45 protein-coding genes and 2 tRNA genes (2 of these 47 running past the window's edge) are annotated in these 57,671 nt (G+C 56.9%); 24 read left to right on the forward strand and 23 right to left on the reverse strand.

Translation table 11 applies throughout. The annotated features are described in order from the left end of the window. On the reverse strand, positions 1–956 hold the 5' portion of the coding sequence (locus AC6IY8_RS05980) for an NADH:flavin oxidoreductase/NADH oxidase (RefSeq protein WP_497777821.1). It extends 112 nt beyond the left edge of the window; only the first 956 of its 1,068 coding nucleotides appear in the window; its start codon is at positions 954–956; its stop codon lies off the left edge, out of view. Positions 957–1,095: 139 nt separating this feature from the next. Between AC6IY8_RS05980 and AC6IY8_RS05985 the strand changes: the two genes are divergently transcribed. After that, positions 1,096–1,548, forward strand: a complete 453-nt coding sequence (locus tag AC6IY8_RS05985; RefSeq protein WP_497777822.1) for a hypothetical protein — start codon at positions 1,096–1,098, stop codon at positions 1,546–1,548. A gap of 136 nt (positions 1,549–1,684) precedes the next feature. Next, a tRNA-Arg gene (locus tag AC6IY8_RS05990) sits at positions 1,685–1,761 on the forward strand. A 112-nt stretch (positions 1,762–1,873) separates the two neighbouring features. Here the strand turns inward: AC6IY8_RS05990 and AC6IY8_RS05995 are convergent. Continuing rightward, positions 1,874–3,694 carry a glycoside hydrolase family 15 protein gene (locus tag AC6IY8_RS05995; protein WP_497777823.1) on the reverse strand — a complete coding sequence of 607 codons (1,821 nt, stop codon included), beginning with the start codon at positions 3,692–3,694 and terminating at the stop codon, positions 1,874–1,876. An 80-nt stretch (positions 3,695–3,774) separates the two neighbouring features. Between AC6IY8_RS05995 and AC6IY8_RS06000 the strand changes: the two genes are divergently transcribed. After that, positions 3,775–6,645 (forward strand): glycosyl hydrolase family 28-related protein, encoded by a 2,871-nt coding sequence (locus AC6IY8_RS06000; RefSeq protein ID WP_497777824.1) that lies wholly within the window; start codon positions 3,775–3,777, stop codon positions 6,643–6,645. A 54-nt stretch (positions 6,646–6,699) separates the two neighbouring features. Here AC6IY8_RS06000 and AC6IY8_RS06005 read toward each other — a convergent pair whose 3' ends face one another. Then, positions 6,700–7,488, reverse strand: coding sequence for a M61 metallopeptidase family protein (locus tag AC6IY8_RS06005; RefSeq protein ID WP_497777825.1), 789 nt, complete (start codon positions 7,486–7,488; stop codon positions 6,700–6,702). Positions 7,489–7,807: 319 nt separating this feature from the next. On the opposite strand from AC6IY8_RS06005, the gene AC6IY8_RS06010 reads away from it, so the two are divergent. The 4 genes from AC6IY8_RS06010 to AC6IY8_RS06025 all read left to right on the forward strand — a co-directional run bounded on the left by AC6IY8_RS06010 (position 7,808) and on the right by AC6IY8_RS06025 (position 13,455). Beyond that, on the forward strand, positions 7,808–9,823 hold the full coding sequence (locus AC6IY8_RS06010) for an IPT/TIG domain-containing protein (RefSeq protein ID WP_497777826.1): 2,016 nt from the start codon (positions 7,808–7,810) through the stop codon (positions 9,821–9,823). Between the two features lie 117 nt (positions 9,824–9,940). Further along, positions 9,941–10,924, forward strand: a complete 984-nt coding sequence (locus AC6IY8_RS06015) for a glycosyltransferase family 2 protein (protein WP_497777827.1) — start codon at positions 9,941–9,943, stop codon at positions 10,922–10,924. Between the two features lie 152 nt (positions 10,925–11,076). Then, complete coding sequence (locus tag AC6IY8_RS06020; RefSeq protein ID WP_497777828.1) at positions 11,077–12,270, forward strand: pyridoxal phosphate-dependent aminotransferase; 1,194 nt, start codon at positions 11,077–11,079, stop codon at positions 12,268–12,270. A 78-nt stretch (positions 12,271–12,348) separates the two neighbouring features. Then, positions 12,349–13,455, forward strand: coding sequence for a 2-hydroxyacid dehydrogenase (locus tag AC6IY8_RS06025; protein WP_497777830.1), 1,107 nt, complete (start codon positions 12,349–12,351; stop codon positions 13,453–13,455). 55 nt (positions 13,456–13,510) lie between these two features. On the opposite strand, the gene AC6IY8_RS06030 is transcribed toward AC6IY8_RS06025, so the two are convergent. From AC6IY8_RS06030 to purQ, 3 genes are all read right to left on the reverse strand, one after another. Beyond that, positions 13,511–14,062: a BON domain-containing protein gene (locus AC6IY8_RS06030; protein WP_497777831.1), complete on the reverse strand. Its 552-nt coding sequence runs from the start codon at positions 14,060–14,062 to the stop codon at positions 13,511–13,513. Positions 14,063–14,140: 78 nt separating this feature from the next. After that, positions 14,141–14,704: a YkgJ family cysteine cluster protein gene (locus tag AC6IY8_RS06035; protein WP_497777833.1), complete on the reverse strand. Its 564-nt coding sequence runs from the start codon at positions 14,702–14,704 to the stop codon at positions 14,141–14,143. Positions 14,705–14,796: 92 nt separating this feature from the next. Beyond that, on the reverse strand, positions 14,797–15,495 hold the full coding sequence (gene purQ / locus AC6IY8_RS06040) for a phosphoribosylformylglycinamidine synthase subunit PurQ (RefSeq protein WP_497777834.1): 699 nt from the start codon (positions 15,493–15,495) through the stop codon (positions 14,797–14,799). Positions 15,496–15,574: 79 nt separating this feature from the next. On the opposite strand from purQ, the gene AC6IY8_RS06045 reads away from it, so the two are divergent. Next, positions 15,575–16,120 (forward strand): AI-2E family transporter, encoded by a 546-nt coding sequence (locus AC6IY8_RS06045; RefSeq protein ID WP_497777835.1) that lies wholly within the window; start codon positions 15,575–15,577, stop codon positions 16,118–16,120. A 321-nt stretch (positions 16,121–16,441) separates the two neighbouring features. On the opposite strand, the gene AC6IY8_RS06050 is transcribed toward AC6IY8_RS06045, so the two are convergent. The 3 genes from AC6IY8_RS06050 to AC6IY8_RS06060 all read right to left on the reverse strand — a co-directional run bounded on the left by AC6IY8_RS06050 (position 16,442) and on the right by AC6IY8_RS06060 (position 25,013). After that, entirely contained in the window at positions 16,442–17,872 is a 1,431-nt protein-coding gene (locus AC6IY8_RS06050; protein ID WP_497777836.1) for a glutamine synthetase family protein, read from the reverse strand. Between the two features lie 176 nt (positions 17,873–18,048). Next, on the reverse strand, positions 18,049–22,071 hold the full coding sequence (locus AC6IY8_RS06055; protein ID WP_497777837.1) for a translocation/assembly module TamB domain-containing protein: 4,023 nt from the start codon (positions 22,069–22,071) through the stop codon (positions 18,049–18,051). After that, on the reverse strand, positions 22,068–25,013 hold the full coding sequence (locus tag AC6IY8_RS06060; RefSeq protein WP_497777838.1) for a BamA/OMP85 family outer membrane protein: 2,946 nt from the start codon (positions 25,011–25,013) through the stop codon (positions 22,068–22,070). Before AC6IY8_RS06060 ends, AC6IY8_RS06055 begins: the two co-directional genes overlap by 4 nt. A gap of 271 nt (positions 25,014–25,284) precedes the next feature. Here AC6IY8_RS06060 and AC6IY8_RS06065 point away from each other — a divergent pair, with 271 nt between their 5' ends. Further along, positions 25,285–26,436, forward strand: a complete 1,152-nt coding sequence (locus tag AC6IY8_RS06065; RefSeq protein WP_497777840.1) for a DUF5666 domain-containing protein — start codon at positions 25,285–25,287, stop codon at positions 26,434–26,436. Between the two features lie 48 nt (positions 26,437–26,484). Then, positions 26,485–29,301 carry a TonB-dependent receptor gene (locus AC6IY8_RS06070; RefSeq protein ID WP_497777841.1) on the forward strand — a complete coding sequence of 939 codons (2,817 nt, stop codon included), beginning with the start codon at positions 26,485–26,487 and terminating at the stop codon, positions 29,299–29,301. A 197-nt stretch (positions 29,302–29,498) separates the two neighbouring features. Here the strand turns inward: AC6IY8_RS06070 and AC6IY8_RS06075 are convergent, their stop codons facing one another. Genes AC6IY8_RS06075 through AC6IY8_RS06085 form a run of 3 tightly spaced genes read right to left on the reverse strand, consistent with a single transcriptional unit; the run spans position 29,499 to position 37,011 of the window. Next, positions 29,499–32,615, reverse strand: coding sequence for a multidrug efflux RND transporter permease subunit (locus AC6IY8_RS06075; protein WP_497777844.1), 3,117 nt, complete (start codon positions 32,613–32,615; stop codon positions 29,499–29,501). Further along, the gene (locus AC6IY8_RS06080) at positions 32,612–35,749 is read right to left on the reverse strand and encodes a multidrug efflux RND transporter permease subunit (protein ID WP_497777846.1); all 3,138 of its coding nucleotides are present in this window, start codon (positions 35,747–35,749) and stop codon (positions 32,612–32,614) included. The genes AC6IY8_RS06075 and AC6IY8_RS06080 overlap by 4 nt, the downstream gene beginning before the upstream one ends. Next, complete coding sequence (locus AC6IY8_RS06085; RefSeq protein WP_497777847.1) at positions 35,746–37,011, reverse strand: MdtA/MuxA family multidrug efflux RND transporter periplasmic adaptor subunit; 1,266 nt, start codon at positions 37,009–37,011, stop codon at positions 35,746–35,748. Before AC6IY8_RS06085 ends, AC6IY8_RS06080 begins: the two co-directional genes overlap by 4 nt. A 194-nt stretch (positions 37,012–37,205) precedes the next feature. Here AC6IY8_RS06085 and AC6IY8_RS06090 point away from each other — a divergent pair, with 194 nt between their 5' ends. The 3 genes from AC6IY8_RS06090 to AC6IY8_RS06100 all read left to right on the forward strand — a co-directional run bounded on the left by AC6IY8_RS06090 (position 37,206) and on the right by AC6IY8_RS06100 (position 40,439). Continuing rightward, positions 37,206–37,910, forward strand: a complete 705-nt coding sequence (locus AC6IY8_RS06090; protein WP_497777848.1) for a response regulator transcription factor — start codon at positions 37,206–37,208, stop codon at positions 37,908–37,910. After that, on the forward strand, positions 37,907–39,328 hold the full coding sequence (locus tag AC6IY8_RS06095) for an ATP-binding protein (RefSeq protein WP_497777849.1): 1,422 nt from the start codon (positions 37,907–37,909) through the stop codon (positions 39,326–39,328). Before AC6IY8_RS06090 ends, AC6IY8_RS06095 begins: the two co-directional genes overlap by 4 nt. A 220-nt stretch (positions 39,329–39,548) precedes the next feature. After that, positions 39,549–40,439, forward strand: coding sequence for a dimethylarginine dimethylaminohydrolase family protein (locus AC6IY8_RS06100; RefSeq protein ID WP_497777851.1), 891 nt, complete (start codon positions 39,549–39,551; stop codon positions 40,437–40,439). A gap of 67 nt (positions 40,440–40,506) precedes the next feature. On the opposite strand, the gene nagZ is transcribed toward AC6IY8_RS06100, so the two are convergent. Continuing rightward, a complete protein-coding gene (gene nagZ / locus AC6IY8_RS06105) occupies positions 40,507–41,610 on the reverse strand; it encodes a beta-N-acetylhexosaminidase (protein WP_497777853.1) in 1,104 nt (367 codons plus the stop codon). Between the two features lie 76 nt (positions 41,611–41,686). Between nagZ and AC6IY8_RS06110 the strand changes: the two genes are divergently transcribed. Both AC6IY8_RS06110 and AC6IY8_RS06115 read left to right on the forward strand, forming a co-directional pair. After that, positions 41,687–42,934 (forward strand): magnesium transporter MgtE N-terminal domain-containing protein, encoded by a 1,248-nt coding sequence (locus AC6IY8_RS06110; protein ID WP_497777854.1) that lies wholly within the window; start codon positions 41,687–41,689, stop codon positions 42,932–42,934. 125 nt (positions 42,935–43,059) lie between these two features. Then, complete coding sequence (locus AC6IY8_RS06115) at positions 43,060–44,310, forward strand: Nramp family divalent metal transporter (protein WP_497777855.1); 1,251 nt, start codon at positions 43,060–43,062, stop codon at positions 44,308–44,310. Positions 44,311–44,324: 14 nt separating this feature from the next. On the opposite strand, the gene AC6IY8_RS06120 is transcribed toward AC6IY8_RS06115, so the two are convergent. From AC6IY8_RS06120 to AC6IY8_RS06135, 4 genes are read right to left on the reverse strand one after another with little or no spacing between them, the layout of a single operon-like run. Beyond that, the gene (locus tag AC6IY8_RS06120; protein ID WP_497777856.1) at positions 44,325–44,735 is read right to left on the reverse strand and encodes a (deoxy)nucleoside triphosphate pyrophosphohydrolase; all 411 of its coding nucleotides are present in this window, start codon (positions 44,733–44,735) and stop codon (positions 44,325–44,327) included. Beyond that, a complete protein-coding gene (locus tag AC6IY8_RS06125; RefSeq protein WP_497777857.1) occupies positions 44,728–45,531 on the reverse strand; it encodes an ABC transporter substrate-binding protein in 804 nt (267 codons plus the stop codon). The genes AC6IY8_RS06120 and AC6IY8_RS06125 overlap by 8 nt, the downstream gene beginning before the upstream one ends. A 45-nt stretch (positions 45,532–45,576) precedes the next feature. Beyond that, positions 45,577–46,287: an HAD family hydrolase gene (locus tag AC6IY8_RS06130; RefSeq protein ID WP_497777858.1), complete on the reverse strand. Its 711-nt coding sequence runs from the start codon at positions 46,285–46,287 to the stop codon at positions 45,577–45,579. Positions 46,288–46,326: 39 nt separating this feature from the next. Next, positions 46,327–46,842, reverse strand: a complete 516-nt coding sequence (locus tag AC6IY8_RS06135) for a hypothetical protein (protein ID WP_497777859.1) — start codon at positions 46,840–46,842, stop codon at positions 46,327–46,329. A gap of 141 nt (positions 46,843–46,983) precedes the next feature. On the opposite strand from AC6IY8_RS06135, the gene AC6IY8_RS06140 reads away from it, so the two are divergent. The 7 genes from AC6IY8_RS06140 to AC6IY8_RS06170 all read left to right on the forward strand — a co-directional run bounded on the left by AC6IY8_RS06140 (position 46,984) and on the right by AC6IY8_RS06170 (position 52,353). Continuing rightward, the gene (locus AC6IY8_RS06140; protein WP_497777860.1) at positions 46,984–47,562 is read left to right on the forward strand and encodes an NADH-quinone oxidoreductase subunit B; all 579 of its coding nucleotides are present in this window, start codon (positions 46,984–46,986) and stop codon (positions 47,560–47,562) included. A 67-nt stretch (positions 47,563–47,629) separates the two neighbouring features. Next, positions 47,630–48,400 carry an ATP-binding cassette domain-containing protein gene (locus AC6IY8_RS06145; protein WP_497777861.1) on the forward strand — a complete coding sequence of 257 codons (771 nt, stop codon included), beginning with the start codon at positions 47,630–47,632 and terminating at the stop codon, positions 48,398–48,400. Positions 48,401–48,406: 6 nt separating this feature from the next. Next, positions 48,407–49,039 carry an ABC transporter permease gene (locus AC6IY8_RS06150; RefSeq protein WP_497777862.1) on the forward strand — a complete coding sequence of 211 codons (633 nt, stop codon included), beginning with the start codon at positions 48,407–48,409 and terminating at the stop codon, positions 49,037–49,039. Positions 49,040–49,041: 2 nt separating this feature from the next. Next, complete coding sequence (locus AC6IY8_RS06155) at positions 49,042–49,929, forward strand: glycine betaine ABC transporter substrate-binding protein (RefSeq protein ID WP_497777863.1); 888 nt, start codon at positions 49,042–49,044, stop codon at positions 49,927–49,929. A gap of 133 nt (positions 49,930–50,062) precedes the next feature. Further along, positions 50,063–50,638, forward strand: a complete 576-nt coding sequence (efp, locus tag AC6IY8_RS06160) for an elongation factor P (RefSeq protein ID WP_497777864.1) — start codon at positions 50,063–50,065, stop codon at positions 50,636–50,638. A gap of 45 nt (positions 50,639–50,683) precedes the next feature. Beyond that, positions 50,684–51,664, forward strand: coding sequence for a CPBP family intramembrane glutamic endopeptidase (locus AC6IY8_RS06165; RefSeq protein WP_497777865.1), 981 nt, complete (start codon positions 50,684–50,686; stop codon positions 51,662–51,664). 41 nt (positions 51,665–51,705) lie between these two features. Further along, positions 51,706–52,353, forward strand: coding sequence for a UdgX family uracil-DNA binding protein (locus AC6IY8_RS06170; RefSeq protein ID WP_497777866.1), 648 nt, complete (start codon positions 51,706–51,708; stop codon positions 52,351–52,353). 156 nt (positions 52,354–52,509) lie between these two features. Here the strand turns inward: AC6IY8_RS06170 and AC6IY8_RS06175 are convergent, their stop codons facing one another. Continuing rightward, on the reverse strand, positions 52,510–53,277 hold the full coding sequence (locus AC6IY8_RS06175; RefSeq protein WP_497777867.1) for a DUF72 domain-containing protein: 768 nt from the start codon (positions 53,275–53,277) through the stop codon (positions 52,510–52,512). Between the two features lie 113 nt (positions 53,278–53,390). Further along, positions 53,391–53,464 (reverse strand) — tRNA-Gln (locus AC6IY8_RS06180). A gap of 161 nt (positions 53,465–53,625) precedes the next feature. Between AC6IY8_RS06180 and miaB the strand changes: the two genes are divergently transcribed. Together miaB and AC6IY8_RS06190 are read left to right on the forward strand one after the other, a co-directional pair. Continuing rightward, a complete protein-coding gene (gene miaB / locus AC6IY8_RS06185) occupies positions 53,626–55,038 on the forward strand; it encodes a tRNA (N6-isopentenyl adenosine(37)-C2)-methylthiotransferase MiaB (protein ID WP_497777868.1) in 1,413 nt (470 codons plus the stop codon). A 44-nt stretch (positions 55,039–55,082) separates the two neighbouring features. Continuing rightward, positions 55,083–55,556: a bifunctional nuclease family protein gene (locus AC6IY8_RS06190; protein ID WP_497777869.1), complete on the forward strand. Its 474-nt coding sequence runs from the start codon at positions 55,083–55,085 to the stop codon at positions 55,554–55,556. Between the two features lie 2 nt (positions 55,557–55,558). Here AC6IY8_RS06190 and AC6IY8_RS06195 read toward each other — a convergent pair whose 3' ends face one another. The 4 genes from AC6IY8_RS06195 to AC6IY8_RS06210 form a co-directional block, all read right to left on the reverse strand. Next, complete coding sequence (locus tag AC6IY8_RS06195) at positions 55,559–56,233, reverse strand: SprT-like domain-containing protein (RefSeq protein WP_497777870.1); 675 nt, start codon at positions 56,231–56,233, stop codon at positions 55,559–55,561. Positions 56,234–56,306: 73 nt separating this feature from the next. Then, positions 56,307–56,939: a hypothetical protein gene (locus tag AC6IY8_RS06200; RefSeq protein ID WP_497777871.1), complete on the reverse strand. Its 633-nt coding sequence runs from the start codon at positions 56,937–56,939 to the stop codon at positions 56,307–56,309. Continuing rightward, on the reverse strand, positions 56,936–57,415 hold the full coding sequence (locus AC6IY8_RS06205; protein ID WP_497777872.1) for a hypothetical protein: 480 nt from the start codon (positions 57,413–57,415) through the stop codon (positions 56,936–56,938). The genes AC6IY8_RS06200 and AC6IY8_RS06205 overlap by 4 nt, the downstream gene beginning before the upstream one ends. Continuing rightward, on the reverse strand, positions 57,412–57,671 hold the end of the coding sequence (locus tag AC6IY8_RS06210; protein WP_497777873.1) for a tetratricopeptide repeat protein. 1,036 nt of this gene lie beyond the right edge of the window; only the last 260 of its 1,296 coding nucleotides appear in the window; the start codon falls outside the window, past its right edge — the gene reads right to left on this strand; its stop codon occupies positions 57,412–57,414. The genes AC6IY8_RS06205 and AC6IY8_RS06210 overlap by 4 nt, the downstream gene beginning before the upstream one ends.

Below are 57,671 nucleotides of genomic sequence, written 5' to 3' on the forward strand. Positions count from 1 at the left end.
AAGTCGGCCTGTCCCGTGGCTACGATGTGCTGCGCCTGCTCGGGAGATGTGATCATGCCGACAGCTCCGGTGAGAATGCCTGCTTCGCGGCGAACACGCTCGGCAAATGGCGTCTGGTAGCCGGGGCCGAGCGGAATCTTGGCGGTGGGTACGATGCCTCCAGAAGAGCAGTCGATGAGATCGACGCCAAGCGGCTTCACCTGGCGGGCGAGCGCGATGGAGTCTTCGATGGTCCAGCCTCCCTTAGTCCAATCAGAGCAGGAGATGCGCAACCAGAGAGGCAGGCGTTCGGGCCACACTTTACGGACGGCTTCGACGACTTCGCGCAGGATGCGAGTGCGGTTCTCAAAGGTACCGCCGTATTGATCGGTGCGCGAATTGACGAGTGGCGAGAGGAACTCGTGGATGAGGTAGCCATGTGCGCCGTGAATCTCGATGAGATCGAATCCGGCGTCGAGTGTACGTACGGCGGCGTCGGCAAAGGCTCGGGTCACGCGTGCGATGCCTTCGATGGTGAGTTCCTCTGGCTGGATGGATTCAGGGCTGAAAGGCTTATTGGTGGATGAATAAGTTGGCCGCCATCCGCCTTCTGCGACCGGAACCGGCTTACCTTGGTTGTGCCAAGGGACGTCGGTGGAGGCCTTGAATCCGGCATGGGCAAGCTGTGTTCCGGCTACGGAGCCGTGCTTGTGCAGAAAGTGAACGATGCGCGCGAGTCCCTCGATGTGTTCATCTTTCCAGATACCGAGATCGGCAGGACTGATGCGGCCTTCGGGGAGTACGGCGTTGGCTTCGGTGATGACCGTTCCGGCGCCTCCAACGGCGCGGGTGCCGAGGTGAACAAGATGCCAGTCGTTGGCGAAACCGTCTTCACTGGAGTACTCGCACATGGGTGAGACGGCAACACGATTGCGGAAATGGATATCGCGAATTTGAATCGAGTCGAACAGGTTCATAACCTAATGGATGATACAGGAACAGAGAAGCTTCAGATCGCAGAGCAGGATTGAGTGCTGCTGAATGAATCGCGCGAGCTACTGTGGAATTTGCAGCAAAATGGCGCACCGGATTTCGGACGGCAGCATCGTATGAGGAATGAGGCGAAAAGGATTACGTCTGGCGCTTATTTCGTTCGTCTGGGTCATGTTGCTCGCTCCTGGAATGTGGGCTGGAGCACAAGGAAGCTTCCGGGGCGAAGTAGTGCGCCCGCCGCGGGGAGAGCGTTCGAGTGGGACGATCTACCTGATGGGGCGCGATGGAAACGTGCGCCGCGTAATCCTGGCGCGGGCTGCCGTTGTGTACGACTCAAATGTGCCCTCGGGCGACAGGCTGCAACCAGCAAGGAAATCGCTGGTCCCCGGCACAGAGGTACGCGTGACAGCACTGGTGGATGCGAAGAGCGGCGAGTGGACCGCGTCGCGCGTGGAGGTGATCGCTCATCACGCGTCGGAAGTGGACGATCAGGAAAAAGACAAAGATGAGGACAAGTCGCCAGATGACGTCGTGGCGACTCCGAAGGATTCGACGATCGCCTCTCGCACAATATAGGTTCGATTCGGCCCCCACATCGTTCTGCAGAGGCGCGGTGTGGGGCGGCATGTCTGAATTTTCCGCAGCGACAGCTACTCCCCAACATTGCTAGAATACGAGCTGAAGGTGTGCCGCCCGGCACACGAATCTTCGTGGCCCCGTAGCTCAGCTGGATAGAGCAGCGGTTTCCTAAACCGGAGGTCGGCAGTTCGAATCTGCCCGGGGCTACCAGAGTTCTTAGAGCCGCCCGTAAGTGGCGGCTTTTGTTGTGAGAGCCTACCCAGAGTCGGAAAGACGCCGACTCTGGGCCACCTTCCACCACCTTTCACCCTGGTTCCTCGAATCATGATTTGCGATGGCTTGCGTTGGTGTGGCCGGCGTGGTGGCGTTGTGGTCGCTCGGGATGGGTAAGCAGGGATGCGACTCCGACCAAGGAGATGTGCGAGAGAGCCTGCGGGAAATTGCCGACAAGCCGGTGTCTGGCAGTGTCGTATTCTTCGGCGAGTAGTCCTACATCGTTCGTCAATGAGAGCAGCCGCTCGAAGAGCTGGATGGCGTCTTGCTGGCGTCCGACGAGGTGGAGGTTGGCGACGAGCCAGAAACTGCAGGCGAGAAACTTGCCTTCCGAGCCGGGTAGTCCGTCGTCGGTGCGCGATGTGTCGTAGCGAAGCACGAGGCCATCCTGCATGAGATGGCGCTCGATGGCCTGAACTGTGCTGCGGATGCGAGGGTCTTCTGGAGGAAGGAAGCCGACGAGAGTCATGAGCAGCAGCGAGGCGTCGAGTTGGTCGGAGTCGTAGGACTGCACGAAGGTATTCAACTTGTGGTTGAAGGCGCGGTCGCAAATCTGGCGGTGAATGGTGTCACGGACTTTCTCCCAGCGCTCGGTGGGAGCCTGCATTTTGCAGATGGCTGCGATTTTTAAGGCACGATCGAAAGCTACCCATGCCATCACCTTGGAATATGTGAAATGCTGCGGACCGCCACGGACTTCCCATATGCCCTGATCAGGCTTCTCCCAGATGGTTTCAAGATGCTCGACAAGAAGGCTAAGGAGATGGAACTCGTCGGCAGCAACGTGCCCGAGTTTGCTGTAGCTCCAATAAGAGGCATCGAGTACCTCGCCGTAAATATCGAGCTGGAGCTGCTCGGAAGCGGCGTTGCCGACGCGTACGGGATAAGAGTTCTCGTAGCCGCAGAGCCAGGGGATGGCGCGTTCGGTGAGCATGCGCTCGCCAGCAATGCCGTACATGATCTGCACGCGGTCGGGGCTTCCGGCGACGGTGCGGCGAAGCCAATGCATCCAGTCACTCGCCTCGTCGTAGTAACCCCCATTCATGAGCGCGAGCAGGGTGAAGGTAGCGTCGCGCAGCCAGCAATAGCGATAGTCCCAGTTACGTACACCGCCTAGATTCTCGGGCAGTGAGGTGGTAGGGGAAGCGATGACGCCGCCGGTGGGGCGGAAGGTGAGCGCCTTGAGCGTGATGAGAGAACGCAAAACAGTCTCTCGATACTTGCCGTTGTAGCTGCAGGTGGATGTCCATTGCTCCCAGAAATCGCGGGTCTGCTGATGAGCCTGATCAGGGTCGAAGGGGTGTGGTGGGTCTTCGTCGCGATAGTCGCCGTAGGTTAGGCAGGTGAGGACAAATGAGACGGATTCTTCGGCTTGAACTTCGAATTCGCTGATGGTTTTAAGATCCTCTCCCTTGAGTGGGGCGGTTGTGTCGAGGATGACAGCATCGGGGCCTGCAACGGCTCGAATGCCGGAAGGAGTGCGCGTGACCCATGGGACTGCATTTCCGTAGTTGAAGCGAATGGCGAACTCGCTGCGCATGGCGACGCGGCCTAGGACGCATTTAACAATGCGGACTAGGCGTGAGTGCTTGTGATGAGGCGGCATGAAGTCGATGACGGAGACGACACCATCGGCGGTTTCGTGCGTGGTCTCGAGGATTAGTGTGTGCGATTGATAGCAGCGCGTTGAGCGAACGATGCTGTCCCGGGGAGCCAGCAACCAGTACCCGTTCTTTTTTGTCCCGAGAAGGCTGGCGAAACAAGCCCCGGATGAAAAATATGGCCAGCAGAGCCAGTCGATGGATCCGTTGCGTCCGACCAATGCTGCGGATTCACAGTCGCCGATGAGGGCATAGTCTTCGATTCTCATGTGAGGATACAGGGTACGATGCGCTTTCGGCGGACGATGTGAGATTGTGAGACTCACGAGTGGTAAGATTTCTGCAAATTATGCGGACACGAATATTTGCACTGATACTCATCCTCTCGCTACCGGTGTGCGCGTGGGCAGGTTCTTACTACACCGCTCGCCCAAACGATCCGAAAGCTATTTATCTAACGCCTGAGCAGTTCGGGGCGAGGGCAGACGGAACAGCAGATGCGTCTGACGCAATTCAGAAGGCCATCGATAAGGTGCAGGAGACGACTCGCGCCGGAGTGGTCTTCATTCCCGAGGGTCGATATCGAATCACGAAGACAATCTATGTCTGGCCATCAATCCGCTTGATTGGGTATGGAGAGAAGCGGCCTGTGTTTGTGCTGGCGGAGAATACTCCGGGATACCAGGACAAGGAACACGAAAATTACATGGTGTACTTCGCGGGCCGGCGACCGGAGAGATTGAAGGACGGTGAACGACCGCCGGACGCGACGCCGGGTACATTCTATTCGGCAATGTCGAATATCGATATCGAGATTGCGGCGGGGAATCCTGGCGCGGTGGGAGTGCGCGGAACATATGCGCAGCACTGCTTCCTGGCTCATATGGATTTCCGGTTGCGCTCGGGAATAGCGGGCATTCACAACACGGGGAATGCGCTGGAGGACCTGCGGTTCTACGGCGGGCAGTACGGAATCTGGACGCGCAAGCCTTCGCCGGGATGGCAGACGACGGCGGTGGATACGTGGTTCGAAGGACAGAGCGAGGCGGCGATTCGCGAGACAGAAGCAGGACTGACACTGATTCGTCCGCACTTTGCAAAATTGCCTGTGGCAATTTCGATTGACGATGGGTACTCCGATCAGCTTTGGATTAAAGACGCGGTGATGGATGATGTGAGCCGCGCAGGGGTGATCATTAGCCGTGAGCAGAATCCGGTGACGCAGATCAACATGGAAGATGTGGTGTGCCGCAAGACTCCCGTGTTTGCTGTGTTGCGTGAAAGCGGGAAGAGATTCAGCGCGCCGGGAGAGATTTATCGCATGAGCGCGTTCTCGCACGGACTCACATTCAAGAGCATGCGCGATCTGCCCGAGGTGAGCAGTTCGTTTGCGGCTGCGCCGCTTGGGAAGATGCCGCAAGAGGCGAAATCGGATCTGATTCCGTTGCCTGCGATGTCGTCTTGGGTGAATGTTCGCGATCTTGGAGCAAAGGGCGATGGCGTAACGGATGACACGGCCGTGTTTCGTGAGGCGATTGCAAAGCACAAGGCGATCTACGTCCCGATGGGCGACTACGTGGTGAGCGACACGGTGACTTTGCGAACAGACACAGTGCTGATTGGCATGCATCCGAGTGCGACGCGCATAACACTGTTGGATCGCACAGCAGCCTTTCAGGGAGTTGGGAATCCGAAGCCGGTGATTGAGGCTCCGAGCGGCGGGACGAATGTGGTGGTTAGCATTGGCGTGAACACGAACGCAATCAATCCGCGCGCAGTCGGCGTGAAGTGGATGGCGGGAGCGAATTCGCTGATGAACGATGTGCGATTCCTCGGTGGTCACGGCAGCGGCGGGAATCCCTATAACAACAATCACACGGCAGACCCCGACCTCACGAGGCGATGGGATGGGCAGTATCCAAGCCTATGGGTTACGAACGGTGGCGGCGGAACGTTCTTCGATATTTGGACGCCCTCTACGTTTGCGCAGGCAGGAGTGCTGGTTTCGAATACGACGACGGAAGGTCGCATGTATGAGATTTCAAGCGAGCACCACGTGCGCAATGAAGTGCAGTTGCGAAATGTTTCCAACTGGAAGATCTATGCATTGCAGACGGAGGAGGAGCGCGGCGAGAGCGGATTTGCGCTGCCACTCGAAATCGATAACGCGAAGAACATCACAGTTGCGAACCTCCACATGTATCGCGTGATCAGTTCGTTTCAGCCGTTTGCTTGGGGCGTGAAGGTTTCGAACTCGCACGATATAAGAATCCTGAATGTGCATTGCGACAGCAATAGCAAAGTGTCGTTTGACGACGCGGTGTATGACCAGACTTCCGGTGCGGAGGTGCGAAAGCGAGACTTTGCTTCGTTGGTGATTCGCGGTGAGGAACGCCTCTCGCAGACGGCAGGCGCACATCTTGAGAAGCTTGCGAGTGGCTTCTACAACGCATCGGGTGGAGCAGTGGCTCCGAATGGAGATTTCTACTTCGTGGATGCGAAGTGGCAGCGCATTTATCGCTGGGATGCGAAAGGGAAGCAGTTGACGATTGTTCGCGATGCGCCGCTCGACCCGATGAACCTGGCCTTCGATAGGGCGGGGAATTTGATGGTGGTGTCGTCGGCAGGAACGGGCGTGGTGTACACGTTTAAGCCGGAGGAAGCTGGAAGCGAGATCAGTTTCCTGCAAGCTGAGTCAGCGGTGCCGAGGCCTGGTGCCACTGCGGTGCTTCCGAGCGGGGAATGGCTATTGCAGCGGAATGACGAGGGTGCACCACTGGCGAGGACTCGCCAGTATGTCTCGCCGGATGGAACGACGTTCATCTCTGCAACGGAAGGTTTTGTGACAGGCGCGACGAGTTGGGGAGTGAAGAGCAGCGATGTGCTGCGGGCGTTTGCACTGCAACCAGCACGGGCGGGAAAGCCGTTCTACTTCACAAGCGAATCGGAAGAAATGACTTGGAAGGCCGATGTCGCAGAGGACGGCACGATGTCGAATCTGAAGTTGTTGGCCAACGACGGCGGTGAGAGCGTCACAACGGATGCGGACGGCAACGTGTATCTGGTCGCAGGCCAGGTGTACGTTCATAATCCTGCGGGGCAGCGCATCCGAACAATCGAGGTGCCGGAGAGACCGATTCAGGTGGCATTCGGCGGCAAGGATGGAAAGACGTTATTCATCCTCGGCAGAACAGCGCTGTATCAGTTGCATAACGACTAGCGCAGTGGAGCGTCCCACCCGGCATGAAGAAGTGGCCGGAGTGGGACGCACTTGTTAGTGCTTCGCGGTGGATGTGGCGCGGGGCTTAAGAATGTCGCTCAGCAGGTCAGGCTTGCTCTCATCGCGAACAAGATGTGGGTGACGTTGGCCATCGTAGTATTCGAGCGAGACGGTTCGGTAGTAGTCGGTGTTCTCCACTAACAATTCAATCGGCGTGTGTGAATGTTGTGCTTCGCGAATTGCGGCGAGGAGGACTTCGCTCGTATACTTGCGCGAATTCACGGCGATGATGCGCATTCCGGGGCCGACGCCATGTTGGGAGGCGATGCCCCCTTCAATGGCGTCGGAAACGATGCCGTCCTTCGAGAGGAGAAGGCCGATCGAGGCGGCGGCGTTAAAAGTTGCGCTGTGCTGAAGTTTTTCGATTAAGTTGGGCTGATCGTTGTAGATGAGCTTCCATCCGCTGTTGAAGATTCCGGCGAGAGGAGGATTGGGCGCGACATCGACGATGCGCTTGGTGAGAAAGGTGCGCCAATCGTACGGCTGCACCTGGTTCAATGAGTTCACTACATCGTCGAAGGTGTAGGTGCTGAGTTCGGGGCCGCGATTCTGGCCTCCGAAGAACAGTCGCGCGAAGTCATCGATGGAACGCTTGCCAGCGCTCTGCTGGCGAATGATGGTGTCGATCTCTAGCCAGATGAGCGCGCCCTCGTTATAAAAGTCGGGCCCGCGACGGTAGTTGCTGAATTCGCGGTGAGCGTCGTAGAGCAGTTGCGCCGCGGTGGCGGTGTCTTCCAATGGACGCCAGGTGCGGCCGGGCAGAGTGGAGTCGGCCATGGCCATGAGGGCGAGTTGTTCGCGCGATTATTAACGCGCTGTGCTGAGCGGGGCCGGTTTGCGCGAAGAGATTCACGGTGAGAAACAGCGTGAGGCATGCAGAGCGGAAAAGTAGCATTGAGAAATCGTAAACGAACTGAGCAGAGATGTTGAGGCAAGTAAGACAGAGTTGCTGCACGAGTGCGTTTTAACATCGGCGCTGACAGGCACGTGAAGCGGCCAGCGGTGATACGGATTAAGACAAGATTTTCTGGTGCGAGCACCCGGTCGGCTGTTGGGCGTTGTACTATTCCAAGACTTTCACTCCGACAGAGGTGCTGGTTTCATGTTCAGGTTATGCGGTTTGGCCTTGATCGTGGTTGTGTTGTTGTCTTCGCCAGGCACGGGGCAAACCACGCTCCAGGCTGAGACTGGTAACAATACCTCGGCGTGCACGGCAGTGGGTGGATATTGTGCCGGTGCATTCAGCGGAATGTCGGATAGTTCGAGCGGGACATTCAATAGCGTACCTGGAAAGGTAAGTCATGCGGATATGCACGCGCTGGAGTACGGCGGTGCGAACACCGCGATTTACGCAGCCTTCCAGCCATGGTTCTGCATGCAGCCGGGATCCACGGCAACAGGCGCGGGCACCGTGTGCAATGGTCATGTACAGGTGGGTTATAACTCGAACGACGCCGCAACGGTGAAGGCGCAGATGGACGACATGCAGGCACGCGGAATCAATGGGCCGATTGTGGATTGGTATGGGCCGTACAAGACCATTGAGGAAAGCACGACGCAACTTGTGCGTAGCGAACTGGAATCACGCTGCTCCGGCGGGACGTGCAATATGCAGTTTGCGATCACCGAAGATCAGGGATCGGTGGCGCGTACGTGTCCGTATAACGGTGGGGGCGTGAGCCAGACGAGTTGCATTCTGAATGCACTTGAAGGTGACTTTGATTACATGAACGCGAATTACTTCCCAAGCCCGGCGTATCTGCGCGTGGATGCAAATATGTCTCCGTCCGCGCTAGGGCGCCCGGTGGTGTTCTTCTTTATCTGCGAGGAGTGCTTTACGAATCCGTCGCCGGATTGGAACACGATCTATCACTCGCTGCGGCAGCATATCAACGGGTACACAACAGGATCTCCGCTGGTTTGGTTTATTTTCCGCAATGCCGGTGCATTCACGCATGTCGAGAGTGATGGAGGATTTGCGTGGTTCAACCGGTATGGCTCGAATGATCCTTTCGGTCTGATTTATCTCGATAATTTCTATGACACGGCTGTGAAGTATCCATTTCTGCAACCCTGGGGCGCGGCGTGGAAGGGGTTCGACAATACACTTGCGCCGTGGAAGCCTACGGTCAATATCGCGGGCCAGCAGTGCGGCCTCACGTGGCTGCAGACATTTTCCGAGATGACTCATAACGGAGATTATGGCGCGTCAAAGCAGTTGCCATTCATGCAACTCGTTACCTGGAACGATTACGACGAAGGAACGGAAATCGAGACGGGAATCGACAACTGCCTGAGTTTGCAGGCGAGCACGGACGGAACGAACCTGAACTGGACGCCTACGTTTTCGAGCGCAGGGAATGAGAACACTGTTGATCATTACGAGGTCTATGTCACGAGCGACGGGCAGAACCTGTCATTTGTGGCAACGGTACCGGCCGGCACGCACGGAGTTCCGCTGAGCTCGATTTCTGCGAAATCGGGACAGACCTTCTATGTGGAGGCAGTCGGGCAGGCGTCAATTACAAACAAGATGTCGAACGCCGTTGGCTACACGCAAAACACGGTGACGGTGACTGGTGTGTCTCCGAACTCTGGCACCACGAATGGTGGGACGGCGGTAACAATCAGCGGGACGGGGTTCCAGTCGGGGGCAGTTGTTACATTCGACGGAGTTGCGGCGATAGTGACGAGCAGTTCCTCTACGGCAATCTCGGTGATCACTCCGGCGCATGCAGCAGGAACGGTGAGTGTGGCGGTGAGCAATCAGGACGGAAGCGGCGGAGTGCTGAACTCGGCATACACGTATCTGGCTCCAAAGTTTGTGCTAAGCGCGTCGCCTACTTCGAGGACCGTGCCGAAAGGAACGACGGCAACGTACAGCATCACTGTTTCGCCACAGAATGGCTACACGGGGGCGGTGACGTTCAGCGTTTCCGGCTTACCCTCGGGCGCTACGGTGTCATTCTCGCCGACTTCGGTGACTACGTCGGGAAGCACGCAGATGTCTGTGGGGACGAGGACTTCGGCAAAGGGAACTTTCAAGCTGACAGTGAAGGGAACGAACTCGGCAAAAACGATCACCAGCAGCGTATCTGTGACACTGGTTGTGAAATGAGGCTGGTCGGCGACGGCAGTTCTGCCCGGAGAGGTTACTGCAGGTACTGACCAATATTGCGAATGGCGAATCCTGCTATGCCCTGAGATTCGTTCGTGTTCGGGATATAATCATAGTGTGCCTAAGTACTCGATAGTTGTCCCCTTCCACAATGAGCAGGATAGTGTCACCGAACTCTACGACCGTCTGAAGGCGGTGATGGAGCAGGTTGGCGAACCGTTTGAGATGGTGTTTGTGGACGATGGCTCACGCGATGCCACGTTCCCGCTGCTGGTGCAGATTGCAGCCGTCGATAGCCGCGTCGTGGTAGTAAAGCTGCGCCGCAATTTTGGACAGACCTCCGCGCTGGCAGCAGGTTTCGACCATGCGCAGGGTGAGTATGTGATCGCCATGGATGGCGATATGCAGCATGATCCCGCGGAAATTCCGAAATTCATCGCCAAGCTCAAAGAGGGCTACGATATCGTCAGCGGTTGGCGCGAGAAGCGTGTCGACAACCTGTGGCTGCGGCGCATTCCTTCGCGTTGCGCGAACTGGACCATGGCAAAGCTAAGCGGCGTGGATCTGCACGACTTCGGGACGACCTACAAGGCTTACACGCGCGAGTTGATCGAAGAGATTCCGCTGTATGGCGAGGGACTACACAGATTTATACCGGCGCTGGCTTCGTGGTACGGCGCGAAGGTGTGTGAGGTTCCCATCACGAACATCGAGCGCGAGGGCGGAACATCGCACTATGGTATTTCGCGAACGATTCGCGTGTTCTTCGATCTGATCACGATACGGTTCCTGCTGAAGTACATGATGCGGCCTTTGCATTTTTTTGGCGGCATTGGAATGGCGGGTATTGGAACAGGTATGCTCGTCGCGCTTTGGATGATGTTCGAAAAAGTCGTGCGGCACCTGAACGTGATGGACGAGCATGGACCGATGCTTGTTTTCGGAGCAGTGATGCTGGTAGCCGGCGTGCAAATGCTGGCACTGGGTTTGCTCGGAGAACTGCAGGTGCGCCACTTCCATGAGCCGCACTCAGGACAGCCGTATCGCGTGGCGAAAGTGATCCGCTCGGAGACCGGCGAAGAGAGCGAAATCCACGGCTAGAATTTTCATATTTTGAGGGAGCCTGCTCATGAGCAGGCTCTTTCTTTTTGTGGTGGTGCAGGTGCTTAGGGCGGGATAGAATACCCCCGGTCTTAGTGCGCCGAGGCTCCCGCGGGAGCAATTGTCGGCGGGTGGGGTACAGGAGGCTCGTGATGAGCAAAGCTATCCATACTGAACTACGTCTGGCCCAGCGCATGTCGCGCCTGGGCACTGAAACTGCCTTTGAAGTTTTGGCAAAGGCTCGGGCTCTGGAAGCGAAAGGTCGGGATATCGTGCATCTGGAGATTGGTGAACCCGATTTTGATACGCCGGCGAACATCGTGGAAGCCGCAGTGGATGCGCTGCACAATGGCATGACCCACTACGGGCCGAGTGCTGGACTTCCTGATCTGCGCAAGGTGATTGCTGATGAGATTGGCAAGACACGGCATACGAAGGTAACTCCTGAAGAAGTGGTGGTAGTGCCGGGCGGTAAGCCGATCATTTTCTTTACGCTGATGGCGCTGGTGGATGAAGGGGATGAGGTGATCTATCCAAATCCTGGCTTCCCGATCTATGAGTCAATGATTGAGTTCCTGGGTGGCAAGCCAGTGCCGATTCAACTGCGCGAGGAGATGGATTTCAGGCTCGATACGAAAGAGCTGAAGAAGCTGATCAACGAACGCACGAAGCTGATCATCCTGAACTCTCCGCAGAACCCGACAGGCGGCGTGCTCACCAAGGAAGATATCGAGGAGATTGCGAAGATTATTGCCGGGCACGATGTGATGGTGCTGAGCGATGAGATTTACTCGCGGTTGATCTTTGAAGGCGACCACCATTCGCTGTTCAGCTACGATGATTTGCGCGATCGCGTGGTACTGCTGGACGGATTCAGCAAGACCTATGCCATGACTGGATGGCGCATGGGATATGGCGTGATGCGGGTTGATCTCGCGCAGCAGATTGCACGTTTGATGACGAACTCCAACTCGTGCACGGCGAGCTTTACGCAAGTGGCCGGTGTTGAGGCGATCACGGGGCCGCAGGAGTCAGTCGCCGTGATGAATGCGGAGTTCAAGAGGCGGCGCGATTATTTCGCCGAGCGCATCAACGGCATCAAGGGGTTCAGTTGTCGCGTACCAAAAGGGGCGTTCTACATGTTCCCCAACATCACCGGCACGGGATGGAAATCGAAGCCGCTGGCGGATGCATTGCTGGAAGAGGCTGGCGTGGCGGTGCTGTCCGGAACCTCGTTCGGAGCATTCGGCGAGGGGTATCTGCGCTTCTCGATTGCGAACTCGCTGGAGAACATCAAGAAGGCGCTGGATCGCGTGGAAGCGTGGGCGGCGAAGAATGTTACGTAGGTTTGTGATGTAATGCATGGAGCCCGCTTACGAGCGGGCTCTTTTGCAATCTTCATAATTCCAAGCTGCAGAAAGAGAATGAACGTGGAAAGAAAGTTTCGGGTGTTTGCCACTTGCGATATCGGGCCCAGCCTCGAGCTTTTGCGTAAACGGGGCTATGAAGTTGAAGTTTATCCGGGACCGGAGGCTCCGGCACATGAATTGATTGTGGAGAAGTTGCGGAGCGGAATTGACGGACTGATTACAACGCTACGCGACAAAATCGATGGTGAGGTTTTCGAGGCAGGCAAAGGGAAGTTGAAGGGAATCGCTCAACTTGCCGTAGGATTCGACAACATCGATCGCACTGAAGCAAACCGCCACAAGATTCCGTTTACGAATACAAGCGAGGTGCTCACGGACGCAACAGCAGAATTTGCGTTCGCAATCGTGCTGGCAGTGTCACGAAAACTGTGGCCGAGCGAGCGACTAGTAAGAGAAAACCGCTGGGGATTCTGGCATCCGTACCTGCCGTTTTTGGGCGATGAAGTCACCGGGAAAACGATTGCGGTGATCGGTACGGGGAGAATCGGGCAGGCGATGATCGCCAAGTGCTCGGGATTTGAGATGAACGTGCTCTGCTATGACGCCGAGTATCGCAATGAGAAGTTTGTGGCGTCGATGCAAAAGGTAATGGACCTGAAGCATGAATCGGGCCTCTCGCGACGGAAGAACTGGATTCGCTATGCAGAGCTGGATGAGTGTCTGCGCGAGGCCGATTATGTGAGCCTGCACGTGCCTCTGCTGCGTGAAGGCGATGCGAAAGTGCCAACCTTTCACATGATCAACGAATGCACTCTGCGCGAGATGAAGAAGAGCGCCTACCTGGTGAATACCTCGCGAGGCCCGGTGGTGGATGAACAGGCACTGGCAAAGGCTCTGCGTGAGGGCTGGATTGCCGGAGCAGCGCTGGATGTGTTTGAGAGCGAGCCGCTGCCTGCCGACTCACCGTTACGAGACCCAGCAATCGAGGATCGCTGCAGGTTGTTCCATCACTTCGCCAGTGGTGGAGTGGCTACGAGGCTGGATCCAGACCCGAACGTGGGTATGGCCGGCCGCTGCGTGCAGGGACTGATCGATATGCTGGAGGGAAGCGAGTACGCGAAAATGCCTTACGTGGTGAATAAGGAAGCTTTTCAGAAGTGAGCAGGGTGCACTCGAAGTTATAAGAGGCCGGAGCTGTCCGGCCTCTTTTCTGTGCTTAGCGGCTGGCGTTTTTCACGTTAAGTTCGTTGACGACCTGCTGGACGTCGGGAATGTGAGCAGCCGAGCGCTCGATAGTTTCGCGCTGCGCGGGCGTGTCCACATCACCCTTCAAGGTGAGCACGCCGTTCTTTACGCTGGTGCGGATGTGCTGGTTGCCCCAGTTATTCTGGGCTTCAAGGGCCTTCCAGTGATCCTTGATTGCATCATCGGTCTTCGCATCCACCTTCTTGGCAGTGGTGTTGTTGTCAGGGCGAACACCGATCTCGTTGGCGACGACATAGCCGCTGGCGTTGGAGCGAGCGATGTCTTCAGCCTGCTGCTTGGCCGAGTCGTTCTTCACGTCACCGGTGAGAGTCACTACTTTTTTGTCATTGTTTACGTCAACTTTGACGTCGCTGAGATTGGCCTGCTTCAGGTTGTTCTTGATCTGGGAATCATCCAGTTTGTTGGCCGATGCGGCTTTCTCCGGAGCAGACTTGTTGGAACAGGCAATCGTGCCAAACATCAGCGCCACGCTGAGCGCAGTTGCAGCTAATAGTTTCATCATTCCTCCCTGAACGAAAAGGTTCGTTGCAATAGGTCGGATGATGTTTGTTAACGGCGAGATGGCACTAGGGGTGCTGCGCTAGGCACCCAGCAGGGCAAAAGCTACGATCGTTTTGCCCTTTCCGACGACCTGCTCCAACTGACGATTGAGAGCGGTTTCCTTCTCTTCGAAGTTCAACGGAAGCTCGGCAGCAATGATCTCTTCAGGGCTGGCTTCGGTAAAGCAGAGTTCGCAGACACCGAGTCCGCCCTCAGTGCGCACGGGAGGTCCGTAGATGCGGCAGGTCATGGGGCGATGCGCGTAGAGATCGCAAAGGCCAGTCTGAGGATCGAGAGCAGGGCAGGGCTCGTCATTGGCGAAGTCCTCAAAGACCTCCTCTGCTTCAGCAGAGTCATCGAGGATCCCGGTCTCGACTTCGCCGGGAAAGAAATCCACTGTGCGCTCCAGAGAGTCGGCTGCACGCTGCACGATTCGCTCCGCGCGTTCGAAGTCGCGGTCGGCGAGTTCGCTTAATCCGCGTTGAAGGCGAAACGCATCAAGCCGGTCAATGGCGAAAACTCCGATACAGCACTGGGAGCAGCCGGGGCGGCAAGCAAGGTGAGCACCAGCTTTCTCGCTGGCGCGGAGAAGCCAATTGTTCACGATTGGAAGCAGCTCGCGTTCGCCACGCAAGAGCTCAGCTTCACTGAGGTTCTGACGAGTTGGGCGACGTCGTGAGTTGCGCGTTTGCATAATTACCGGGATACAGCGGCACTCTCCACGAGGGAACGAAGCAGGCGGAGGCCGTCCTTCATGCCGAGAACATCTTCACTGGCGCGCTCGGGATGCGGCATCATGCCGAGCACGTTGCGGCCTTCGTTGCAGACGCCCGCAATATTCTCGAGAGAACCATTGGGATTGGCTGCCTCTGTGATCTCACCTGGGGGTGTGGAGTAGCGGAAGATGATCTGCTCGTTCTTATGTAACTGCTGAAGTGTGGGCTCGTCGCAAAAGTAGTTTCCATCGCCGTGGCCGATAGGAATCTCGAGCACTTCGCCCTTGGTCAGACCTTGAGTGAACGGCGTTGACGTGTTCTCAACGCGCAGGTGGACGGGTTTGCAGATGTACTTCAAAGTCTTGTTGCGGAGCAGGACTCCGGGGAGCAGATGTGCCTCACAGAGTATCTGAAAGCCATTGCAGATGCCGATTACCAAACCACCCGAGTCGGCAAAGCGCTTTACGGATTGCATGATGGGCGAGAAGCGAGCGATCGCGCCGGTACGCAGGTAATCACCATACGAGAAGCCGCCGGGAACGACGATGACATCGGAATTCTCGAGATCCTGGGAATCGTGCCACAGCATGGTTGCAGGCTGGCCGCAAACTTCCTTGAAAGCCCAATATGCATCATGGTCACAGTTGCTGCCGGGAAAGATAATGACGCCAAACTTCATTTCACGCTCGCAATCCGGGAGTCTTATAACAAGTGTAGCATTGTGTAGCACGGCATTGAGAGAGAACGAGTAAACGACGATGCAGTTTCAGCATCATGCAACCCTGACACTGAATGCGCTGCGAAACTGGCTGCGAGCGCAATTCTATGACTCGCTGATCGTGGCAGGCTTGTGGCTGGCTGTGTTATGGGCGCTCAGGGTACCGTGGGCTCCGTTTTGGGCGCTTCTGGCTGGGGGTTTTCAGTTCATTCCTCACTTTGGTCCGATACTGTCGTTGCTGGGGCCCGCAATCGCAATGCTCTTTAGCGGAGCTCCGCTCACACGCTGGTTTTGGTTCCTGGGAGCATATGCGGCGATCGCGGTGATAGATGGCCTGATACTCCAGCCCTACCTGATGCGCAGGCAAAATCGAGTGCCTTTCTGGGCCTCACTCTTTTGCCCTATCCTGCTGGGTATGATCTTTCCATTCTGGGGAGTGCTGCTGGCTCCGCCGCTGCTGGCCATCATCTACGCCTATCGCGGAGCGCCGAACAAGGAACGTGCCACGGGAGAGCAGCAGTTCGCGGAGAAAGGCGAGGGGATCATCCTGCCCCCGGAAGACCGAAAAAACGGAGGCAGCCTGTGATTTCGGTCATAGACCACGTGCACTGCTGCGCTTAGCCTCGATCCATGAGCAAACTCAGTGAAGAGCATCCGGTGCAGCAGGGTCTATCCGTCGTAACAGAGCGTCCACGAAAACGGGGAAAGCTTCCATGCGGTCTTCGAGTGTGCGTGCGATGCCATAAGGGCTGCAAAGCTATGATGGCTGCTTACCTGAGCAGTTTGGGTGAGAAAACCGAGTTTGGCAAAGAGGAAGCTTAGGCAACATCGAGTGATGAGCACAGAAAAAAGCCCCGGCATTGCGCCGAGGCCTTTTCTGTCTTGGTGAAGCTTAACCCGAGGTGGTTTAGAACTCGTTCCACAGGAACTGGTTGTAAACCGCATGGTGGAACTGAACTTCGGCACTCTTGACGATGGTTCCGAGGAGGCGCGGGCAACGGTCAGCGGAGTTCTGCTTCAGTTCCGCGTAGCGCTCCTTCACGTCTTCTCCGTAGAGCTTGCCGATCCACTCAGAGGCGCGGAAGTTATCGATAGCCGTGTAGATGTTGTCCGGCAGATAGCGGTGCGCCTGGCGCAGGTTGTCAATCTTCGCGATCTCGCCGTCAAGGCCAGTCTTGAAGATCGAGAACAGCACCATGTACGGGTTGGCGTCGGGAGCGACGGCGCGAACTTCAACGCGAGCGCTCTTTTCGTTGCCGATCGGAATGCGAACCATGGAACCGCGATCGACAGCCGAAGCCTTGAGCTGGTTCGGAGCTTCGAAATGCGGATCGAGACGGCGGTAGGCATTGACGCTGGGGTTGAGCACAAGGCAGATGTCGTTTCCAGCGGTCAGGATGCGGTCAACGAATTCCCAGGCGAAGGAGCTGATCTTTTCCAGGCCATTCGCGTCCCAGAAGATGTTCTTGCCTCCCTTGCTGACGGAAACGTTGGTGTGCATGCCGCTGCCGTTTACGCCTACGACGGGCTTGGGCAGGAAGCTAGCGGTAAGTCCCATGTTGTTGGCGACCTGACGGCAGATGAGCTTGTAGAGCTGGATCTGGTCGGCGGCAGCAACTACATCACCGTAGCTGTAATTGATTTCGAATTGCGACGGAGCGACTTCCGGGTGATCCTTCTCGTTCTGGAAGCCCATGGCGCGCTGTACTTCAGCAGCGGTGTCGATGAAGCGGCGCAGCGGATCGCCAGGCAGTGAGTGGTAGTAACCGCCAGCATCGACGTACTCAAATTTTCCAGTCTTGTAGAACAGCTGCTCGGCTTCGCGACCATTGAAGAGGAAGCCCTCGATTTCGTTGGCGGCGTTCAGAGTGTAATCGTTCTTTTTGAACTGGTCGGTCGCATAGCTCTTGAGCACGCCGCGAATGTCACCAGAGTAGGGAGAGCCCTGCTTGTCGATGACTTCACCAAAGACCATCACCTTGCCGTCGCCAAAGACATCAGACGGAACCCAGTAGAACGAAGACCAATCGAGCCCGAGGCGAAGATCGCTCTCGTGCTGAGCTGTAAAGCCGCGAATCGAAGAACCGTCAAAGGTGAGGTTGTCGAAGCTCTTGATCAGGAACTTCTTGTCGTAGTCAAGCAGGTGCAGGCGGCCTTCGAGGTCGCTGAACATCACGGTGACAGCCTTGATGCGCTTCTCGTCAGTGAGATACTTGATCCGCTCTTCCTGAATCTTGTCAATTGCAACGCGGGATTTGCGCTGCTCCTTAGCTTTAAGATTGAGTTCTTCCAGTTCGTCGTAAGTGAGCGTCAAAAAGTTGCGCAGTTCGTTCGGCATGAATCTCCTCGGAAGTTGTGGGGGGAAGCCTTAGCAATTCACGTATAGGTTAACGGCAGAACTGAACAGCTACAATTCAAAACAAATTCCAGAGGCATTGAAAGTTTTGATAGGGGGCATAAGCGAAAGCAGGGGTGAGGAAAGCGGAAAAGCGCGGAGTGGTATGAAGGTCTAGTTTACCACTCGCGCGTGATTCTGGTATCGAAGCCGAAGCCGCCATTCTGATCCCGAGTTCCGCTTACCGCAACACGCGGCGTGGCCTGATACTGAAGCTGGATGACCTGACGCTGCGTACTCGTTACGTCTGTTGAGAACGTAACGAAAATCTTGCTGGTAACGCGCTGCTGCATCGTGATGGTCGCTCCAGCATTCTGCTGATTGTTGCCGAGCGTGGGATCAACCGAAAGATGCGAGATGCCGGCGATCTTTTCGACACGGCTCGTTACCTGCCCGCTGACGGCGGAAGCGATGCTTTGTTCCGCAGTCTGATTGGTCGGAGTCGCGGTGGCGTTAGCCTCCTCCTGCGTCTTGCCGAAGGCGATGAGATTGATGATATCCGCAGGGGGCAGAGCTGGGTCGGAAGTGTAGCTGGTACGCAGACTCTCGAGCGGTCCTTCAAATCGCATTCCGATGTTGTACTGCTGCACGGTCGCGGTGATGTTGACGTTCAGGTTAGGCTCGGTGCGCACGGGATTGATGAAGTCGATCACACCGCTTTGCAATACGTAGCGATTTCCCTTGAAGATAAGGTCGCCGCCAGTGAGATTGATGCGGCCGAGAATGACCGGCTCGGCTGCGGTTCCGGTGACGGTGAGATTTGCCGAACCATTGACGCTTATTGTGCGGCTGACGAGGTTTACGTTCTGCGTGGAGCGCACGGCGACGTTGAGAGCAAGATTGGTGGCGAATCCGCGAGCGGGTGGAGCCTCGACTTCATTGCCCAGAGACATGAGATTCGAGATATCGAAGTCCGGCGTGAAGGATAGCTGATCCACGTTGACTTGGCCGCGTAAGGATGCCTGATCCGGAGTTCCTGTGAGCGTCAGGTTTGTGCTCATCCCTTCGCGAACACCGTCAGGGTAGAGAAGGCGAATGCCTTGTCCGGCAAGTGCAAGGTCAAATTGCAACGAAGGATGATAGACGACGCCGCCGCGCGCAGTGACCTTGCCACCGCCAACTACACCCTCAAAGCGAGAGATGTTGAGGCGGTCGCGCGTGAGTTCCAGCGTTCCATTTCCATTGGAGAGCCCAACCGGAGCATCGGCGGTGGAGAACGCTGCGTTTACGACCTGAACTGTTCCTTGCACGTTGGGATCGGTACGTGCGCCGTAGGAGTTGATGTTGAAACGAAGTTGGCCCGAACTCGTTACGTCAGGATCGAAGATCTGCGCAAGTTTGAGGTCAACAGAGCCAAGTAGCAGCAACGCCACTGGCTTCGTACGGTCGAGTACCGGAACCGAGCCCTGGAACTGCAGGTCGGTGCCTGTGCCGCGAATGCCGGAACGCTGGAGTGTCAGGATCCCATTGACGTAGTCGGCGCGAATGGGACCGGCAGACGCGAGTTGGATCGAGTCCTGATAGAGCACACTGAGGTTGGGGATGACGATGTGAGCTTCAATCGCCTCTTTACGTTTCAACGGGCCGCGTAAAGTGGCATGGAGTTCAGTCTGTCCCGAAATGTTTTGGGCCTGCGAAGGCGAATAGGTGGCGACCAGCGGCTGCAGGGGAATCGGTTGAGTGTCCAGCACTGCGTCGGTGTTGTAATCGCCCGTGAGCTGAACACGCGCCTGTCCATGAATGTTGGCGTTGATCGCACGCGAGTCCAAGGTGATGTTTGCCAGATGCTTTGCAACGTCTGCGCGCAGGGCGATGTTGCTGATCGTCTGTCCCTTGGCTTGCAGTTGCGGAATCTCAAGGCCGGCGTTGAGCTGAGGGTCGTCGAGGGTACCGCGTCCGCTGGCAACGAGGTTCATCACTCCCGTGATAGAAAGATTGCGAGCTTTGACGGTCTGCAACTGATCGAGCTTGAAATTGCGCGACTCAACTTGCACTTCGTATCCGCGTTGTTTGGGATAGTAGGTCAACTGTCCAGAGGTGACTCCTGCGGGCATGGTCACGTTGAGCGTTGCGTGCGCAGCATTGCCATCGCCATTGAAACGGGCGGTCGCGGACGGGATAGGCTCTCCGGAGATGGTGGCGCGGGTTAGCTGAAGGTTACCTTGTCCGATTGGGTTGAGCTCGGTTCCATGAACTTGGACATTAGCATCGAGCGTGCCGCCAATCGGGGTGGTAGAGCCAGCTACGCGGGCGAGTTGTCCGGCGTCGAGATGCTGTGCGTTGAGTGAGAGCTGGAAGGGACTCTTCGGATCGAAGCTCCACTTATTTAACTGCGCACGTCCACTGAAGGCGATGTTTCCCTGGGGCGCGCCTTCGGCGGGCACAGGAACAAGTTGGCCACTTTGGATTTCGGCGAGCGAAGGGCTGGCATTCAGATGAACACGCAGGAGTCGCCATTCGGTTCCGCGCACGCGGAGGTTGGCTCCAGTGAGGTCGCCCGCGAGTCTCGGCGCGGAAGTGGGGCCAGAAAGCGTGCCATTGAATTTTGCCATGCCGTATAGGCCGAAAGGCTGGGAAGGCTTGCTAAAGATCGCTGCAATGGACTCCAACTCATGCAGGTCGGCCGCGTTCAGGGCGATGTTCATCTGCGATGTCTTGCCGGTGGTGCCATCAAGCGTGAGAGTTGTTTGCGGCGTACGTAGGTGACTCTGGCGAAGGGTGAGCTGCTGATCGCTGTTGCGGAAAGTGGCGTGGATTGCGCCCTCGATAGGTACGATGGCTGAAGATTGAGTCGAACCCGCCGCGGCGTTCACGGTTGCGTCCGCGTTGGCGAGCAAGTTGGTTATGGAGCCTTTCCAGGATGCGTCGCTTGTACCTTGTAGCGTTCCGGAAAGGGTGACGTTGTTGGCAGAGGACGCGCCCGCAAGATTCTTGAGAGCGGCGAGCGAGATGCCATTCAAGTTGAGATGTGCCGCTCCGACTTGCTCTCCGGCAAGGTTGCGCACGGTTGCATGGGCATCGACGGAGCCTCCGAGAAGGGATGCACTGAGTGAGCGAATCTCGGCGTTGCCGTTGGCTAGCGAGTAGGTGCCGCGGATGTTGCGAATGTCGGCACGACCGGATTGGGTCGCGACTTCAAGGCGATCACTGCGCAGAGTGCCATTGAAAATGGCGGCATCGAGAGGCGCTTGGCCCGGCTTGGCCGCATACTCGGCGTGACCGTCGAGTTGCAAAGCGCCCAATGGCAGGCTGGCATTACGCAGTTCCTTACCCAGCTCGGTTGCGTTCAGAGAAGCGTAGTAATTAGCCTTGACCTGCGGATTGCTGAAATCATCGACGGTGGCTGTAAACGCAATGAGGGAAGCACCGCTTTGGAGCTGAGCTTTGCGAAGGTCGAGGTGAGTCGGGGTCATCTCGAAGTCGGCAGAGAGAGCGTGAGGGATGGGCTCGTATGCTCCGCTCTTTAGGTGTCCATCGCTGTATGCCAGCTGGCCTGCGTAGGTGTTGCGAGGGGGATTGTAGCCCGCTGTAAATCCGAGGTCGCGAATGTCTGCATCCAGCGAGCTCTTGCGATCGTTGTAGTAGATTTCACCCTGATCGAGAGACGCGTGCCTGATGGCGAGATCGAAGAGTGGCTGAACGCCATTAGACTGCGAACTGCTCTGCTTCGATTTCGGCAGATTGGTGTTGCCGTTGGCATCGACCCGAAGCTGCACGACCGGATTATGAATCGTGATCTCACTCAAGTACCACTTGCGGCTGAGCAGAGAAACTATGCGGACCCCCACTCGTGCCTGCTGCGCCTGGAGAAGAGGAGGATTGGCATAAGGCGCGGCTCCGTGCACGACGAGGCCATAGATGTCGAGAGTGGGACTGATGCCGCTGAAGTGCAGGGCGTAATTCTGAAGTTCGACAGGAACGCCGAGTGATTCGGTCGCGCTCTGGCGCGCTTTGTTGAGGACGTAGTCGTGCACGCGCTGGCTATGCGATGCAACAGCAACGGCAACGACAAGCAGGGCAACGACGCCGGCAAGTACTCCTGCTGTCCATAGAACAACGCGCTGCCAAACGGGACGAGGTGGGCGTCCGTGCACGAGGCCTGGCGAGGTTTGCTCCGGAGGAATGTTTGGAAGTGCGCTCAAAATGCCTGCCCCAAGGTTATGAAGTACTGCAAAGAGCTGATGCCCGGCGGTGAGTTCAAGTTGTGGCCGATGTCGATGCGCACAGGACCGACGGGCGTAGCGTAGCGGAAGCCGCCGCCAATCGTATTGGTGTACTGACCGTGGAAGCCGATGGTGCGGAATACGTTGCCGCCATCGTAGAAGGCCACTACGCCGAGTCCTTTACGAATTGGCACGGGGATGCGGAACTCGGAGTTGACGATGAAGAGTTGCCGCCCGCCCTGCGGAACGCTGATCTGAGTGCAATTGGTGGAACTGCCTGAACTGCACACCTGAACTGGACGCTGCGGACCTGCTCCGTTCAATGGGAAACCACGGATGCTGCTGCCGCCACCAGAGAAGAACAGTTGCGAGAGCGGCACGTGACTGCTGGCAAAGGCGCTGTCGAACCCTAGACGTACGCTGTTGGCCCAAATGACGCCGGACTGTTTCAGATTGGTGTAGAACGCGCTCTGCCCGAGAAGCTTGACGAAGCTCACGCTGGAACCGAGTGCCTCGGGATTCAGATCGAGTTCGAGGCTATGAAACACGCCACGATGCGCATCAAGCGTGTTGTCGCGAGTGTCACGCGAGTAGGTCGCCGATAACGTGGAAAGACGTACATCGCGATCGCCGCTCTGCTCGGGAATGAGGTCAGGAATGATCAGATTGGTGACCTGCGTTTCACTGAAGCTGTAGCGCAAAAATAGGTTCTGAGTTTTCTTTTGGTTTAAAGGCTTCTGCAACTGGAACCCGACCTGCTCGATACGATCGGTGTAGATGGGGTTCTCACTATTGTGTTCGAAGCTTGCGCTCAGGTTGCTGGCGAAAGCAGTGCCGCGGAAGTTGGGGTCCTGAAAGTCGGCAGTAACACGCTGCACGAGCCTTCCGGCAAGTGTGCCGACGGTGAGGGTTTCGGCTTTGCCGCGGACATTGCGCAACGTGAGCTCGGCAGAGCCGCGCGGTCCCCAGAACGTTTTCTGGCTAGTGGTGAAGTCAGAGCCCAGGCCAACCGGGGGCAGGCCCGGAACCGCTACTGTTCCGCTCGGAACACTGCCGCCGCGATTGATGACCTCAAAGCCGAAGCCATAGGTGAGCGAGTGGCGGCGCGCCTCGTGCACCTTGACGAGGATGTCCTCCTGAGTTTGCGTCGTGATCTGACGGCGGGGACGCACCTCGGCCCAATCGAAGATTCCGGCGGAGGAATATAGCCGCGACTCGGATGCGAGCATGTTGCCCCGGCTGAGCGGCTCGCCGATTTTGAATTTGGCATTGCGGTCGATCAGTTCCTGGCGAGTGTGCTGACGCCCGAGCGTGATGACGCTGGAGGTGACGACCTTGGGGCCTTCGTGAATTTCGTAGGTCACCACGAGACTGTGCTTATCGGAGCCTTCCTGCTCGATGCGCTGCCGAAAAGTGGCAGTGAGATAACCGCTCTCCAGATATTTAACGCTGATGTTCTTGCGATCCTCGTCCGCCTTATTGAGCGAATAGAATCCACCCGTCGTGAGTCGAAGGCCTTTGGGTACGAGTTGGGCGAGGGGCATGGTGTCATTGCCTACAACGCGCAGCTCGCGAACAACATCGCGCTGTCCTTCCTGAACGTCGAAGGTGACGTCGATGTTGCCGCCTTTGCCCTCAACTCGCGGAGTGACCTTCACATCGCTGAAGCCCTCGGCTTTGTAGGTGGCGGTGAGGTTCTGGATACTGGAGCGCAGGATCTTTTCGCTGTATGTGCCGTGGGAGAGAAGACCTCCCTTCTTCACGCCGACGTGGCTGAGCAACTGGTCATCGCCGAGTACTTGATTGCCGGCGATGGAAACACTGGCCACCTTGTGCCGAGGGCCCTTGGTTACCTTGTAAAGAATGGTTTCGCCATCGGACTTTTTGTCTATCGAGGTGTCGACCTTTGCCTCGAAGTAGCCCCTCGACTGGAAGTGCGAAACGAGATTGCGGCGACCTTCCTGCACCAACTCATCATCGAGGCCCACATGCTGATAGATAGGAATCAGCTTGCGCTGCGTTGACTTCCACACGTGCGCGCCCTGGACCTTGACGTGAACGATCGGACCTTCGGAGAGATGAAAGCTGACGTTGGCGCGGTTCGTCGCGGGGTCGTATTCGGCACCAATCAGTTGCACCTCGGCCCCGAGGTGATTCTCCTTCATCAGAGCGTTCTGCATGTACTGCGTGGCGTTCTGGACGGTCTTGAGCGAGTAGGGCTTGCCCGGGCGAATGGCGGATGAGCGGAGTCTTGCCATTACGCCCTTGAGTTTGGATTGCAACTGTGCGGTGTGTTCCGGCGAGGCTCCCTGGAGATCGACTTTGCCGAAGCGGGCTCTTTTGCCAAGGGTGATGTTGAAGGTGACATTCACGATGCCGTGCCCTGGATCGGTGCTGATCTTGGGGTTGACTTTGGCGGTAAAGAATCCGGTCTGCTGAAAGAACTTGGTCAGCGCGTCGGAGGCATGTGCAATATCCCGGCGATTGTAGGGGCCTTCTGGAGGATAGTCGGCGACCTGCAGCAGTCGCGAGTATGGGAATCGGCCGGAACCGGGGAATTCGTACATGCCGAAGTATAGGCCCGGTTGCACGATCAGCAGCACGCGCACACCCTGGATGTCAGGCACGATGCCCAGTTGCACATCCTGAAACTTGCCGGTGGCTTTTACCGCTTCGAGCGTGCTCATGACCTTGTCGCGGTCGAACGGCGCACCTGCTTTCTGCGCAAACAATGACTCGAAATCCTTGTCGTCGAGGTCGGGACGCCCAGCGATTTCGACGGAGGAGACCGTTTGGCCGCCATAGGCCTGCATCATCGACTGCAACTCAGGGGGAGTGCTGGCAGGAACCCTGGTGCTGGTCTCGCCTTTCTGCGCAGGCGGTGGAGCCGACTGTTGTGGCTCAGCCGCCTCGATCTTCATAAGTTGAGCGCCTAAGACCAGCACGATGCACGTCAGCGCACAGTATCGAACCAGGTGGCTCATTCCTTGCCGGGTCACGGTCCGTAAGATGTCACTCGGGAGCGGAATGTTTGTTCCGAGGCAGGAATCTGGAGTGCTGTCAGCAGTTTGTAATAAGAAAGTTGCCGATTGAAACAAATCGCAACATTCAGGAACTAAGGTATGAGGTACAAAGAACTAGATTGTATTCTGGAATCAGAAGCTTCTTAGGCCTCATATGTGGAGTGTTGCAATGAAGAAGAACATGTTGCAGGGTTTTGCTCTTCTGCTATTCCTCAGTTTCTGGTTAGGTTCTGTTTTTGCACAAGGTGCCCCGGCGGCCACGGCTGGAGCGAAGCAGCTTGGCTCGATTCGCAAGATCTCCGGCACGGAGCTGACGCTGGCAACAGATCAGGGAAGTGAGGTCGGCGTAAAGATTGCGGCGAATGCCCGCCTGTTGCGGCTTGCCCCTGGGCAGACGGATCTGAAGAGCGCGGCACAGATTCAGGCCACGGATTTGCAAGTAGGCGATCGCGTATTGGTCAGAGGCAAGCTGGCTGCCGATGGCGTGACGCTCGAGGCTGCGGCAGTGATCGTGATGAAGCAGCAGGACATTGCGCAACAGAGACAGCAAGAACTGCTGGATTGGCAGAAACGCAGCGTCGGAGGAGTGGTGAAGCAGGTTGACGCTGCCGCACAAACCTTCGAAATCTCGATTCCGAACGGCGGCGAAGCAAAAACTCTGACGGTTGTAACCACTGCGAAGACCACCTTCAAACACTACTCTCCAGCCTCCGTGAAATGGGAGGACGCGACGGCAGCGACGATCAACGATATTCATCCCGGAGATCAGGTTCGCGCAAGAGGGAACAAGAATAGCGACGGCACGCAGGTGGTCGCGGAAGAGATCGTCGCGGGGACGTTCCGCAACATTGCCGGGCTGATAACTACCGTCGATGCAGCGCAGAACACAATCACGGTTCAAGATCTCGCGACAAAGAAGCCTGTTGTAGTGAAGATAACCGCCGACTCGCAGATGAAGAAGCTGCCACCTCAGGCCGCTATGGGGCTGGCCATGCGCATGAAGGGCGGTGCAGCGGCGCGTCCAGTGTCGCAGAGCACAGCACCCGCAGCCCCTGCCGCTGGAGCCGCAAATGGCGATCACTCGCGAGGTGGAGACCTGAACCAGTTGTTGGGAAAGCTGCCTGCGGCGACACTTGCAGACCTGCAGAAGGGCGAGGCCGTGATGATTCTGAGCACACAGGGGTCTGCGACACAACCGCCTACGGCAGTTACTCTGCTGGACGGTGTTGAACCGATTCTTACGGCTGCTCCCGCGGGGAGTGGCGTGCAGTCATTCCTAACGCCGTGGTCCCTAGCAGGCGCGCCGGGCGGCGAGCAGTAGATAGCAGTCAAGAAATCTTACGAGTTGGTATTTCTGGAGAGTACGAAATTGAGTACTTGTAGACGAATTGCGTTCTTAATTTTAGTTGGCATTCTGGCTACGGTTACTTTTGCCCAGACCGTGAACAAGCGTGGAAGTTTGCATGGGCAGGTTACCGATCCTTCGGGCGCCGTAGTAGTGGGCGCATCGGTAACGGTCACTACGGCGGATGGCCAGACACAAAAGGCCGTGAGCGACAAGCAGGGAAATTATTCGGTGGAAGGCGTGCCTGCGGGCAACGTGAATGTTAACGCGATGGCAGGCGGCTTTTCAGCCTACTCAATGCCGAACGTGATCATTCCAGCCGGAGCGTCGCAGCAGCTGGATATCGCGCTCGGAATCGCCGTAAAGCAGGAACAGGTCACTGTACAGAGCGAGAGCACAACGGTCGATCTGAGTCCGGCAAACAATGCGAACTCGACGGTTCTGAAGGAAAAGGATCTTGATGCTCTGTCGGATGATCCCGACCAACTTGAGCAGGATCTTCTCGCATTGGCCGGTCCTTCAGCAGGTCCAAACGGAGGACAAATCTACATCGACGGTTTCTCCAATGGGACGCTGCCTCCGAAGTCTTCCATCCGCGAAATCCGCATCAACCAGAATCCGTTTTCGTCACAGTATGACCGTCCAGGTTTTGGACGAGTGGAAGTGTTTACCAAGCCCGGCACGGACAAGTGGCACGGCCAAATGATGGTGAACGGGAACGACAAGGTGTTCAATTCCCGTAATCCATATATTTACAGCAGCATTCCGGATTATCACTCTGTGATCTATTCCGGAAGCGTTGGTGGCTCGATCACGAAGACGACTTCGGCTTTCGTGAACCTTGAGCACCGCAATATTGACGAGACATCGCCAATTGTCGCGACGGTTCTTCAGGATGGAAGTGAAACTTCCTACTCGAAAGCGGTGCTGACGCCGCGAGCGCGCACGAATTTCAGTCCGCGCTTCGATTGGCAGATAACTCCTGGAAACACGCTCACGACTCGATACCAGTTCATGCAGAATGATGAACAAAATCATGGTATAGGTGGATTTGCGCTTGAGAGCCGTGGTTACCGCAACAGCCAGACTCAACATCAGTTTCAGGTGAGCGACACACAAGTGCTCAGCTCGAACATGATCAATGAGACGCGGTTCCAGTTCATTCGCGACACCAACGAGCAGAAAGCGAATCTGCCCGGACTGCTAGCCATCAACGTGACGAACGAATTCACAGGCGGCGGCAACACGGTCGGACAGAGCTGGGATCACGCGAACCGCTATGAGTTGCAGAACTACACGTCATGGTCGAAGGGCAAGCACTTCGTGAAGTTCGGTGGACGGCTCCGCGTGACGCAGGATACGAATCAGGCGGACTCGAACTATAACGGAACGCTTACCTTTGACAGTCTTGCCGACTACAAAAATGGTTTGGCTTCGCAGTTCACGATTACGCAGGGAAACCCGCTCGCGCGGGTTTCATGGGCCGATGCTGGTCTCTATGCTGAAGACGACTGGAAGCTGCGTCCGAACCTGACCTTGAGTTATGGATTGCGTTTCGAGACTCAGAGCGGCATCAGCGATAAGGGAGACTTCGCGCCGCGCATCGGGTTGTCGTGGGGTCTGGGCAGTGCGAAGAGCGCACCGAAGACCGTGCTGCGGGTAGGGTACGGCATCTTCTATGACCGTTTTGGCTCGGACCTGGTGATGCAGGCGCAGCGCTTTAACGGCGTCATCGAGCAGCAGTACACCTACACGAACGTACAGTGTGCACCGGAGCCGACGCTGGCAAGCGACTGTCCTCAGATCAACGCGTCTGTGGCATCGCAGGGCCTGTATAAGATCAGCCCGAGGCTACGCACTCCGTACAACATGCAGACGGCGGTGAGCCTGGAACAGCAGATGGGCAAGTACGGCACGGTATCGTTGACGTATCTGAACTCGCGCGCCCTGCACCAGTTCATCACGGAAAACATCAACGCCCCGCTTCCGGATGGGCAGCGCGCCCTCGCCGTCGATTATGGCGATCAGAACATCTATCAATACACGTCTGAGGCGATCTACAAGCAGAACCAGTTGATCACCAACGTGCAGTTCCGGGTATCGCAGAAGGTCAGCATTATGAGCTTCTACGCATTTGGATACGCCAACACCAACAATAACGGTAACCCGTCAAACCAGTTCAACCTGCATCAGGATTATGGCCGCGCGCCATATGACGTTCGCAACCGGTTGTTCCTGAGTGGATCGCTTACGCTTGCACACGGCATTCGCTTCAGCCCCTTCATCCTGGCGAACTCGGGCATTCCGTACAACATCGGAATCGGCGAGGACGTGAATGGAGATACCTTCTACAACGACCGCCCGGCATTTGCGACAGCAGCGAGCAATCCTGATTACGTGAAGTACGGGAAATTCGATGTCGATCCAAACTCCAAAGCTCCGCGAATTCCTATTAACTATGGACGCGGACCGGCGAACGTGACTGTCAATCTGAGGGCTTCGAAAACGTTTGGCTTCGGCCCGGAGACAAACAAAGCAGCAGGGCAATCGCAATCGCAGGGAAGCCGCGGCGGCGGTCAGGGACGTGGTGGGCAAGGCGGCGGATTCGGAGGCCCGGGGCGTGGGATCGGTTCGATCTTTGCAGACGCGAACACGTCGCGGCGTTTCAACCTAACGATCACGGCCATGGCACGCAATCTGTTCAACACATGGAATCCAGGACTGCCAGTCGGGACCCTGAACTCCACCTCGTTTGGACACTCGACCAGCTTGGCAGGAGGTCCCTTCTCCGCGGGAACAGCGAACCGGCGGTTCGATCTTCAGGCGACGTTCTCGTTCTAGCGTTCTCGCAAAAGCACGTAGTTTGGGGCGGCTTCGGCTGCCCCATTTATTTGCAGTGAAGAACAGCTCTCTATCAGTTCATCTCAATGGCGGGCGTGAGCGGTCATTGAGGGTTCTGTCTACGACTCGCGGCTAAAGGGCAGTGTGGAGGCGGATTCCTTCGGCGTGATGCCGTAGGAGTGCCTCCACGTCTCAGTCTAGTTGGCAGGAGTCGCGATTGGTTCTGCTGTGCGATTACCGATCTTCTTGCTCTGAAGCCACAGTTGGAGCTTATCGAGATAGAGGTACACGACTGGAGTGGTATAGAGCGTCAGTAACTGGCTGAAGAGCAATCCACCGACGATTGCGATTCCGAGCGGCCTCCGCAGTTCGGAGCCCGTTCCGGTGCCGAGTGCCAGAGGAACCGCTCCGAGCATGGCCGCCATGGTGGTCATCATGATGGGACGGAAGCGCATGATGCAAGCCTGGAAAATGGCGTCTTCGCTGTTCTTGCCGTGGTTGCGCTCCTGATCGAGAGCAAAGTCGATCATCATGATGGCGTTCTTCTTCACGATGCCGATGAGCAGAATCACACCGATGATGGCGATCACACTGAGGTCGGTGTGGAAGAGCATGAGTGCGAGAATGGCGCCGACACCAGCCGAAGGCAGAGTCGAGATGATCGTCAGCGGATGAATCAGGCTCTCGTAGAGGATTCCGAGCACGAGATACACAGAGACGAGCGCTGCAAGAATGAGCCATTTTTCATTCTTGAGCGAATCTTGGAACGCGGCGGCTGTTCCTTGAAAGCTGCCATGAATCGCTGACGGCATGCCGATCTCGCGTTGCGCCTGATCGATGATGTGGGTCGCCTCGCCCAAAGAGACTCCCTCGGCGAGGTTAAAGGACAACGTGATGGCAGGGAAGAGTCCCTGGTGATTCACACTCAGGGGCGTGCTCGACGGTCCGAACTTGGCGAAAGCAGCCAAGGGTACGGTCGCTCCAGTGTGCGATTTCACGCGAACGGTTTGCAGCACGTCCGGCGAATGGTTTAGCCGCGGATCCATCTCCATTACAACGCGGTACTGGTTGAGTGGGCGGTAGATGGTGGAGATGATTGCCTGGCCAAATGCCTGATAGAGGGCGTTATCAACCTGATCGGAGGTGACGCCGAGGCGCGCGGCAGCATCGCGGTCCACGGTCACGTCCATTTCGAGGCCGTGAATCTGCTGGTCGCTGTTGACTTCCTTCAACTGCGGCAGGGTCTTGAACTTTTCCAGCAGCCGAGGAGCCCACTCGTTCAGCTGCGCAAGGTTATCGCTCTGAAGCGTGTACTGGTATTGCGCGTTCGCTTGGCGTCCGCCGATCTGGAGTTCCTGTGCGGATTGCAGAAACAGCGACGCCCCCGGTACCTGCGCGAGCTTCGGTCGGAGCCGGCCAATGATCTGATCGCTGGTGACGTGGTTTCGCTGGTCGAGCGGCTTGAGCGTCATGAACATGCGTCCGGAATTGTTCGCGGACGTAGAGCTTCCGGCAAAGCTGATGATGTTCTCGACCGCTGGGTCCTTACGAATGATGGACACGTATGCGTCCATCTTGTCGTGCAGAGCCGTGAAGGAGATGTCCTGCTGCGCTTGTACGCCGCCGCCGATGCGTCCGGTGTCCTGCTGAGGGAAGAACCCCTTGGGCACGATGATGAACAAGTAAATGTTAAGCGCGATCGTGATCATCAGCGTGGCAAGCGTCCATTGGCGATGGCGCAGTACGAAGCGAAGTGAGCGGCCATAACCGCGATTCATTGCTTGGAATACGCGCTCGCTCCAGCGGTACATCGCTCCATGCGACTCTTCCTGCCTGGTACGCAGAAGCCGCGCGCAGAGCATGGGAGAAGTGGTTAGCGAGACCACGAGAGACACAAGGATCGCGGCTGAAAGCGTTACGGCGAACTCATGGAATAGGCGTCCGACGATTCCTCCCATGAGCAGAATGGGGATGAAGACAGCAATCAGCGACAGGCTAATGGTGATAACCGTGAAGCCGATTTCCTTCGCGCCTTTCAGCGATGCCTCAAGCGGAGTCATCCCATCCTCGACATGACGCATTATGTTCTCGATGACAACGATGGCGTCATCCACGACGAAGCCGGTCGAGATGGTAAGGGCCATCAGCGACAGGTTATCGAGCGAGTAGTGGAACAGGTACATCACTCCGAAGGTGCCCACAATCGAGAGTGGCACGACGATGCTGGGGATGAAGGTGGCGCGCAGGTTTCGCAGAAACAGGAACACTACCATCACGACGAGCGCGACGGAAATCATCAGCGTGTACTCGACGTCGTGAACCGAAGCGCGAATGGTCGTGGTGCGATCGAGCATCACTTTGAGGTGCGCCGAGGCGGGGATCGAAGCGCTTAGCTGTGGCAGCAATGCTTTAACACGGTCGACCGTGGCGATGATGTTCGCCCCTGGTTGGCGGAATACGATGAGCATCACGGCGGGCTTACCGTTCATGTTGCCGGCGTTGTGGGTGTCTTGAACCGAGTCCTGTACGTCAGCTACATCGCCGAGGCGAACGGGCGCGCCGTTCTTGTACGCGACGATGATCGGGCGATATTGCGCGGCTTTGGAAATTTGATCATTTGCGGCAATTGACCAGGTATGTTGCGGGTCAGAGACTTGGCCTTTGGGCCGGTTCGCATTTTGATTGGCAACCGCGGTGCGCACCTGATCGAGTCCGACGCCGAGATTATTCAGCAGCAGCGGATTGGCCTCAATGCGAACCGCAGGCGTGGATGAGCCACCGACGAACACCTGTCCCACGCCTTCGACTTGTGCGAGCTTCTGCGAAAGGATCGAATCGCAAATGTCGTATAGGCGGTCGAGGGTGAGCGCGTCGGATTGCAGTCCAAGGATGAGAATCGGCGCGTCGGCAGGGTTGACCTTGCGGTAGCTTGGATTGCTTGGGAGGTTGGCTGGCAACTGGCTGCGTGCTGCATTGATCGCGGCCTGTACGTCGCGAGCCGCCGCATTGATGTCGCGGTTCAAGTCGAACTGCAGGGTGATGTTGGTGGAGCCCTGCTGGCTTGCCGATGTCATTTGATTGACGCCAGCAATCCGGCCAAACTGCCGCTCGAGCGGGGTCGCTACGGATGACGCCATGGTTTCAGGGCTTGCGCCAGGCAGGGCAGCGCCTACCGAAATCACAGGGAAATCCACCTGCGGTAACGACGACACCGGAAGCTGGAAGTAGGCGAGTCCGCCTGCAAGCAGCAGGGCAATCGTCAGCAGCGTAGTCGCAATGGGCCGTTTGATGAACGGTTGACTGATACTGCTCATTGCTGCCCTTCCGAAGTGCTCAAGCGAGCCGCAGGAGCGGCGACTTCATTGTTGACTCTCGCTCTGCCGCGCTTGAGCGCCGAGCTCAGGCGCTCAAACCACAGGTACACGACAGGTGTGGTGTAGAGCGTAAGTATTTGGCTGAAGAGCAGTCCGCCGATGATCGTGACACCGAGCGGGCGGCGTAACTCGGATCCGGTGCCGGAGCCAAAAGCAAGCGGCACGGCGCCGAAGAGCGCTGCCATGGTGGTCATCATGATGGGGCGGAAACGCAGGAGGCAGGCCTCATAGATCGAGTCGTGAGGCGACTTGCCTTCATTGCGCTCAGCATCGAGCGCGAAGTCGATCATCATGATGGCGTTCTTCTTGACGATGCCAATCAACAGGATGATGCCTATCAGACTGATGACACTGAGATCCATGCGCAGCAGGTAGAGCGCGAGGATGGCGCCTACGCCGGCTGAGGGCAGCGTCGAAAGAATCGTGACTGGATGGATGTAGCTCTCGTACAGCACGCCGAGCACGATATATACCGTCACGATTGCAGCAAGGATCAGCCAGCCTTCGTTTGCCAGAGAGCCCTGGAACGCCTTTGCCGTGCCCTGGAAACTGCCAATCACGCTCGGAGGCATTCCTATTTCGGCTTCGGCGCGCTTGAGATCCTGAACGGCCTGGCCGAGCGAGACACCGTCGGCAACGTTGAAGGACAATGTGACGGCAGGGAATTGTCCCTGGTGGTTGGAGGCAAGCGACGCCGGAGCGGTCTCGAAATGAGCGAAGGAACCGAGTGGTACCATCTGCCCGGTTGCGGACGCGACGTATATTTGCTTCAAGGCATCGGGGTCATCGCTGAAGCGCGGATCAACCTCAAGGATGACGTGATACTGATTCAGTTGCGTGAATATCGTTGACACCTGACGCTGTCCGAAGGCGTCGTACAGCGTGTTGTCAATGGATGCCATATCGACGCCGAGCCGTGATGCGGAATCACGATCGATGACGAGATTTGCAGCAAGGCCAGCGTTCATCTGGTCAGTGGCGACGTCGCGCATCGCGGGCACTGTCTTGAGCTTGGCAACAAGCTTGCCAGTCCACTCCGCTAAATCACGAGCGTCTGCCGACTCCAGCGAGTACTGATACTGGGTGCGGCTGACGCGATCTTCGACCGTGAGATCTTGCACGGGCTGCATATAGAGCGTGATGCCCGAGACGGACGCAACACGATTCTGCAAATGGGTGATGATTTCCGATGCGGTGGACTTGCGTTGGTCGCGCGCCTTGAGATTGATCTGAATACGGCCAGAGTTGGCTGTCGAGTTTGTGCCATCGATGCCGATGAACGACGACAGGCTCTCAACGTCAGGATCCTGCAGGATATCCTTCGCGAGCTGTTGTTGCAGACGCGACATTGCATCGAAAGACACCGACTGCGGTGCCTCTGAGATGCCGAGGATGACGCCCGTGTCCTGCACAGGGAAGAAGCCCTTGGGCACCGTATATGCGAGTACGAAGGTCAATGCAAGTGTTGCAACGGTGACCACCAGCGTTGCGGTCTGATGGCGCAGTACCCATTGCAGCGTGCGGCCATAGAACGCAATCGTCCTGTTGAACGCATTCTCGCTCCACTCGTACATGCGGCCGTGATTTTCGTTCTTTTTCTGCCTGAGCAAGAGCGAGCACATCATGGGCGTCAAGGTGAGCGAGATGAAGGCCGACATCAGGATAGCGACGCTCAAGGTGACAGCAAATTCGCGGAAGAGGCGTCCGACGATGTCTCCCATGAAGAGCAGAGGAATCAAGACGGCGATGAGCGAGACCGTAAGGGACAGAATCGTGAAGCCGATTTGTCCCGCGCCGCGTAGAGCGGCTTCCATGGGTGGCAAGCCCTGTTCGATGTAACGATCGATGTTCTCGATCATCACGATGGCATCGTCCACGACAAATCCGGTCGAGATGGTCAATGCCATGAGCGACAGGTTGTCGAGCGAATAGCCGAGCAGGTACATCACTCCGAAGGTGCCAACAATTGACAGCGGCACGGCGATGCTGGGGATGATCGTCGCCGAAAGCGTGCGCAGGAACAGGAAGATGACCATCACGACCAGCGCGATAGTCAGAATCATGGAGAACTGCACGTCGCGTACCGAGGCGCGGATCGTCTCAGTGCGATCCGTGAGCACCTGAACCTTGACGGAGGCCGGGAGGGCAGATTGTAGTCGGGGAAGCAGGAGCTTGATGCTGTCCACGACCTTGATTGTGTTTGCGCCGGGCTGGCGCTGGATGTTCATGATTACCGCGGGAGTGGTGTTCATCCACGCGGCCTGGCCTGTGTTCTCAACGCCATCAATGACCTGTGCAATATCGCTCAAGCGAACCGGGGCACCGTTCTTGTAGGCGATTACGACATCCCGATACTGATCGGCACTGTAGAGCTGGTCGTTAGAATTGATGGTGTAAGTCTGGCGCGTACCGTCGAGCTGTCCCTTAGCGCGATCTACGTTGACCTGGCCCAGAACGGTGCGTAGCTGTTCGAGGCTGATGCCGTAAGACGCTAGCGCCGTCGGGTTCGCCTGAATGCGCACGGCAGGCTTCTGCCCGCCGCTCAATGAAACCAGACCGACGCCCGGAAGTTGTGAGATCTTCTGCGCAAATGAGGTGTCCGCGAGGTCTTGAACCTTGGACAGCGGCAAACTGTCAGAGCTGAGCGCGAGCGTCAGGATCGGCGGGTCTGCCGGATTTACCTTGTTGTAAATCGGCGGGTTAGGCAGATCGGTTGGAAGGTATGTGCCAGCAGAATTGATCGCGGCCTGCACTTCCTGCTCGGCGACGTCGATGTTTTCATCGAGGTTGAATTGAAGGGTGATGACCGAGCTGCCAAATGTGCTGCTTGAGGTCATCTGGCTCAGGCCGGGAAGCTGTCCGAACTGGCGCTCCAAAGGCGCAGTGATGCTGGAGCCCACCACGTCGGGGCTCGCGCCGGGGTAGAACGTCGCAATCTGGATCGTTGGATAGTCAACCTGCGGCAATGCCGAGATTGGCAACTGCTTATAAGCGACGATGCCAACCAGGAGCAGACCGATCATCAACAGGGAGGTGGCAATCGGCCGCAGAATGAACGGCCGTGACAACGTCATCGATTGCCTCCCAAGTTCTCGGCGGTGCGAGTAGGTTTCGGAGCTGTTTCCGCTACCGGTTCACTGTTGGGACGGTGCTTGGCCTGGGGCGGTTGCTGCATGGCATTGGCCGGGGAACTGCCCTTAGGTGCTCCGGGATTTCTTGGCGTTACTGTGCTTCCGGCCTGTAGCTTGTCTTGTCCCTCGGTGACTACCTGCTGTCCTTCCTGCAAACCGGTGGCGATCAGGGCGATGTTTCCTTGCGTGAGGGCAATCGTCACGGGCTGGATCGTCACTTTATTGTCGGCGCCAACGATGTATGCAAGGCTTCCGTCAGGTCCGCGCTGAATTGCCGCCATTGGGATGACCAGTGCGTCCTTTGCGGTTGAGAGCTGCATGTGAATATTCACAAACTGATTGGGCCACAGGGCGCCGTCTTTGTTGTCGAACACGGCTTTTAGCTTAGCGGTGCCGGTGGTTACGTCGATTTGGTTGTCAACCGTCTCAAGGCGACCGGCGGCGAGCAGATTTTGGTCGTCCCGGCTGTAGGCCTCAACCTTGAGCGTTCCCTTGCGGCTCTGGGCGAGAACGGAAGGCAGTTGGTCCTCGGGAATGGTGAACACAGCCGAGATCGGCCTCATCTGGGTTACGACGAGCATTCCATTGGCGTCGGATGCGTGCACCATGTTGCCGGGATCAATGAGGCGAAGCCCCACACGACCGTCGATCGGCGAAATGATTCGGGTATAAGTCAGGTTCAGCTTGGCGTTCTCGATGGCTGCCTGATCCGCCTGCACCGTGCCTTCAAACTGGCCTGCGGAGGCCTGTTGGGTATCGAAATCCTGCTGCGCGACCACTCCGGCGGAGAGCAATGCTTTGGAGCGTGCGAGATTGGCCTTAGCGGTGTTCAATTGGGCCTGATCGCGAGCCAAATTCGCTTTCGCCTGCTCGAGAGCGACCTGATATGGGCGCGGGTCGATGACCGCGAGCAGTTGGCCCTTGCGCACATCCTGACCCTCACGGAAATTAACCGACATGATCTGCCCGTCAACACGGGTCTTGAGGGTCACCGTGTTGTAGGCCTGTACGGTTCCAAGGCCGTTGAGAATGATGGGCACATCCTGACGCAACACTGGAGCGACGCTCACCGGAACCGGCGCGCCTGCCCCATTTCGCCCTGGACCTCCCGCTCCAGCCTGCTTCCCACTGCTGGAAGACTTATTACAGGCGGTCACGGTGAAAAGCGATAAAATCGATAGGAAAACAGTGGTGCGGAACTTCATCTTGCCTCCGGGCTAAGTTTGCGAAAGGTAATACGGCCAGTGTCGCACTTTTCGTCCTCATTAGCATGAACCCCTAGAGCCCTTGGCGCGAGTAAAGACTCAGTGAAGGAACGTAAACTTTTGTGAACCGCGACGGATCAACTCGTAACAGTTCTTCACAGCCATTCCCACGGCTCTCGCGCAGAATGGATGACATGAGTCGAGTGCTCATTGTCGATGACGATCAGGGGTTAGTCTCACTGCTGCAGCGGTTTCTTCAAAACGAAGGCTTCCAGGTATTTGCCGTTTACGATCATAAGTCAGGACTGGAAGCAGCGCTGAGCGGTGAATACGATGTGGTGATCCTAGATGTGATGCTTCCAGGCGGGTCGGGATTTGAGCTGCTGAAGTCGTTGCGTACTCAATCGCGAATACCGGTGATTCTGCTCACCGCAAGAGGGGAGGCCGTCGATCGCATTCTTGGGCTTGAAATCGGAGCCGATGATTACGTTCCAAAGCCCTTTGATCCCCGCGAGCTTGTCGCGCGCATTCGCGCCGTGCTTCGCCGTGCGCTCGAGGCTCACAACGACGACCAGGGAGACGAATCGCTGACGGTGGGCGATATTTCGCTTTCGCTGCTGTCGCGTACGGCGGTATGTAATGGCGTTCCTGTGGACTTGACGGGCGCTGAATTCAACATGCTCGAGTTGTTGCTGCGCCGCGCAGGAATGGTGGTGACGCGCGAAGAACTGGCGCAAGCCGCGCTTGGACGACCACTAAGTGCTTTTGATCGCAGCGTGGATGTACACGTGAGCCGGTTGCGCAAGAAGCTCGGCTGCGTGCCGGATGGAGAAGAGCGTATCCGGCCCGTGCGCGGCATTGGATATTTCTACGCACTCTCGGCAAAGGTGGCCTCGTGAAAAGCCGTCTCTTCTGGAAGATATTCCTCCCCTTCTGGATATTGCAGACGTGCATCATGCTGTTTCTCGCCTATCGCATCCACGCCAGTTTTGGCCCCGACCGACCCTGGTGGATACAGCCGGAGCGTCGTGCTGTTCCTGTGCTGGCCCGCTATGCGACCTGGCGTTATGCCACGCGCGGTCAGGATGGGCTTCGCGAACTCCTGCAGGGAATTGCGCTGGAAAGGCGTTCGGCCTACTGGCTTTACGATGACAAACTAAACGAACTGAGCGGGCTGTGGCAGCCAGAGGATGCACATGATGCTATCCAGCGCGCACTGCAGAATTCGGGAATCTCTCGCGCGCGCCAGGGCACGTTCATTGTCGAAAAGCTGACTGACTCCAAGGGCCGCGTGTTTGTGTTTGCGGGCGAGTTCTTCTTCCCCCCATTGCTGCGCTCACTGCCGGGCAGCGTACTGGTGGTGATCCTTCTGACATCGCTTCTGACATCGCTGCTGTGCGCAGTTCTGGCGCAGTACATAACGAAGCCCATTGTGCGGTTGCGCGATGCTGCACATGCAATCGCGGGCGGCAATCTCGAAGCCCGGGCAGGGCTTTCCGACAGCACACGTCGCGATGAAATAGCCGACCTGGTGATTGACTTCGACAGCATGGCCACGGAAATTCGAAATCTGGTAGAGAGCAACAGACGAATGTTGATGGGAGCGTCGCATGATTTACGATCTCCAATCTCTCGCATTCGAGTTGCACTCTCGTTGGTGGCCATGGCCCCCGACAATGAGCGTAAGGAGTTGCTGGACCGCATCGAAGTCGAGCTGCTTCGACTGAACGAAATGATTGAACAGATCCTGACGGTTGCCCGCCTGGATAGCGGACAGTTGAAGCCTGCCTCGGAGCCGGTTTCGCTGAACAGGGTGATTGCAGAGGCCGTAGAAGATGCACGATTTGAAGCTAGCCAGTCTCAGGTAGGCATTCTTTACGATGAAAACTGGAGCGAAGTGACGGTCGTCGGTGAAGAGAACATGTTGCGGAGCGCGTTTGAAAACGTACTGCGCAATGCGATCTTCTACTCAGGCGTGGAGGGGTGCGTTCAGGTTACGGCAACGGCGGGCGATGGACTGGCGCGCATCTCAATACTCGATAACGGCCCTGGCGTGCCGGAAGCAGCGTTGCCGAAGTTGTTCGATCCATTCTATCGCGTGGACGACGCGCGCAATGCAACTACCGGCGGTAGCGGACTAGGACTTTCCATCGTGAGCAGGGCGGTCAAATTCCACGGCGGTTCCGTAGACGCTAGAAATGTCCAGCCGCACGGAATGGAAATTCTCATTAAACTGCCCGTTGTTCACGGCAATACCGCATCGACAAAAAGCGCTCCGGTTTCTGCCCCAATCACATCGAAGACAGCAACCGAATAGCTCGGACAGAAGCAATCCGAGACTTCAATTTGGAAAACGGAACTGAACGTATCGTTTCAATAAGTCGTATGTAAAGAAACGTGAACCACACAATCTCGTGTGATTTTCCTCACCGAGTTCCGCTCGGGAAGCAGCTACCATCCTCACGCAACCGGACATGTCCATCAGTTTGGGTCCTAGGCTTAAAGTGCCCGTCCGGGTAGTAGCCAGGAGCTATAGGGTGCTGCAAAGAAAAGGGATACCCGAGATTGGTCAGGAATATCAGGCTCCCAGCCTGACTCGCCAGATCAGCGACGTGCTGATGACGCGACCCGATTTCCTGGCGGTCGTGGAGGGAAGAAGCCCTCTTTCCCGCAGCAGCGCCAGCATCGATCCGTCTCTCGCAGTCGAGCAATGGAAAAACTTGTGCAGTGCCTTCAGGCGTGCGGGGCTGCAAATTGTTCTGGTGGATGCTAATCCTGTACTCGAGGACATGTGTTTCACGGCAACCCAGGCGTTCGTCGGAATCGACCGCGAAGAGCGATCCTTTGCCGTTCCGTCGCGTTTACTGCACAGCAAAAGGCGTGCGGAAGTAGAGATCTTCGAGCGCTGGTATGCGAAGCATGGCTACCGCATCATCGACCTTGAACTGAGCGACGGGGAGGTTCTGGAGGGTGCGGGGGATCTCGTCTGGAACACAGACTGGGAGTTCGTTTGGGCGGGTTACGGTCATCGCTCCACTTCGGCGGCAGTCGATCAGTTTGCGGCAATGATGGAGCCGATGGGTTTTGGAGTGCGAAAGCTGGAATTGGTGGACCCCTACTTTTTCCATCTGAACATGTGTCTGGCACCACTCGCGCCGGACTCGCTTCTGATCTATCCTGGAGCGTTTGCACCCGAGACTCTGGTGCGGCTTCGAAACCGGGCGCAGCTCTTCGAAGTGACTCGCGAGGAAGCCATGCATTTCATTTGCAATGGCGTGTCGGTGAATGGATACTACATAGCCCCGTGGATGAATAATCGCCTGCAGCGAGTTTTAGAGAAGCAGGGCTTAGAGCCATCGACGGTGACGGTTTCAGAGATTCAGAAGGCTGGCGGCTCCATCGCGAGCTTGAAAATGTTTCTCCCATAGAGTTTTTATAACTGCACTACTGCCTGACCGGGCGGCCTACCAAGGCCGCCCGAATTTTCTGCCGCGCTTAAACGGCGTTTGTGGTCAGGCGAATTTCCTCGCTGAACTTCCAGAGTTTTTGCCGCAGGCGATTTACCGTGGTTTCGCTTGGGGGAGCGGGCATCTTCTTGGTCAGAGCGGGCCACCGTTTCTTAGCCAGGAGAATGCGCTTGGCAGCCGTCTCAACCTTGGTGCGGAAACGCGAACTGCGCTCGGCCTCCTTGAGGATGGCTTCGAAGGCTCGCTCCACCAGCTCCTCGTTGTGGCACACGAGATACATGTCTGCTCCCGCGTTGATTGTCTGCACGGTGGCCTCTTCGATGGTAGCGACCTTCAACACGCCGCCCATCTCAAGATCGTCGGAGACCACGAGCCCGGTGTAGCCGATCTTCTTGCGCAAAACATCCGCGATCCACTTCTTGGAGATCGAAGCAGGCACGGCCTCTCCCGTGACTTCGGGGAACGCGCAGTGAGCCACCATGACGAAGGGCAGTTGGCGGGCCAGTGTGCGATAGGGAACGAGATCCTCAGCCCAAAGCGCCTTCCAACTCTTGCGAACGACGGGAAGCCCGTGGTGCGAGTCGAGATTGCCTTCTCCCAGACCGGGGAAGTGCTTTCCGCATCCAGCTACATCCACATCCTTTAAGCCACGGAGAAACTCGCTGGCGTAGGTGACTGTCTGTATGGGATCCTGCGAGACAGTGCGCGAGCCCATCACGTTCAGAGAGACATCGAAACGCAGGTCCAGCACGGGAGCGAAATCAACGTTGAAGCCCAGGGCGCTTACTTCGGCACCGATCAGATGGCCGTGCTCACGGAAATAGGGCTTGAGGTTCGCCTGCCAGACGTCCTGGACGCTCGGTGCTGGGCCAATGACATTCTTGAGGCGATCGACGGTGCCTCCCTCCATGTCCACACAGCGGAACAAAGGCAGCTCGGACTCCTTCTGCGCGGCCTTGAGCAGGGAATGGGTTTGTCGTGGGGATTCAATATTGCGGGCAAATAGGATGATTCCGCCAGGTTTGTAGTTCTTCAGGGCGGCACGGAGAGCCGGTGAGACTTCTGTTCCGTCAAAGCCGAAGGTCAACAACTGCCCGGCCAGCGTGCGCAGGTCCAATGATGTGCGTGCCATACACAGAGGATTGTAGCCCAAGGAGAGGTTTGGGTTTGTTGCCAATGCAATCCCGGGTTATGCTGGAGCGATGCCTGTGCTTGCACTATCGGACCTGTTGGGACTGCCCGTCTATGACTCGGACGCAGGCAGGCTGGGACGCGTGCGCGAAGTCGCGCTTGTTCCCCAGGAGGATCCGACGCGCATCTCTGCGCTGGTCGTGCGAACAGCCAAAGGCGATCGGCTCCTCGGCACAGACCTGTTGCGCACCGTCAATGGCGGAGTGCATACGGCTGCGCATACGGAAGAGCTTCCGAAGTATTCAAGCGGTGAAGGGATGCTCCTGCTGGAACGCGATCTGCTCGATCAGCAGATCATCGATATCCACGGGCGCAAGGTGGTGCGAGTTAACGATATCGAGCTGTCGCTTGACCGCGAGCCGCTGAGTTCGCAACTCGGACTGCATCTGCGCATCGCATTCGTCGACGCCGGGGCACGTGGCGCAATTCGACGTCTGCTGAAGGGAGTAATTCCTCGCCACACGCTTTCAACATGGTTGCAACGAATCCCTGCACGTAACATTCCGTGGGAATTCGTCAACCTGATCGAAACCGATCCCGCGAGGCGTGTGCGGCTGAAGATCTCGTCAGAGCGCGTGGCGCGTCTGCATCCGGCTGATATTGCCGACATCATCGAAGAGCTGTCTCCTGCCGAGCGCGATGCCGTCTTCCAGACACTGGACGAGGACGTCGCCGCGCAAGCGCTGGAAGAAATTGATCCGAAGCTTCAGGTGTCAATCCTCAACTCGATGGAGTCTGAGCGCGCTGCCGACATCGTCGAGGAGATGGATCCCGACGCAGCCGCCGACCTGTTGGCCGACCTGACAGAAGAACGCTCGGACGCGATTCTGCAGGAAATGGAGCCCGAAGAGCGCCAAGAGGTCGAAGAGCTGCTGGAGTTCGAAGAAGACACAGCCGCTGGCCGCATGACGACCGACTACATGGCACTTGCTCCGACGGCGCGCGTGCATGATGCGATCGACATGCTGAAGAAGTTTGATGGCGGACTCGAAAGCGTTAGCACCATCTTCCTCGTGGGTGAAAACGAAAAGCTGCTTGGTGCGGTACCGCTGGCGAATCTGATTGTTTCTCCCGCCGAGAAGCCACTATCGGAACTCACCCTCGATCCACTGATCTCGTGTTCGCCCGAGGCCGATGAGCGAGAGGTGGCTGAGATATTCGACAAATACAACCTGCTGACACTGCCGGTTGTGGATGAGAACGGTTCGTTGACGGGCGTGATCACGGCCGATGATGTGATATCGATGCTTCGATCGCAGTTGTAACGCTGATCGTTGTGGTAATTTCCTGCGAAATTGCTACATTTCCACCTCCCCGCCTTGAGCTTTCCCCTCCATGCAATTTATGCTGGCAATTCCGATGTAAATTCCTTCCCAACCCGGTTGAGTGAATGTCGAAGATGAAGCTGTGGAGAGTCCGACTTATGATGTTCCTGGCCGTTGTCGGCCCGGGCTTCATCACCGCAAACGTCGATAACGACGCTGGCGGCATCTGGACGTACTCACAGGCCGGTGCAGGATCTGGCTACGGACTCCTCTGGGTCATGATTCCTATGACCCTGGCGCTCATCGTCGTTCAAGAAATGACGGCCCGCATGGGTGCCGTGACCGGCAAGGGCCTCAGCGATCTCATTCGCGAAGAGTTCGGCTTCCGCATAACTTTCTTCCTCATGGTCGGATTGGTTATCACCAATTTCGGCAATGTGATGGCTGAGTTCGCGGGCATTGCGAGCAGTCTTGCGCTGTTTGGAATTCCTGTTTGGGTGAGTGTGCCGCTTTGTGCCGCGCTGGTGTGGGGCATGGTGGTGAAGGGCAGTTATAAGGCGATGGAGAAGGTGTTCCTAGTCGCCTCATTCATCTACCTGGCATATATCGTTGCGGGCGTTCTTGCCCATCCTGACTGGAAAGCCGCTGGACTTGCCACAGTCATGCCGCCCTCGCTGCATCTGTTCCGCGACAATAACTATCTCTACATGATTATTGCGGTGGTGGGTACGACCATCGCTCCGTGGATGCAATTCTATCTGCAGTCTTCGATCGTAGAGAAGGGAGTCACGGAAAAGCAGTACAGCGCCTCGCGTTTGGACGTTATCGTAGGGTGCGTCTTTACGGACGTGGTGGCGTGGTTCATTGTGGTCGCCTGCGCCGCAACGCTCTTCGTACACGGACATTACAAGATCAATGACGCCTCCGAAGCAGCGCAGTCACTACGGCCACTGGCAGGGAACTACGCATACATTCTCTTTTCCGTTGGACTGTTCAATGCTTCGCTGTTTGCCGCGTCAATTCTGCCGATCTCAACGGCGTATGCGGTGTGCGAAGGCTTGGGATTCGAATCTGGACTCGACAAGAAATTTAGTGAGGCGCCATTCTTCTATTGGCTCTATACCGGACTGATTGTCGCCGGGGCAGCCGTCATTCTATGGCCCAACCTGCCGCTGGTGAAGATCACGATCTTATCGCAGGCGGTGAATGGCGCCGTCTTGCCGTTTGTGCTGGTCGCAATGTTGTTGCTGATAAACAAACGTGAGTTGATGGGGCGCTATACCAACTCGCGATTCTTCAATATAGTGGCATGGGTCACGACCATCATCATGATCGTCCTGACAGCCGTAACGCTCTTCACAGGTAACAATCAGTAAGAAGGATCGCCAGATCAGGCCAGCTTGCCTGCTCGAATCTGCGCGACAATGGCTCGGTCCGCTTCGAGAAAGCTTTCGGCTTCGAGCGCAGAGCGATGCTCCCATCGCACTTCTCGGAAGATCTGGTTCCGTATTTTGCCCGTGAATTGCCTGACCACGAAGAAGTGCAACTCGACACCGAGTCCCTCGGCGTACTGATGGCGAACGGTGGCGATCTCAGGACCTATGACTGCTTCGATCGCAAGTTCCTCGCGCAACTCACGCGAGAGAGCGCTGGCGAAGTCTTCACCGGCTTCGACTTTGCCGCCCGGAAACTCCCATTGCAGAGCGAACGGCTGATCGTCTCGACGTTGGCAAATGAGCAATTGTTCGCCGCGGACTAGAACTCCGGCCACGACCTGTTTCAGCAGAAGGCTCTCAGGCAACTTTCACTCCGTCATCAAGCGTGCGAATTCCCATCGGGCGGCTATAGAGATCGGGGTGCAGCGCCCAGCGAATGGCGCGCAATCCTCCGATCAACGTGTGGGCGGGCGTGTTAAACAACTCATCTGCTACGCAGTAGATTCGGCGATGCCGCACGGCAGGGATGCCAATCCACCCATCGCGAAGTGCCAGCTTTTGCAGCGGAACGCGATCTCCTGCACCGCACCAGGCGGCGAGGACAACGTCGGGGTTTTGAGTGGCGACTGCGGCTGCCGTAATCTGCTCGCCGGGCGCTCCGATGGCCACACCCCCAGCGGCGGCGACCAATTCGGCGACCCATCGCTGCGATGCAATCAAGGGCTTGCCCCATTCCTCGCAGAAAACGCGTTGCACCGGACGTCCACCCGTCGCTTCGCGTGTCTGCGCAATTTCATCCTGAAGCCCGCTGATCAGTTTTTCACCGGCGACATACTGATCCACGATTGCGGCGAGCACGCGGATGTCGCCATAAACATCGGCCAGCGATTTCGGAGCCAACGCAATCACGCGTACCCCCGCACGCAGGATGGCTGCAAGCGACTCCAGGCGATAGGGTACAGAGGCGATCACCACGTCGGGATGAGCCGCCATGATTTGCTCTGTGTTGGCCGACCACGAATCCTCGATGACGACCTGCTGGCCCTTCACAATCTCGGGACACACGTCTTTGCAGTAGCGAGTGCAGGCGACCACCTGATCGAGGGCTCCCAATCCTGCGAGCGTCACCGTGATGCTCGGTTGCAAGGAAACTATGCGCATATGGAAAGGCCGCCTCCCGCGGCCCCGAGGTGCTAGTAATAGCGACTATAGCGGCTTCTGTGGCCAATATATATTCCAACCTAGCTCCAGCGCCTTTGCCTCGAGGTCAGGATTGGGATGAATTGCGTAGGGTGTCTTGGCCTTCTCGAGCATTGCAAAATCGTGCATTGAGTTTCCGAAAACGGCGTCCACCGGACGTGCAATCACCTCTTCGATGGCGGCCTGCTTTAACTCGTCGGTCGGAACGCGCAGAAGGCGGTCCGTGATCCGTCCCTCTTGGACGGCGAGCGTGGCGGCGAGCACCCGCTCAGCGGGTATGCCGAATACTTCGGCACCTGCCTCGACCACCCAGTTATTGGTGCTCGAAACCGCCCACACCTCGCAACCTTGTGCCGCGAGTTTGTGTGTCAGCTCCTGCATTTCGGGGAATATTCGCGAAGCGAACGCGCTGCGGAAGAAATCGCGCGCGCCTTGGTGCAGTTTTTCGAGCAACACGCCCTTGTTGATCTGGATCATCTCGCCGCAAATTGAAAGTTCATCGACGCGTCCGGCGAGATATTCGTTGTAGCGTTGCTTAATGGCAGGAACAACCTCTGGGGGAATATAGCCACTTTCGATCTCCCAGTAGAAGAACTCCGAACCTGAATCACCTGCCCACAGGGTGCCATCGCAGTCAAAGACCGCAATTGCCGGACGTGTCTCAAGAACCTGTTGCACAAATTGAAAGGAACTACGGCTGGCAGAGCTATGACTCAAACGAAAACTCCTGACTTGAACTTTGGGCCATTAGGAAAGCTATTTTGAAGGCAGAGCTGCACCCGTGACTTCGGCGGCAAGATACAGAAGATGCTCGCGATTGGCTGCGAGTATCTCTTCGGCAGAGCTCCAGCTCCGGGAGCGAAGAAAAGCCTCGATCATGCTGCGCCCAACCAGCATTGGCCTGCCTTCCAGAGTGGCGGAATCAGGCAGCACCGCCCAGACTTCGTCTCCCGCTGCACTGTAAGCGGCGATCATTCTCCGCACCATCTCCGCTGTGAGATTGGCATTCGAGTGGGAAGTGACCAAAGCTGCATCACGGCCGCGGCTCAAGACTTCTTGCAAGGCGGCGCGCAGAGCATCGGCAGCGCTCGCCTCTGCCGGAAGTTGAAGGAAGTACGCTGCGCGAGCCCAGGCAAGTGGCTCGAGGGCTTCTGCTCCGCATGCGGCAGCCACCACCACCATATCCGTATCAGCCGTGAGCGCATCGATCAACCCCGCGACGGCAGAGAGAGTCGTCTGTGCGTTATTCGCGTCTATATGGTCAGAGGCCAAGATTACGCCGCAAACACCCGGGCTGTGCATAGCCCTAAGGTAGCAGGAGCCGACGCGGGAGGCTAGTAGCGTTTACGGGTGAGCTCAGGAGTGGCGCTTAACCCTGTCCGTTGTTACAATTGCCAGTTCAGTGGGGGACTGATGGAAAAGAATACTACGGGAATCGAGCGCTTCCAGGCCCTGGCCGGTGATCCACAGAGTCCCGCGCGCATTGCGCAGGTGACTTATGGCGGCAGCCACGAGCAGGAAGGCCTCATCCTCACGACGCTTGACTCAGCCGTGAACTGGGTCCGCAAGAACTCAATCTGGCCAATGACTTTCGGCCTCGCCTGCTGCGCTATCGAGATGATGGCTATGGGAGCGTCGAGATTTGATATCGCGCGATTCGGTGCCGAGGTGTTTCGTCCTTCGCCGCGTCAATCGGACCTGATGATCATCGCGGGTCGCGTCTCGCAGAAGATGGCGCCGGTGATCCGCCAGCTCTACATGCAGATGCCCGAGCCGAAATGGGTCATCTCGATGGGCGCGTGCGCTACGTCGGGCGGTGTGTTTCAGAACTATGCGATCGTGCAGGGCGTCAATCAGTGGATACCGGTGGACGTGTACGTTCCCGGCTGCCCACCGCGTCCAGAGCAACTTATTTACGCAATTACCTTGTTGCAGGAGAAAATCGCGAATGAGCGTGGCTCCTTTAAACGCGCTCTTAATGTAGGCGAGTAGTTTTCGTACGCAGAGCAATATCCGGGCCGCATTGCCGTAGAGCATCGCGGCCTTTCGTTTACTGTCAATGAGCGAGCGCGCTGAACCCGTGGTGGAGTTCATCAACGTGCACTATCGCGTGGATTCCGGGCGCGAACTCCTCGAGAACCTGAACCTTTCCATTCATTCCGGTGAAAGCTTGATGCTGCTGGGAAGAAGCGGCTCGGGCAAGACTACATCTCTGAAGCTCATCAACCGGTTGCTGTCGCCGACATCCGGCGAAGTGCGTGTAGAAGGGACTGCGACGACGCGATGGGATGCGATCAAGCTGCGCCGTCGCATTGGTTACGCCATCCAAGATGTTGGCCTCTTTCCGCACTACACGGTGGAACAGAATGTCGCCATTGTCCCGAGGCTCGAAGGATGGGATGGGCAACGCATCGCCGCAAGGGTGGCCGAGGTGCTACAGGTTGTCGGGCTGCCTGCAGGTGAATTCGCACGACGTTATCCAGATGAGTTGTCGGGAGGTCAACGCCAGCGCGTAGGTCTGGCTCGGGCCTTGGCAGCCGATCCGGCGATTCTGCTGATGGATGAACCTTTCGGCGCACTCGATCCAATCACTCGTTCGGAGATTCAGCGCGAGTTCAAGTCGTTACAGACACGACTAGCGAAGACCATCGTGTTCGTAACCCACGATGTAGGCGAGGCATTGCTGCTCGGCTCTCGGATCGCTCTGATGGAGGCGGGCACGCTGGTTGGCGTATATACGCCCGCGGAGTTTGTGGATTCAGATAACGACCGTGTGAAGCCGTATCTCGAGGCATTCAGGACGGCACAGCAGATCCAGGTTCGAAGGTAAATAAACGTGCTTGAATTTCTGCGCAACCATCATCGTGAAATCGCAACCCTCACGGTCGAGCACCTGTGGCTCGTGGTGGTTTCCATGACGTTGGCGATTGCGGTTGGTGTGCCACTCGGCATCCTGCTCACGAGGCAGCCGCGATTGCGGGCGGTGGTGCTTGGCTTAACCAATGTCATCCAGACAATCCCCAGCCTCGCGCTATTTGGGCTATTGCTCCCATTGCCCTGGCTGGGAGTTCGCGCGAGTCGTTTGACGGTGCTCGCGCTCGTTCTCTACGCGCTGCTGCCGGTGGTTCGCAACACATATGTCGGAATCACGGGGGTAGATGCTCCGGTGCGAGAAGCCGCCGCCGCCGTTGGTATGACCTCAGGGGAACTGCTGTGGCACGTTGAATTGCCCTTGGCGACTCCAGTGATTCTGACCGGAGTGCGCGTCGCTACCGTCATCACCATAGGCGTCGCAACCATTGCTGCTGCAATCGGCGCGGGAGGTTTGGGCGAGTTCATATTTCGCGGCCTCGCCATGGTGGATACGCATGTGATACTCGCTGGGGCTGTTCCGGCCGCGCTCATGGCTCTGGTTGCTGACTTCGCGCTGGGGCTGCTGCAAAGGCTCGTGCAGCGCAGGATTCACTGACAATGGATCGGCGTACATTCACCGCTGGTCTGATTGCTATGACCATGTCGGGGTGCGTCTCCCGAACGCGGCAGATCGCGATAGGCACGAAGAACTTCACCGAGCAACTGATCCTGGGAGAACTCATTGCGCAAGTGCTGGAGCGGAGCTCCAGCATCCCAGTTGAACGCAGGTTCTATCTCGCAGGCACATACATCTGTCAACAGGCGATCCTTGCAGGACGTATTGATACCTACATTGAATACACCGGGACCGCGCTGGGAGCAATTCTCAAGCAACCGCCGGTAAAGGACCATCAAGCTGCGCTCGAGCAAGTGCGACGAGAGTATTCCCGCCGATTCAACCTGCAAGTGGCCGAGCCACTAGGGTTCAACAACAGCTTTGCGATCATCATGCGGGGCGAGGATGCGCAGCATCTCGGAGTGTCCACGCTATCGCAGCTTGCAAAGGTTGCTCCGCAGTTGCGGCTCGGAGTTGGTTACGAATTCCTCGAACGTCAGGATGGTTTCAAAGGGCTGGCGAGCACCTACGGATTGCAATTTGCCGAAGCGCCCCGGGTCATGGATCTGGGCTTGCTCTACCGTGCGATTCAGGCCAAGAGAGTGGACGTAATCGTCGGTGCGAATACCGACGGCTTGATCGACGTGCTCTCGCTCAAAGTGCTTGAGGATGATCGCCGGTATTTTTCTCCCTACGATGCTGTGCCCATTGTCAGGCCATCGTCGCTGCAAGAACATTCGCAACTGTTGCAGGTTCTCTCGCGGCTGGCGGGAAAGATCAGCGCTGGGCAGATGCGCAAGATGAACTACGCTGCGGATGGCGAGAAGAGAGACGTTAGCCTGATCGCACGAGAGTTTATAAGCCGCGAGCGATTGCTTGAAGCTCTATGAGCCGTCTTTGTCCACTCGCTGAAACTGGCTGAGCTCGTGGTGGCTGCGTAGCTGATATCCTAGAGATCGTTGCACTACTTACAACGAGAGCCGGAGCGGAGGTGACTCCCGTTCGGCCAGTGATTGAGGGATTATGGCTGCACTGATTGACGCCATCGATGTAAAGCGCAAGATGTTCTTCGAATTTGAAAACACTCCTTATCTCTGCCTGGATGCGGAAGTGAATACGCCTTCTGCGCGCGGAGCCCAAACCTTGGTTCGCCTCAAGATGCGCAACCTAATTACCCGCGCCGTGTTCGATAGAACGTTCAAGGCAAGCGATAAGTTCAAAGATCCCGACCTGCAGACCGTACAGGCCTCCTACCTTTACAGCGATGGAGATGGATCGCACTTCCTCGATCAGGAGAGCTACGAGACCATCACTCTTTCGGAGGACATGATGGGCGATGCGCTCGACTTCCTTGTCGAGGGCGCAATGATCGAGTTGATGAAGTACAACGGCAACCCGATCGGAATGCAGTTGCCGCCGCACGTGGAATTGGAAGTGACTTATACCGAGCCGGGCTCCCGGGGCGACACATCGAGCGGTGTTGTGACCAAGCCTGCAACACTTGAGACGGGCATTGAAATTCGTGTTCCACCGTTCATCAAGACAGGCGAAAAGGTGAAAGTTTCGACCGAAACTCGAGAATTTGCTGGACGAGCCTGACCGTTCCATCATCCTACTCTGAGCAGTTTCATTGCCGGAGGGTGTGTGAACGAAACGCTGCCCACCTCGCTTCGCCGTACACTTGTACCCACGGCCTTTGCCTTGTTACTCGTTGCATTCTGGCTCGAGTTGCAAACGTTGCCGTGGGCGCGCTCTTTGTCGGTTCCACTGGTTCCGGCCTTTGCGGGATTTGCGCTGCTGCTCGCTCCACTTTGGTTCTTTGCTTTCGGAGCCGCCCCGTGGCTACGTTTGGCACTGCCTGCTACCTGGATGCGGGTGGCTGCCCCGGTTGTGAGCGTCATTCCATACCTGCTATATGCGATGCCGCTCGGAGAATCTCAGTGGCAATTTGCGCTAGCCCTGGCATTGACTCCGGTGGCTCTCAGCGCAATTCTCGCTCTGGCACCCAAAATACAAAAGCTCTACTGGCAAGACGTCGTCGTGCTTCTCGCATTGGCTCTGCTGCTCGAGTTGAGGGTTTTTAGCGGAGCGTGGGCGCATCCCGGACTGGGCAGCCTTCCGAAGCTCTATCTGTGCGACATCGCGCTGTACGCTTTTCTCGTGGTGAGGGGAGTGGAAGGGACTGGATACTCGTTCCGGCCGGAGACGAGCGCATTCAGAATTGCGGCTCGCGAATGGCTTTTGTTCATGCCGTTTGCCTTGGGCATCGGCTTCGCACTTCACTTCATCAGCTTTCATCCGCGTGTACACTCCGTTGCTCATATGGCGGTAGGCCTGCTGGTCACGTTTCTGTTGACCGCAGTCCCGGAGGAAGTCTTCTTTCGCGGCATTCTACAAAATTTGTTGGAGCCGCGGGTCGGGCGCCTTGGCGCGCTCGCGCTTGCCAGCGTACTGTTTGGGCTAGCGCATTTCAATAAAGGCGCGCTCTTCAACTGGCGTTATGTCATTCTGGCCACCATTGCAGGTGTGTTTTACGGACGAGCATGGCGCGAGCAGCGTCAATTGCTCGCCTCGAGCACGACGCACACTCTGGTGGATGTGGTCTGGTCGTTGTGGTTCCGATAGCCGGTGAACAGCTGCCCGCATGTTGACCGCATCTCAATCACATGCCTCGAGTACCTCAAAGTACGGCAGCGCCACTCATCCCGCCTAATCCGACACTGAATACACTGCGCGACGCAGCGGCCGGGTGCCGCGCATGCGATCTTTGGAAGACCGGAACCCAGACTGTGTTCGGAGAAGGTAGCCGCCTCGCTCATGTGATGTTCGTCGGGGAGCAACCAGGAGACAAAGAGGACCTGCAAGGCAAGCCGTTCGTCGGGCCCGCTGGAGCCGTGCTTGATCGAGCTCTCGAGGCGGCAGGAATCGATCGAAATGATGTGTATGTAACGAACATGGTGAAGCACTTCAAGTGGGAGCCGCGCGGCAAACTGCGCATTCACAAGAAGCCCAACCAGCTTGAGATAACTGCCTGCCGTCCGTGGCTCGAAGCGGAGATGGCCGTCGTCAAACCGCAGGTGGTTGTGCTACTCGGCGCCACCGCCGCACAGGGATTGCTTGGCAACAAGTTTCGCGTGACGCAGCAGCGCGGCGAGTGGGTCCAGTCGCCGATGGCCGTACACACCATGGCGACTCTGCATCCCTCGGCTATCCTGCGCGCTCCGGACGAGAAAGCACGGGGCGAAATGATGGATATGCTCACGGCGGATTTGAAGAAAGTAGCGCAGCTCCTGCGTCAGGCAGAAGCTGCGTAGAGCGCCGCACCCGGCTTCCCAACTATGCTGCCGTTGTGCCACCGCCTAGCGATGTAACTACGATGTAACTACCTCGCCCGCATCAGAATTCTTTTCGTTCAGATGAAAGGCGCCCAGGGCAGGATGACCGCGCGGCGGCGAGCGATATGAAAGAAGTCAGGCTGCGCTGGGTGTGCGCGAAGCAGTCCGACGCTCGCCAACCATGCGCTTCAACTCCAATGCATTCGCGGCAGCGTATGCTGAATCATCATTGTCAAAATACACGTACACAGCCTTGAGTTCCTGACTCCACTCGGCAATCCACATGGCCCATTGCTCAAGCTTCTCGCTGGAGTAGCTCCCCTGGTATTTTCCGCCGGGACCATGCAGCCGAACGTAAGCCCAATCCGCGGTGACCATGATAGGAGAGTGATATCCGCCAAGTTCGTACACACAATAAGCTGCGTTGAAATTCCGCAGCAGATCGTAAATCGGCTGCGTGTTCCAACTCGTCTCGCGGAACTCAAATGCATATCGATGATACGGAGGAAGCGCCGTAAGGAACTGTTCCAGGCGCTCGGCGTTTATCTGCCATTTTGGCGGGAGTTGAAACAAAACGGGCCCAAGCTTTGCTCCCAGCACCTCAGCCCTGGGCAGGAGATTGTTCAGTGCGTGTTCTGGGTCTTTGAGCTTTTTGTTGTGAGTAATGAAGCGGCTGGCCTTTACTGCAAAGCGGAAATTCAAAGGAGTGGCAGCTTCCCAAGATCGGAAGGTCTCAATATTTGGCAGCTTGTAAAAGCTATTGTTGATCTCGACCGTATCAAAGTACTTTAGATAGAACTCCAGCATTGCTGCGGACGAGCAACGCTCCGGGTAAAAACGTCCGACCCAGTGCTTGTAGTGCCAACCTGACGTGCCAATGCGAATCTCACATCTGTGTGTCATTCGGAATAGCCGCTCGCATCAACAAGTACGATGCGCGCGACTATACGTTCCGAAGCACTAGAAGAGAGCTTATGTTGGGTTCACTGAAGAGAGGAGAAGGGAAGAGTTGCTGTTGGCTGCCCCCCAGGGATTCGAACCCCGATAACCTGCTCCAGAGGCAGATGTCCTACCATTGAACGAGGGGGCAACTCAAAAAGTCTTTTGAGACTATCAACAACGTTTTTGATGATAGATACTCAAAGAGCTTTCGTCAACTTCGGTTATGCACAGGTTCCATACTGCCGCTCTCTTCTTAGCCTGTCGAGCGTTTTGACTTGAATCTGCGATAATGGCCGAAAGGGCACAGCGATGCCGTGCCATAGCAACAACATTCGAAGGATTGTGGGCGTGAGTTCCGAACAGCAAAAGACATTCTTCATCGAGACCTTCGGGTGCCAGATGAACTTTCATGACTCGGAGAAGGTCGCGGGGTCCCTGGTGTCGCAGGGATACCGGCAGGTGCAATCCGTCGAAGAGGCCGACCTGATCTTCTACAACACCTGCTCCATTCGAGACAAAGCGGAACAGAAGGTTTTCCATCGTCTGGCCGACTTCAAGCAACTGCAAAAGGCAGGCAAGAAGTTCGCAGTCATTGGCTGTGTCGCCCAGCAAGAGGGCGAGCGCATTTTCGAACGTGCACCCCACGTGTCCCTTGTAGCGGGATCGGCCAGCTATCGCAATCTTCCCGAGATGCTGCTGCAGATCGAGCATGGCGAGCGCGCGACTGGCCTCGATGACCGCAACACGGAAGAAACCTTCGAGACGGATTTCACAGCACGCACCAATCCTCATCGTGGGTACATCACGATTATCGAGGGCTGCGATAAGTTCTGCGCCTACTGCGTCGTGCCATACACGCGAGGACGCGAGCGCAGCCGCACCTCTGATTCCGTGCTGGAAGAAGCACGTCGCATTGTGGACAGCGGGCTTACAGAGATTCAGCTACTCGGGCAAAACGTGAATTCCTATCGTGATCCGCTCGGGCGCTTTAATTTTGCGGAATTGCTGGCAGAGGTTGGGCAGGTTCCCGGGATTCGCCGTGTACGCTTCACCACGTCTCACCCCCGGCATTTCACGCGACAGATTGTTGAGGCTATCGACTCGGTTCCGACCCTGTGCGATCACGTCCATCTGCCAGTACAGAGTGGTTCGAGCAATGTGCTCTCCGCCATGGCTCGCGAATATACACGCGAGCAGTACTTGGAGCGTATCGCGTGGATACATTCTGCAAAGAATAAGAAGATTTCGATCACTACCGACATCATCGTCGGCTTTCCGGGCGAAACTCCGCAGGATTTCGAGCAGACGGTTACATTACTGGACGAAGTGCAATATGACGGCATCTTTAGCTTTAAGTATTCGCCTCGCCCGAACACTCCAGCGATCTCCATGCAGAATGCGATACCTGAAGAGGAGAAGACACAGCGCCTCGCGATTCTCAACGATCGCCAGCGCGAGATACAGCGCAAGAACTACGCCGGGCATGTAGGCGAAGTGCTCGAGGTGATGGTTGAAGGCTTCCAACCCGCGCGCAACCAGGTGACCGGGCGTACGTCGCAGAACAAGACTCTGAATTTCACGGTTCCCGACGGCATGGCGAAGCCCGGCGTTGGCAGTTACGCCGAGGTGCGAGTCGTTCGCGCGCATCCTAATAGTCTGGTAGGCGAGATGGTTTCAGCAGTAGAGGTGCCGGTTTCTCGACCGCTCTTCAGGATCGTCTGACCCCGAGAGCTTATCGGTACAGGGAGGATCAAGTGGAAGTCGAAATGAGAATTCGCGGACTCATGTTGGATCCCACAACCAACATGCCCATCATCGTTCTCAAGGACGTCAACAGTGATTCCGTACTGCCGATCTGGGTTGGAGTGTTTGAGGCCAACGCCATCGCGCTGGAGATCGAAAAGGTTTCGCCTCCGCGCCCAATGACGCACGATCTGCTCAAGAACGCCATCACCGGTCTGGGAGCAAAGATTGAGCGCGTGGTCGTCACCGAGCTTCGCAACGATACGTTTTATGCCGTGATATGGGCGACACGCGACGGCGAGCCCATCATGATCGACTCGCGCCCTTCCGATGCTATCGCGCTTGCAATGCGCACCGATTGCCCTATTTACGTCGATGAGGACGTGCTTCAGAGTTCGCGAATCGCAACCGGTTCTACAGGGCGAATCACCGGAGACGATCTACGCCGTTGGCTCGAAGGGCTAAGCGACGACGATCTGGGTCGCTACCGCACCTAGTTTCATAGCGTTTTCAGGAAGAGCTTTGCTTCCTCGATGTGAGGAAAGGCTGCCTCGTCCGCGCGAAATTCCTTGCCGTGAACGCAGCGCCGGCTGCCACGCATGCGCACGGGATGTTTCAGATGAAGCATTTCATGATAAACGATGTACTCCACCGCGAATCGTGGAACGCGCGCCTGATCGAACACCTTGCTGATGATAATGGCATTATGTGCCGGATCGTAATGCCCAAGCAGATGGCGCGCTTTCTCCGCACTCCAGCTCATCTGAGGTCGCCCTAGCAGCCCAAAGAAGAATTGCGTGTTCAGCGACTCGAAAACCTCGTCCAGATCGTAATAGCGGCCCTGTGCGGATTCCAGGCGCTTGCGCCCGCGCAATTGCCGCACCTGTTGTGCCTTCTCCATCATGTTGTGCGAGCTTATGTATCGGCGATAACGCGAGGTGTGTGCTGCATCGATAGGTTTGCGATAGATCTTGGCCAGGAGGATGTGCACAATGGCCCTCAACACCGGCTCCGGCGCACCTTCCAGCAGGTCCGAAAGCCGCACCTTCAACCGCCCATCCGCGAGACGAATCGTGTTGTTGATATTCGCAAACGGGTAGAACTGCAGGTCAAATTCAGGGATAGGCGCGCGTGGCCGGAGTTCCCGGTACGTCTCATGCAGTAGTGGCAGCAACGATTCCTTCAAAGCCAGTCCAGATTACCAGATGCGCAGCTCGGCCTCACTACTGTGAATTACGCAGATTGTTTTAGTGCGGCCCCTGCCTCCGGCCAGCGCCGCCCATTCCTGTATAGTCGGGCGGCAGGTGACGTTCGGCGTCGCTCGACGGAGGCGGCTGTTGCTGCTTCGCATCCTCACGGTCGAGCTTTTCTTTGTTCTTCTCTTCACCTTTCTTCTCGATCTGGTCGGCGAGCATGGCCTTAGCGCTCTCGGTGCTGGTCTTAAGCGAATCTGTTGCATCTTCTACCGCAGCGGCGATCCGGCGCTTTTGCAGCGGGGAGGCGTTTTGCGAGATAGCCTCTAACTTGCGCTGCATCTCCTCCTCCGTCGAGATTACGTGGTGCAACGGACGGCGCAGATCCTCGCTATGCCCGTTGTACATGGACAGATTGTTATCCAGTTCATCGATGAGCACCGCAAGATCGCCGAGCAGATCGGCCACCCGACCGTCATCGTCAACTCCGGGCTTCGTGCTGCTGCGCAAGCGCTCTACTGCAAGCATTCGCTCGCGCGAAAAAGACAAAAGCAGCTCAATCCGCTTTTTGGGATCCTGCGCCGTGTCACGCATCTGTTCAATTTCGCGGGAATTCAGCGGGTCGCGACGAACCTGAGCCTGCGCGCCTAGACATATGCACAATAGAACGACTGTCACTATCTTCATGGCTTCTTCTCCGTCGTTCCGCCAGAGGCGGCCGCGCCAAACAGTCCGCGCAACACGCGGTCGCGCTGTTTCTCTAGCTCTTCGATGGATCGCGAAAGGTGGGGACGGTCTTCAGAGTCCAACGTCTGCAACACGTCCTTCATTCGGCGAATCAGCTTGCGAAGCTCGATTTCTGTGCTCTTCTCAGCCTTGCGAGTCTCCAGAGAACAGTCAACAGCGCGTGTCGCATAGCGAACTGCGGCGTCAATGCCTTCGTGGGCGGCTTTGAGACTTCCCACCTCGAATTGGTGGTTTGCATCTTCCAGCAGGTGCCAGGCTGCCTGTAAGCTCAGGTGCGCGCAATCAGCCCCGTGCGCAGCGTCGGCCCGCTGCTGTAGCTCCGCGGTGCTCTGCGCTTGCGCATAGGTCGCCGCAACAAAGACTGCTATCGACAGGGCGACAAGCAGATGAGTTGTCGGACGTAGTGCCGCGTTCATTTCTTCCTTTTTGCTTCGGGCTCAATCGCAACCAGCCGATGCCGGGCCTTCCATTCGTCGTCCGGGAACTGCCCGTTGGATGCTGCCAGAAAAGCCTTGTAGTTCTCGACCGCCTGGTCGAATTGCTTTAAGTGGTCATAGCAAGTCGCGCGAAGAAAGTAGCTGCTCGGCAGTTCTGGTAAAAACTTGCCGCGCTGATCCAGCGCCTTGATTGCTAGCGGATAGTTCTTGTTGCCCGAAGCCGCCAGCGCCAGTT

This window comes from Koromonas soli (genome assembly GCF_059726265.1).

Excerpts from the sequence above, each read along its gene's own strand:
- AC6IY8_RS05985 (WP_497777822.1), top strand. The coding sequence starts at position 1,096 with ATGAGGCGAAAAGGATTACGTCTGGCGCTTATTTCGTTCGTCTGGGTC.
- AC6IY8_RS05995 (WP_497777823.1), bottom strand. The coding sequence starts at position 3,694 with ATGAGAATCGAAGACTATGCCCTCATCGGCGACTGTGAATCCGCAGCA.
- AC6IY8_RS06000 (WP_497777824.1), top strand. The coding sequence starts at position 3,775 with ATGCGGACACGAATATTTGCACTGATACTCATCCTCTCGCTACCGGTG.
- AC6IY8_RS06005 (WP_497777825.1), bottom strand. The coding sequence starts at position 7,488 with ATGGCCATGGCCGACTCCACTCTGCCCGGCCGCACCTGGCGTCCATTG.
- AC6IY8_RS06010 (WP_497777826.1), top strand. The coding sequence starts at position 7,808 with ATGTTCAGGTTATGCGGTTTGGCCTTGATCGTGGTTGTGTTGTTGTCT.
- AC6IY8_RS06020 (WP_497777828.1), top strand. The coding sequence starts at position 11,077 with ATGAGCAAAGCTATCCATACTGAACTACGTCTGGCCCAGCGCATGTCG.
- AC6IY8_RS06025 (WP_497777830.1), top strand. The coding sequence starts at position 12,349 with ATGAACGTGGAAAGAAAGTTTCGGGTGTTTGCCACTTGCGATATCGGG.
- AC6IY8_RS06030 (WP_497777831.1), bottom strand. The coding sequence starts at position 14,062 with ATGATGAAACTATTAGCTGCAACTGCGCTCAGCGTGGCGCTGATGTTT.
- purQ (WP_497777834.1), bottom strand. The coding sequence starts at position 15,495 with ATGAAGTTTGGCGTCATTATCTTTCCCGGCAGCAACTGTGACCATGAT.
- AC6IY8_RS06045 (WP_497777835.1), top strand. The coding sequence starts at position 15,575 with ATGCAGTTTCAGCATCATGCAACCCTGACACTGAATGCGCTGCGAAAC.
- AC6IY8_RS06050 (WP_497777836.1), bottom strand. The coding sequence starts at position 17,872 with ATGCCGAACGAACTGCGCAACTTTTTGACGCTCACTTACGACGAACTG.
- AC6IY8_RS06060 (WP_497777838.1), bottom strand. The coding sequence starts at position 25,013 with ATGAAGATCGAGGCGGCTGAGCCACAACAGTCGGCTCCACCGCCTGCG.
- AC6IY8_RS06065 (WP_497777840.1), top strand. The coding sequence starts at position 25,285 with ATGAAGAAGAACATGTTGCAGGGTTTTGCTCTTCTGCTATTCCTCAGT.
- AC6IY8_RS06075 (WP_497777844.1), bottom strand. The coding sequence starts at position 32,615 with ATGAGCAGTATCAGTCAACCGTTCATCAAACGGCCCATTGCGACTACG.
- AC6IY8_RS06080 (WP_497777846.1), bottom strand. The coding sequence starts at position 35,749 with ATGACGTTGTCACGGCCGTTCATTCTGCGGCCGATTGCCACCTCCCTG.
- AC6IY8_RS06085 (WP_497777847.1), bottom strand. The coding sequence starts at position 37,011 with ATGAAGTTCCGCACCACTGTTTTCCTATCGATTTTATCGCTTTTCACC.
- AC6IY8_RS06090 (WP_497777848.1), top strand. The coding sequence starts at position 37,206 with ATGAGTCGAGTGCTCATTGTCGATGACGATCAGGGGTTAGTCTCACTG.
- nagZ (WP_497777853.1), bottom strand. The coding sequence starts at position 41,610 with ATGGCACGCACATCATTGGACCTGCGCACGCTGGCCGGGCAGTTGTTG.
- AC6IY8_RS06115 (WP_497777855.1), top strand. The coding sequence starts at position 43,060 with ATGTCGAAGATGAAGCTGTGGAGAGTCCGACTTATGATGTTCCTGGCC.
- AC6IY8_RS06125 (WP_497777857.1), bottom strand. The coding sequence starts at position 45,531 with ATGCGCATAGTTTCCTTGCAACCGAGCATCACGGTGACGCTCGCAGGA.
- AC6IY8_RS06140 (WP_497777860.1), top strand. The coding sequence starts at position 46,984 with ATGGAAAAGAATACTACGGGAATCGAGCGCTTCCAGGCCCTGGCCGGT.
- AC6IY8_RS06145 (WP_497777861.1), top strand. The coding sequence starts at position 47,630 with ATGAGCGAGCGCGCTGAACCCGTGGTGGAGTTCATCAACGTGCACTAT.
- AC6IY8_RS06155 (WP_497777863.1), top strand. The coding sequence starts at position 49,042 with ATGGATCGGCGTACATTCACCGCTGGTCTGATTGCTATGACCATGTCG.
- efp (WP_497777864.1), top strand. The coding sequence starts at position 50,063 with ATGGCTGCACTGATTGACGCCATCGATGTAAAGCGCAAGATGTTCTTC.
- AC6IY8_RS06170 (WP_497777866.1), top strand. The coding sequence starts at position 51,706 with ATGCCTCGAGTACCTCAAAGTACGGCAGCGCCACTCATCCCGCCTAAT.
- AC6IY8_RS06175 (WP_497777867.1), bottom strand. The coding sequence starts at position 53,277 with ATGACACACAGATGTGAGATTCGCATTGGCACGTCAGGTTGGCACTAC.
- miaB (WP_497777868.1), top strand. The coding sequence starts at position 53,626 with ATGCCGTGCCATAGCAACAACATTCGAAGGATTGTGGGCGTGAGTTCC.
- AC6IY8_RS06190 (WP_497777869.1), top strand. The coding sequence starts at position 55,083 with ATGAGAATTCGCGGACTCATGTTGGATCCCACAACCAACATGCCCATC.
- AC6IY8_RS06200 (WP_497777871.1), bottom strand. The coding sequence starts at position 56,939 with ATGAAGATAGTGACAGTCGTTCTATTGTGCATATGTCTAGGCGCGCAG.
- AC6IY8_RS06205 (WP_497777872.1), bottom strand. The coding sequence starts at position 57,415 with ATGAACGCGGCACTACGTCCGACAACTCATCTGCTTGTCGCCCTGTCG.